We start from the raw sequence: 52,387 nt of genomic DNA, 5'->3' as shown, positions 1-52,387 counted from the left end.
GCAGAAAATTACGCAAGCCCTTTTTTAAAGAAAAATGCAAAAAACTAACTGTTCGCGTGTATTTTGAACGAAACTGTATAATTTCGATGTTTTAAGTAGAATTTATGAGCAGTTTTAGCTACTAAACTGCCAATTTAACTTTGATTGATACACGCTTTCTTGCTCAAGCTCACTTTTCATAAGTGGGTGTTGAGCTAACCAATCTTCAGAAAAGCTAATATTAAGTCTGTTTTTATCTGCTTTTACTTCAAAGGTAGGTAAAACATCATCTTTACGACGCATAGATAAGATAACGGCCAGCCTAATTATGCGTACTAACTTTTCGGTCAGTGCTTTATTAGCACCTAGATGTGAAAACAGTGCATCATTTAAATCGGCGCGGTGACCTTTTAAAAGACTCGCAATTATTTTCTTTTCTGCTGGCGAGTAACCCGGCATGTCGGTGTTACTTAATATATAGGCACTGTGTTGATGATATTGTTTGTAATCTATCAGCAAACCAATTTCATGCAAGTGCGCTGTTGCGCAAAGCAATACATTTACTTTCTGTAAATCTAGTTGCCAGGCATGCTGAAGTTGTTTTGCTATTAATAAGGCAACATCTGAAACGCGCTTAGCTTGCTCTTTGTCGGTATGAAAACGCAGCGCAAAGCTTTCAAGCGTTCTTTCACGAATATTAGAGTGGTGTAGATCTGAGATCATACTATAGAGTACACCTTCTCGAAGCGCGCCACCTGCCAATCCCATCTGCTGAATATTCAGCGCTTCAAATAATGCAATAAGAATTGCTAACCCAGAGACAAACACCAAACGACGTTCTTCACTGAGACCTGGCAAAGAAAGTGTTGATACATTCTTATGCTTTATCGCTTCTGCTTTTATATGCTGTAACTTTTCTAAAGAAAGCAGATCGGTTTGACCTGTCGCAGCTAAAATTTCTTGAATTGCTTGTACAGTACCAGATGCGCCAATAGCAAGTTCCCAACCAGTCTCTATATATTGAGACTTAATCGGCGCAATCACAGTATGCGCTGCAACGATTGCTTGCTCAAAATTCTTCTCAGACAGTAAGCCATTTTGAAAATAACGTTCTAAGTAAGTCACACACCCCATGTCTAAGCTTTTATAGAGCAGCGCTTCAAACCCTTTTCCTATGACAACCTCAGTACTTGCACCACCAATGTCGATTACCAATTGTTTACCTTGGCATGCAGAAGTATGCGCAACACCTTTATATATAGTGCGCGCTTCTAATTCTCCACTGATGATATTGATTTTGTGATTGAGGATTTTTTCGGCTTGGGTTTTGAATTCTTGGGCATTGGTAGCAAGCCTCAGCGTTGCCGTTGCGACAATGCTGATATTTTGCTTTGGTATATCTTGCAACCTTTCGGCAAATAGTGCCAAACACTCCCAACCTCGTTGCATTGCATCAGAAGATAACGTGTTGTTTTCGTCTAAGCCTGCAGCTAGTCGAACTTTACGTTTAACTCGGCCGATGGTGTGAACACCACCGGCAATGTGTTTTGCAATCAACATATGAAAGCTATTAGAGCCTAAATCAATAACGGCAAAAACGTTATTATTATCTATATTTTTGGCCACTTTGTACCTCTAGCTGCAAGATCCCGCAATTACAACTTCTTAAGTGTTCGCTTTCGATTTATTGTAATTTGATTGACGTCGATTGTTTCCCTTTCTTGGGCCAGAGTGATGACGTCTTCTCTGCGTATTCGGTTTAGGTAAATCTTCAATTAATGCTGTTTTATCATAATGAGACAGAGGAATCGAATGTTCTATGTACTCTTCAATCTCATGTAAGTTGTATGCATATTGTTCACACGCAAAACTAATTGCATGACCTGATGCACCAGCACGACCTGTACGACCAATTCTGTGTACATAGTCTTCACAGTCGTCCGGTAAATCAAAGTTGAACACATGACTTACTTCAGGGATATGTAGACCACGTGCAGCCACATCGGTTGCCACAAGAATATCTAAATCACCTTTAGTAAATTGTGCCAAAATTGACTGACGTTTCTTTTGATTTACATCACCTGTTAATAGACCGACACGATGTTTATCCGCTTTTAGCCAAGCATACACGTTTTCACAACTTTGCTTAGTATTTGCGAATACGATTGCTTTTTCAGGCCATTCTTCTTCTATTAATGTAAGAAGCAAAGGAATTTTGTCGTCATGAGACGAGTGGAATAACTCTTCTTGAATACGCTTACCGGTTTTTACATCTGGCTCAATTTGTACATGCTCTGGATTAGTCATGTGTTCAAAAGCCAATTCTTGTACACGGTAAGATAAAGTTGCAGAGAAAAGTAGATTTAATCTTTCAGCTGTCGGAGGCATACGATTAAATAGATAACGGATATCTTTAATGAAGCCCAAATCAAACATGCGATCTGCTTCATCAAGTACAACAACTTCGATTTCATTAAGGTTATAAGCACCTTGCTTATAGAAGTCGATTAAGCGGCCCGTAGTACCAATTAAAATATCGACACCTTTTTCGAGTTGCGCCCGTTGTTTTTCGTAATCTTCGCCACCATATACTAAACCTAAGTTTAGACCACAGTGTGGCGCAATAATTTTTGCATCTTTATGGATCTGAATCGCAAGCTCTCTCGTAGGAGCCATGATCAGCGCTCTTGGGTGCTTTCTGGATTGACCTTCTGTTTGCATTAAACGGTGGCAAGTGGCAGTTAAGAACGCCAATGTTTTGCCAGTACCGGTTTGTGCTTGACCAGCGATATCTCGCCCGTCACAGACAAAAGGTAAACACTTTGCTTGGATTGGCGTGCAATATTCAAAGCCATTCGCAGCTAAACCGGCGACCACTTCCGGTGCAATAGCAAAGTCAGAAAATTTTTTATTGGTCAAATGTGTCTTAGTCATAGCAATTAAGCATAACGTTTAAACTTGCAATAAGAAACAAGAGTGTTTAAATACGCAGTAAATAATTCGCCAATTTCTAACGGAGAACGCAATGAGCGACAAAATTATCCAGCTTACTGACGACAGCTTTGAAGCTGATGTAATTAAATCAGATCTACCAGTATTAGTAGACTTTTGGGCAGAATGGTGTGGCCCTTGTAAAATGATCGCGCCAATCTTAGACGAAGTTGCTGAAGAGTTTGCTGGTAAAGCAGTTATCGGTAAATTAAACATCGACCAAAACGCAGGTACGCCACCTAAGTTCGGTATTCGTGGTATTCCTACACTACTACTTTTCAAAGATGGTGCAGTTGCTGCGACTAAAGTTGGCGCGTTATCAAAGACTCAACTTGTTGAGTTCTTAAACGACAACATCTAAGTCTGTATATATACGCCTCGCCTTGGCTAGGCGTATATCCCACCTACCTGCCCATAGTTTTTTCGACTAAATTTGCTTAAAGACTGGACGACTAGCAAGCTAACTGCTAATTTATAAAGCCACTAACCTTTAGCTTTATCAAATCAACCTCTCATCACTGAGATGACAATTGTTATAAAGAACCCACCAATATGCATTTACGCGAATTAAAAGACAAGTCAATCAACGAACTTGTAAAACTAGCTGAGTCCATGGGACTTGAAAACGTAGCCCGTCTAAGAAAACAAGACATTATTTTTGCCATTCTAAAAGCACACGCTAAAAGCGGTGAAAACATTTATGGCGGCGGCGTTTTAGAAATTCTACAAGATGGCTTCGGCTTTTTACGTTCATCAGAAGCATCTTACCTAGCTGGTCCTGATGATATTTATGTTTCACCAAGTCAAATTCGACGCTTCAGCATGCGTACTGGTGATACAATTAGCGGTCTTATCCGTCCACCTAAAGATGGTGAGCGTTACTTCGCACTACTTAAAGTAAATGAAGTTAACTTCGATAGGCCTGAAAACTCTCGTACTAAGATCTTATTTGAAAACTTAACGCCTATTCATGCGAATGAGCGTTTTGTGATGGAACGTGGTAACGGTAGTACAGAAGATATTACTGCCCGTGTTCTTGATTTAGCATCACCAATTGGTAAAGGTCAGCGTGCTCTAATTGTAGCTCCGCCGAAAGCGGGTAAAACAATGCTGCTACAAAATATCGCGCAATCGATTACCTACAACAACCCAGATGCAACACTGATGGTGTTACTGATCGATGAGCGTCCGGAAGAAGTAACTGAGATGCAGCGCCTTGTAAAAGGTGAGGTGGTTGCTTCAACGTTCGATGAACCGGCAAGCCGTCACGTACAAGTTGCCGAAATGGTTATCGAAAAAGCAAAACGCCTAGTTGAGCACAAGAAGGACGTTATCATCCTACTTGATTCAATCACACGTTTAGCACGAGCTTACAACACCGTTATTCCTTCATCTGGTAAGGTACTAACGGGTGGTGTTGACGCGAATGCACTACACAAACCTAAGCGTTTCTTCGGTGCTGCACGTAACGTTGAAGAAGGCGGTAGTTTAACAATTATCGCAACGGCTCTTATCGATACAGGCTCTAAGATGGATGAAGTTATCTACGAAGAGTTTAAAGGTACGGGTAACATGGAATTACACTTAAATCGTAAGATTGCTGAAAAGCGTGTATTCCCTGCCATTGACTTTAACCGTTCTGGTACACGTCGTGAAGAACTACTGACTAAAGCCGATGAGCTACAGAAGATGTGGATCTTGCGCAAGATTGTTCATGAAATGAGTGAAATAGACGCAATGGAATTCCTCATCGATAAGTTATCGATGAGTAAAACAAACGACGAGTTCTTCGAGCTCATGCGTCGTAAGTAAATGTCCTAAAAAAGCCTGCTTATGCAGGCTTTTTTGCTCTTAATTACTATCGCATTGCCCTCAATTTTTTACTATTCTAGTTATAGACTTATGTGCTTAGACAGGGAGCTGTTCAGTTTATGAAGCCCTTTCAACTAATTCGAAACTTTCTAATCCTCAACACCTTAGTGTTATTAGCTATGTTGCCATTACTCTCTGTGTCTTGGCCAACAACGATCATTATTATCAGTGTGCAAATCATCTTAGGTGCAGCTGCACTTTGGTATTCAAGCCAGAAAGCATCACAAGCAGAGTATTTACAGACTTTAGTCAATTCTATAAACCATGATAGTCAAATTGATCTCACTTATCGCTTTGATGATAGTAAAGCCTCGACGCCACCAGCCTGTTTAGCGATTAATGCTAGCCTTGCCACCATAGAACATATCATTACTGAGGTTTATGTTTCTTCGTCTCGCCTTTCACCTATGGCTGATGGACTCAGAGACACTTATGCATCAATGACACAAAAGGCCACGATTCAGCACGCCCATGGTGAGGATTTAGCAGACTCAATCAACCGTATGCTCGCTGTGTCTCGAGAACTCGATGATAACCTAGAGAAGATTTACATCTCAGTGGAAGCGGCAACAGAAGCAGTTAAGAAAACGCGTGTAGATACAGATAAGAGCCAGGCAAGCTTAATGAGCTTAGCGAAAAACATTGAAGAGACCAGTGAGCAAATCGAAACGCTAAAAGTTGATTCTGATGCTATCAGCTCCGTCATTGATGTTATCAACTCAATTGCAGAACAAACTAACTTATTAGCATTAAATGCAGCAATTGAAGCCGCGCGAGCAGGCGAACAAGGCAGAGGCTTTGCAGTTGTAGCAGATGAAGTAAGAAGTTTAGCCGCTCGAACCAGTCAATCGACCCAACAAGTACGTGAAGTTGTTAGTAAGATTCAAGCAGGGACAGACAGTGCACATCAGTTAATGCTCAACGCACTCGAAGAAACAAAACAAACTGTGACGCTTTCAGAAGCGTCTACTCGAGAAGTAGACCAAATAGAATCTGCTATGCTCAACATAAACTCTATGTCTCACAGTATTCATGAACAGGTGAAAGATCAAAAAGCCGTCTCCAATGAAGCGCAGACAAGCATTGAGTCTATGGTTGAACTTAACTCAGATGCGCTTTCAAGCTCTAAGATACAGGCCGTTTCTAGTAACGACCTGATCAGTCTTGCACACAGTATTCACGATAAATTAGCGATCTTTAAGGTGAATGAAGCCGCTTTCGAACATGATCACAGAACGGATAGGTCTCGATTACATACTGACTCGAAAACGACCAACACTAAGACCGACCTTCAGCAAGACTCAGGAGACATTGAGTTGTTCTGATAACTGAACCTGCTGTAGCTCATCACACAAGATTAAATACCAATGCTGCAATCCATGAGAATCAACTTCTTGTGGTTTTTTTAATGCCTGCTCTATGTGCTTTGCCGTTTTGGCAATATCTTCAAAGCCAAATGTTGAGGCTGCACCTGTGAGACGATGACACACTGCTCTCAACTCCAACCAATCTTGCTTTTGCCATAAATCGATAACTGTAAAACGCTCTTGTTCTAGGCTTAATTCAAAGCTTTCTATCAAGTCACTAATGTCAACTTGCATATCTTGCTCGCCTCCAGCGCTCGCTTCTGCTAGAAAATCACTTAAAGCGAGGTGGAGTTTATCTCTATCAAGTGGTTTTCCTAGGTGACCTGCAAACCCAAGTTCAAGATAAGACTTAATTTCATGCTGCATAACATTCGCAGTAAGTGCAAAAATAGGCCCGTCAAAGCCTGCTTGTTGAAGTAACTTAAATGCTTCAAGACCATCAAGTAATGGCATTTGAATATCCATCAAGATTAGATCTGGGTATTCACATAATGCTTTCTCTACTGCTACCTGACCATTTTCGGCTGTAATTACCTCTACACCAAGCTGAGAGAGAATACGTTCGAATAACGCACGATTATCATCATGATCTTCAGCAATCAATACTGTGCCGCTTAACTTTGAAAATTGCGTAATTGGCCGAGCAGCTTTATGCACTAAAATTGAGTCAGATACTGAGTCTAAACGAGCACAAGGGATCACAATGTAAAATTGGCTACCTTGTTCTGGAATACTGCTCACCTGAATGCTACCACCCATCATGGTTGATAATTGCTGGGATAAGCATAAACCTAACCCTGAGCCACCAAAACGACGCGTTATGCTGTTATCCCCTTGCTGAAAGCAGTCAAAGATATGCTGTAGTTGCGTGGCATCCATCCCGATGCCCGTATCATTTACCGAAAACCTAACCCCGTTATTTTCTTGGCTTACAACCAACTCAACATGACCATACTCTGTAAACTTAACTGCATTTCCAAGTAAGTTAATCAGTACCTGTTTAAGCCTTACATAATCTAAACGCACCACATATGGTGAAGGAAGCTGATTTACTACGATGAAGTTTAACCCCTTTGCTTCACATACATGCTGAAACATCTCGGTGACATCATCAAGCAACTGCTCTAAGGCAAACTCAGTAAACTCTAACTCAAAACGCTGTGCTTCGATTTTACTCAAGTCGAGTACATCACTAACTAGGTCTTTTAGGTGCTCCCCTTGCCTTTGAATGACTTGCAGAGGCTCCTGAATATGCTTGTCATGTTGATATTCTTGTAACAGAGCTTCACTGTTACCGATAATTGAAGTGAGAGGAGTTCGGATCTCATGACTAATATTAGCTAGAAATTGACTTTTAACCGTGTTAGCTTCACTTAACTCATCTGCTAACTTTTGTAGCTCTGCTGTACGCTTAGCAACCTGTTGGCTCAACTCAATATTGGCAGCACGCTCCATGCGTTTTCTATACATACTCACAACGGCAACTGTGCCTGTGATCAACAGTAAAACAATGAGCCACGTCAACTGCTCTCGTTGCTCAATTTGTAAAGCTTGAACCGCCTGCTGCTGCTTCAACAATTCAATCTCACGATTAAGCTCTGTCGCCTCAATTTTACTCTGATATTCATTTAAACGCGCATAGACTTGATCATTTAAAAGCTGCCTTTGCAATCTTTGAAATGCATTAAAGCTTTCCATCGCTTTCTCAGACTCACCTAAATGCGCCTGAATAATTGCTAAAATGGCTAAACCATCTTTTTCCCGCAGCTTTGAGCCCTGTTTACGTGCAATAGACAGCGAAGTTTCAATGCTATTTAGCGCCTCAGCAAAATCACCTCGATAAACTTGCAGCTTTGCCATAGGGTAAAGTGCTTCCATGTAGCCAGATTGCAGGTCCACTTTTTCTGCATAATAGAGCGCCTTTTTAGCTTCCTCATACCCCTGTTTCATCTCCCCTAATGCAATGCTGAGTGATGCCAAATTACTATACTCGAAGGTTAAGCTGCGCGCTGAACCTACTTTTTCATAGTATTCCACTGCCGCTAATAAGCTCGCTCTGGCCAATTTGCTTTTTCCTTGCTCCATATACATGGCACCCAAATTAGCCTGTGCGAGTGCAACACCGTATTCGTCATCAAGTTGATTAAATAAACCTATAGACCTTAAAAGCATATCTTTAGCAATGTCATAACGATACTGGCGAATATAAGCGCCTGAAAGATTTAATAACATATCCGCTTTATCTTGTTCACTACCATGTAATTCGTACAAGCGATGCGCTTCGACATAATATTGGACTGTTTTTTCAAGGTCATGTGCCTTGAGATACGCCAGCCCCAAATTATTGTATATATTAGCTAGCTCTAAAGGTTTATTTCGCAGCTTGGCAATATTCAGTGCTGTTTGATAATGCCCTATGGATTTTTCATATTCACCTTGGTAATAAGTACTAATACCAAGCATTTTAAATGCTAGGTACTTTTTATCACTGCTTAATGAATCTGAGGTGATGTCAGCCAGACGCTGAAAATACTTTACTGCATCGGCTAACTTCTCACGTTTAAGAGACTCTCTACCCATTTGGGTAAGAAAATAATTATAATCTTGGAAATTAAGTTTTAGCGATTCGCCCAGCTTTTGTGCTTCAGCTTGCACAGCTTGCCAGTCTGACAACTGAGTTATTTTTTCTATCTCAGCTTTTAATTGAGTCTCTGAGGTAGCTAAAACTGGTGCTGATAAGCTAAATAGCGTGAACCCAAATAACACTGACGTGAGTGATTTTCGCAATGGCTTAATCAACATCCTTGCCCTCATTGCCTAACAAAAAATAAACATGGTAAAGTGAAGATACACCAACAAACCCAGAGGGACAATGTTGCGCCCGCTTCTAGATGAAATTTTTTCAGTGCTAAGTAATGGTGCACACTTTAAGGTGCATACGCTGGCAGCACATTTGCAAACTGTTGAATTACTTGAGCAACTTGACGACGACCCCAGTCAAGATTTATTCAAGCGTAACTTTGTGCTGATGAATAGCTTATATACTTTGCAATCGGAACTCATTGAAGACGATATCTACTTACATATAGATAGCATGGATATTTACCTTGCTAACAAAGGCCAGGCACCTGAATTAAACACACCTCTCAGCACTTATTATTTAGATTGGCAGAACTACCAAATAGATAATGAAGAAATAACAGCATTGCTAGATTCTTTTTGGCAACGTTATGCTCAAAGCTTTCATCATCCGCAGAATATACTGAGCAAAGCCAATCTCGATGAGCTTTGTCTGCACTGGCAGTTAACAAAACCGCTTGAAGAAAAAACCATTCGACGACGTTGGCGGCAATTGGCCATTCAGTACCACCCAGATAAAGGCAACAATGACGATACACGATTCAAGCAGTTGCAGAATGAGTATCAAAAACTGCTTGGCCACATTAAATCAGTTTAATTGACGCGACGTACTTGGTATTTCTTACCTTTGATTTTGTTATCGCGGAGTTTTCTAAAAGCAGGTTTACTTGCTTCGCGCTTCACAGCAACAAACGATTGGTTTTCAAACACCGTGATCTTACCGATTTGCGAAAAGCCAATGCCCTCTTCGCCCGTTAAACAACCCACGATGTCACCAGCGCGTAGCTTTTGCTTTTTACCACCGTCAATATAGAGGGTTTGCATTTCTGGCTTATAAGGCGGTTTATCTAATAAGCTCAGCGAAGGTAAAACAGCAGGTTCAAATTCACGTTCATATAGCTGCTCTATTTGCGTAACTCTGAACGCTTCTTTTTCACCAAAAATTGAACATGCCAAACCTTTTTTATCACCACGACCTGTTCGACCTACACGGTGAACATGGGTTTTAGGGTCGAGTGCTAGATGATAGTTAATCACCATGTCCATATCATCAATATCCAAGCCTCTCGCCGCAACATCAGTCGCCACTAAAATAGAGGCACTCTTATTAGCAAAACGCATCAACATCATGGCACGCTCTTGTTGAGCTAAATCGCCATGCAGTGCCGAAGCATAAAAACCTGCCTCTTTGAGTTCTTCAAATAAACGCTTAGCTTCAACCTTGGTATTACAAAACACCACACAGCTTTTTGGTTGATGCTTCATCAGAAGTAGTCGCAGTGTGTTAAAACGCAGTTTGTTATTACTGAGCTTATAAAAAGTTTGTTTGATGCTTTTATTGATCCCCACTTCTTCAACTTTGACTTGTTGTGGGTTGCGCATCAGCTGCGCAGAAAGTGACTCAATATTTTTGGGATAAGTTGCGCTAAACAAGAGACTTTGACGCTCAGGCGGTAAATAAGCAACGATGTTTTCTATCGCATCGGTGAACCCCATATCGAGCATTTGGTCGGCTTCATCAAGTACTAAGGTGTTTACTTGTGTTAAGTCAAGTGTGCCCTTAAACAGGTGATCTTCAATACGTCCTGGTGTACCGACAATGATGTGTGCACCATGTTCAAGAGAACTTATTTGCGGCCCAATAGGTATACCTCCACATAAGGTAAGAATTTTAACGTTTGCAGTGCCACTGGCTAGCTTTCTAATTTCTGTCGCCACCTGATCTGCCAACTCGCGTGTTGGACAAAGCACTAAGCCTTGTACATGCATACTCGATACATCGAGCTTAGATAACACACCAAGCGCAAACGCCAGCGTTTTACCTGATCCTGTTTTCGCTTGTGCAATCACATCTTGTTGGTCGAGGATCAGTGGCAAGCTTTGCGCCTGAACCTCTGTCATCTGTTTAAACCCTAATTGCGCAATGGTCTCAAGTAATACGGGTGATAAAGCCAATGTATTAAATTGCATGATGCTTTTCGTCTCTCTAACAAAGCTAATTTAATGCCTTAGTTTACCAGCAAATGCGCTCGACCACACATCTACAGCATGGTTATTAAGCTTCAAAATCAAACCGCTCAGAGTTTAATCACATGACTAGATTACGAACATATGGCAAACTGAAGTTTTAATCGGTACAGGGAAGCTGTTATGCAAACCTTTTTCCAGAAGTCTCTTTTTTACTTCCACGATCAAACAGACAAACTCTACAAACATCACCATCGCACTTTGTTTGCTATTGCACTAATTGTGATTGCTTACTTTGCTTACAGCATTTTTGAAAACAAGCAACAACAGGCTGAGTTTTTATCAGCCCCTAAAGTTGATGATGTGCTTATCTTAGATATGGGCCATCTGATTAAAGACCGTAAATACCAAACCCAATATCGTGTTGCGCAGGTACTCTCTGTAGAAGAAGACTCTATTACCCTAAAGCAAGGCAGTTACACTTATCGTAAAAAGCGTGGTGCAGAACGAGCCATTAAACTAGATAGCTTAATGCTCAATAACTATTTCCGCCCTGCATTAATTAGCTTTAAAAAATCAGAACTGGCAGCGCTTTATGAGCAGGGGGCCATTGACGAAGTTTTTCGCCCTACAGATATCTATGTAATGGGCGGCATTGTTAAACATAGAGCAACGCCTGAGCGTATACCTCACAAGCTAAAGGTATCGTTCAATCAATTCAATCAAGAGGGCGTTAGAGCTTATTTATCTAGAGACTTTGAGGAAGCAAGAAAACTGTTTACACAGGCTGCTGAACAAGGGTATGACTTTGGCCAATATAATCTCGCAGATATGCTTGAGTACGGGGAAGGTGGTGATGTTGATTTAGCAGGTGCGTATAAATGGTACAAAAGTGCAGCAGAACAAAACAACTTCAAAGCTAAAGCCGCACTTGAATCGTTTTGTGAAAAACACAAGGCTATGTGTCGGTAAGCCTATTTTACCTGAGTATACTTAAGTAAGAAGCTTTCAAATGCCGCTGCTTGCAGCGGTTTACTATGCAAGTAGCCTTGTGTAAAGTCACAACCCAATTCGTTCAATAACCACAACTGTTCGTCTGTTTCTACGCCTTCAGCAACCACTTTAAGGTTTAGATTGCTTGCCATCGAGATAATCGCTTTAACCATTTCATGGTCGTCTTGATCATCAGGCAGGTCACGTACAAATTCTCTATCAATTTTAAGCTTAGAAAGCGGGAAGCGCTTTAAGTAGCTTAAAGAAGAATAACCCGTACCAAAATCATCTATAGCCAGCTCAACCCCCATGGCTCTGAGTGCCTTAAGCTGTAATAAGATACTTTCTGAATTATCGACAAGTACTGTTTCTGTGATCTCAATGGTTAAGTATCGGGCTTCTAATCCAGTTTGGTTGAGCACCTTTTTAACCAGCTCAACCACACTTTGACGTTTAAACTGAGTACTAGAAACATTCACGGTAATAAAAAAAGGTTTATCACATTGCTGCTGCCATGCTTTGGCTTGCGAACAAGCTTGATACATAACCCACTCGCCAATAGAGATAATCAAACCAAGTTCTTCACAAATTGGGATAAAATCTGCGGGCGATACCGAACCAAGGGCTTTGTTTTCCCAACGTAACAAGGCTTCACAGCCCACTTTATCATCATCTCGAGAGAGAATCGGTTGATAAGCGAGATAAAACTCATTATTTACAAGCGCCTTGTGCAACGCACCTTCCAACTGACTACGTGCTTTTGCATGCTCATGCATGGCAGAGGTGTAAAATTGGAAGCAGTTTCGTCCTAACTCTTTGGCTTTATACATGGCATTGTCAGCATTGCGGAGCAGCACCTTGGTATCATCACCATCTTCTGGGTAGAAAGTGATCCCCATACTGCCCGAAGCAAATACTTCATGACCTTCAAGCTCATAAGGCTCATTCAAAGTTTCAAGAATTTGAGCTGCGATTTGCTCAACTTTTGCAATTGAATCCACACCAGGCAGCAACAATGCAAACTCATCCCCTCCTAAGCGCGCCACTGTATCTGAGTTTCTAGTGCATTCTTCTAATCGTTTTGCCGCTTCAATAAGCATCAAATCACCAATATGATGACCGAGCGTGTCGTTTACTGCTTTGAACCTGTCTAAGTCAATAAAACACACAGCCAAACGGCTTTTATCTTTTTTGGCCTTTTGCAGCGCATTTTCAAACTTTTCTCGATAATTTCTGCGATTCGCTAAACTGGTTAAAGTATCGAAGTTAGCTTGTTGCCACATCATATGCTCGTGGTGCTTACGCGAGGTGATGTCATTAAACAAAGCAACATGCATTTCAATTTCACCTTGCTGATCGAATACCGCAGATACCTGTAGCCAACAAGGGAATACTTCGCCACTTTTACGACGATTCCAGACCTCTCCCTCCCAGTGACCACGCTGGCTCAAGGTGTCGTACATTTGCGAGAAAAAAGCAGGGCCATGGTGGCCAGAATTTAAAATCGCAGGCGACTGACCTAAAACTTGTTCTTGGGTAAACCCAGTGATCTCAGTAAATGCCCGATTCACCATTTGGATCTGATTGTGTTTATCAGAAACCAGAACTCCTTCACTGGTTGTCGCAAACACAGTGCTGGCTAGACGCTGCTCACGCTCAATAGCTAATTGCGCAGTGATATCTTGCAGCATATATAAATCACCCAGCGATTTATCAGCGTTATTCACCGCTTGTTTATCAACCTTAAAAAAACGCCATTCGCCTTTTACCTTTAGGCGATGCTCAGAGCAGCCATAAGACTGATTGGTCCAGTTCACATTACTAAAGAAAACTTCGCCTAACGCTCTACCCACAATAGAGTCGCGACTCTCAATATCTTTAAAAACCTGCTGGTTAGCATCAAGTAAGGTACCTGTTCGAGATGTGAAAAGTAAGTAGCCTTCTATGGCATCAAAAATAGACGATAATCGTGCGCCTTGAGAGTCAGCTTTACGCTTGGCATTTTTGAGCTTGATAAAAAAGCGCCCCAAAATAAGTAAAGATCCGATGAGTAAAACAATAACGACAAAAGACAATAGTAACTGCATTTGACTGGCTTGCTGAATGGCGTCAGTTTGTATTTCAACTTGCTGCTCAAGATTGGCTTGATAATGCCAAAGCGATTTTTGTAAGGCACGCTGTTCACTGATATCGGTGATCACAGATAATAATTGCTGCGTGCCATACTCATCGATAAAGGGCGCAGAGTGAACACTAACAGTGCGTATTTCACCATTGGCTAGTTGATGCCTAAAGATAAAATAGTTGCGACCTTCAACTGCAGCATTAGCTCGCTCGTTAGCTACCTGCTCAGGCGTAAGTTGATTGATGTCTTGGATGAACCACTGTTCAAGTTCTCCAGCTTGATAGCCATAGAATTTGTCAGCAGCGCTATTTGCAGCCACAATAGCACCTGTCGAAGGCGTGATCACAAGCATCACTGCACTGTGTTGTTCAAACAGCTCCTCTGACAAATAATCGGCACTGACGTTGTGGCTCAAGCTGAGTGAGGCACATAACAGTATCGCTTTCAGTCGTTTCAAAACTTCCACTCGTAAATCACACAACACATTTGAATATAATCTAATCCGTAGTAGTTGAACATAGCTCAAGTTACTACATTTTTGCAAAATCAAACAAAATGACGTTTACCTTCGTATACCTTACAAATCTCATGTGGTGGTGCCATTTTCGCCACATCTTGATATACTCCGAGACAATAAAAAGTGCCCTATGCCAACGATGAAATACAAAGACTTAAGAGACTTTATTAAGCGCTTAGAAGAACAAGGTGAACTTGTTCGGGTTAAGCAACCTATCTCCACTAAGCTAGAGATGACCGAAATAGCCGATCGCACTCTACGTGCTGGCGGCCCTGCGATTTTATTTGAAAACCCTGATGGGTTTGATATTCCTGTTTTAGCCAACTTATTTGGTACACCGAAGCGTGTTGCGATGGGCATGGGTCAAACCGATGTCAGCGAGCTGCGAGAAGTAGGTAAGTTATTGGCTTTCTTAAAAGAGCCAGAGCCACCAAAGGGCATTAAAGAAGCCTTAGGACAAATTCCGGTGTTTAAGCAAGTGCTAAATATGCCAGCCAAAGAAGTGCGCAAGGCACCTTGTCAGCAGGTTGTATTAAGTGGTGATGATGTTGATTTGACTAAATTGCCGATTCAACATTGTTGGCCTGGTGATGCGGCACCGCTGATCACATGGGGATTAACTGTTACTAAAGGGCCATTTAAAAAGCGCCAGAACTTAGGCATCTATCGCCAACAATTGTTAGGTAAGAATAAGATCATCATGCGCTGGTTATCACACCGAGGTGGTGCACTTGACTATCAAGAGTGGTGTAAAGAGCACCCAGGAGAACCTTATCCTGTCTCGGTAGCACTAGGCGCAGACCCAGCAACAATTTTAGGCGCTGTCACGCCCGTACCTGATACGTTAAGTGAATATGCATTTGCAGGTTTGCTGCGCGGTTCAAAAACTGAAGTCGTTAAGTCTGTGTCTAACGACCTACAAGTACCTGCCAGTGCCGAGATTGTACTTGAAGGCTATATTGAACAAGGCGAGTTAGCACCTGAAGGCCCTTATGGTGACCACACGGGTTATTACAACGAAGTGGATGACTTCCCAGTGATGACCGTCACACATATTACCCATCGTGAAAACCCGATTTATCACAGCACTTATACAGGTCGTCCGCCTGATGAGCCAGCCATTTTAGGCGTGGCACTGAACGAAGTATTTGTGCCTATTTTACAAAAGCAATTCCCAGAAATTGTCGACTTTTATTTACCGCCTGAAGGCTGTTCATATCGAATGGCCGTGGTCACCATGAAGAAACAGTATCCGGGTCATGCGAAACGTGTGATGATGGGCGTTTGGTCGTTCTTACGTCAATTCATGTACACCAAGTTTGTCATTGTGTGTGACGATGATGTCAATGCGAGAGATTGGAATGATGTCATTTGGGCCATAACTACGCGAATGGATCCGGCACGTGACACCACCATGATCGAAAACACCCCGATTGATTACCTCGACTTTGCCTCTCCGGTGTCAGGTCTTGGCTCAAAAATGGGAATGGATGCCACCAATAAATGGCCCGGTGAAACCGATCGCGAGTGGGGTGAACCCATAGTGATGGATGAATCAACCAAACAACGAGTTGATGAAATTTGGGACTCGTTAAACATTATGTCTCTAAATAAATAAACGCAGCACGCGTCGTGAAAGGTTTAATAATGCAAGTGTTAAATGCAGAAGTAGTAAATATTACCCCCTTAACAGAATTTGTTTACAAGGTAGAGCTAAAACCAAGCGAGCCTGCAGAGTTTAAAGCAGGTCATTATCTTCAATTAGTGCTTGGCGAAAAAGACAAACGTGCTTTTTCAATTGCCAGTCGCCCGAGCCAAAAAGAGCTGCTTGAGCTACACATTGGTGCCTCTGAAGAAAACAGCTATGCCATGCAAGCGCTTGATCATTTACGTGAGCACCACGCAAATGGCACTAAGGCTTCAGTTGAAGTGGGCTTAGGCATTTCTGAGTTACGTACCGAGTCACAATTACCAATCGTGTTATTAGCGGGTGGTACAGGTTTTAGCTATGTAAAATCAATGGCTGACCATTTAGCTGAAATTGACTCAGACCGTCAGGTACACTTTTATTGGGGTGTGCGTGATGAATCAGCACTTTATGCGGCAGAAGAAATGCAAGCTTGGGCTTCGAAAAAACCAAACTTCACGTTCGTGCCTGTCGTTGATAATGCCAGCGATAATTGGGAAGGCCACACAGGTTTTGTACACAAAGCGGTATTAAAAGATTTCGATTCACTTGCAGCTTTCGAAATCTATATGGCTGGCCGTTTCGATATGATTGGTCCTGTTCGCGATGACTTTATTGCTCATGGCGCAATTCGTGAGAATATGTACGCAGATGCATTTGCGTATATCAAGTAAGTAACTTCATCATAAAAAACGCCAGCATATTTGCGGGCGTTTTTTGCTTGTATCAATCCACTTAACCAAGTGGTCTATTTTAAGGCAAGAAAACTCTGTCGGTAGCACCGCTCATGCGTCCTGCTAACGCTGAGGTACCTACATTCATATAGGCAAGGCAAAGATTTCGTTATTTAGTTGTTCTGAATGAGAAATCTTTAACGCAGCTATCTTTAGTTTTAATTACTCAAAATGATTAAGTGCTCTTCCGGATTAGCATTAATCTAGGCTAATAACACCCTACTGACACTCCCTGACATGGCGCTGTGGTTTACTGATTTACGTCAACCAACAACAGCCAATACGGAGATAATTATGTCTAATAATGCCATTGAAATCGTTCAATTCAAGTTGCAAGAAAACGCAGATCTTGCTCAGTTCGAAGCTGCAAACACCGCTTTCCAAAGCTTCATTGATCAACAACCAGGTGTGCTCTACCGCTCACTTGCAAAATTAGCAGATGCACATAGCTATGTTGATGTGGTGTATTTTGAAACCATGGCTGATGCCAAGCGCATTGGTGATGCATTTATGGAAAACCCAATTTGTCAGCAGTTCGCGCACCTGATTGAGAAAGACACTGTGAAATTAGAGCGCTACAATGCAGTGAGTCAGACACCTTGTGAACAAAGTGCCTAAACATTTAATCACTCTAATCATCAAATAAAACAGAAAGGACAATGGTGTGCATAAATCTGAGCGGTTATTTCAACTGGTCAACATTCTAAAGAGTCGTCGACTCGCAACCCGAGCTTGTGACTTGGCAACGCGTTTGAATGTGTCAGAGCGCACCATTTATCGTGACATCCAACATCTTCAAAGCTCTGGTGTGCCCATTGAAGGCGAAGCTGGCATTGGTTATCTCATTAGTGACTATGATTTGCCACCTATGATGTTCACCATGGATGAGCTGCAAGCGCTGTTACTTGGCAGTAAAATGGTCAGCGCATGGACCGATCCTGACTTAGCCGAAAAAGCACAAAGCGCCATCACCAAAATAGAAGCCGTGCTGCCCGCCCAGTTAAAACAACAAACAACCGATCAGCCTTATTTAGTCTCAGGCTGGAGCCATAACGCCGAGCATCAATCGTTTACTTATACCCTGCGCCAAGGTATCGAACAAAAACGTTGTGTAGATTTACATTACAGTGATGCCAAACAAGCGCTCACTTCACGCACTGTCGAACCGCTGGGGTTAGTCTATTGGGGTGGTAAATGGACACTGGTTGCTTATTGCCAGCTCAGAGCTGATTATCGTGAGTTTAGGCTCGACAGAATTCAAGGTGCAACTCTATTAGGCGAAGATTTTAACCTGCATGAAAGGAAGAATCTTAACCACTATGTGGCACTTATCAGGGAGAAATATAGTGATTGTTAGTATTTATCTACCAAGCTATTTGCCACTATCTATTCATCTAAATCAGTAATTATCTTGTTACACTTTAACCTCCACATTCTTGAATACTCTCTTCATTTAAAAGAGCTAATGTGAGATAAAAGATTCACTCCAAATGGAGTAATTCATTAATTTTAAGGAAAATAAAATGATTAAATTAAAAAAGAAAAGTATAAAATCACTTTCACTTGACAAATCAAAGTTGCCAATTGACCTAACTGCCGAAGTTGCAGGCGCAGGAGACAAGCCTTACAGCTATTATGCCAATTGTACCACCCAACCAATGACTAACTTATGTACAAATCTTTGTACTCCTAGCGTTGGAGCTGGTTGCGCAACATCAAATATGTGCTAATTTCGCATTTTTCTTAAAGTCAGTTAACTCTTACTGACTTTAATTGAAGCTTTCATTACAGATACCAGCCTCAGTAAAGACTAGAAAAGCTTACCTTCTATAGATATATAAAAATCAACAATTACAGACAGTTTTCAATTTTTCTTTCACCTTCAAGTAAATAAAATATCAAAGCAGGTTTCTTTTTAAGTAATTTAATATAAAGCTCTTGAAGAAGATCAAGAGCTTTGGAACAGGTACTAAATACAATAATTTACTGTCCAACACACTGGATGGCTTACACAAACTATTGGGCTAGCTGTTGGTTGAGGCGATGCACCACCTACTTGTGGTGTTAGCTCATTTGGCAATGCTTGCTTGTCTTTACTTAAGCTTTTTACGGCTTTCTTATTGAGTGTTAGTTTTATGTTTATATTCCTTATCATGTTAATACTCGTTATGGGTAAACAAAACATACACCTAAGCACGCATATTGCACACTGAATAGAATTCAACCAAAGCAATTTTACCAATCTCATTCAATAAAAACAATCAAATCAATCTAAACAACCCATTTTACCTATCGACTTTTATTGCTGATACTAATCTCAACCAACAGGAGAACCGTATTATGCAAGCAATTAAAGACATGATGACTAGCCAATTTCCGACTATTTACGCACACACAGAATTAACGGACATTATTGAACAACTGCAAAGCCATGGGCTATTCGGCGCGCCCGTAGTCGATGCACAAAAGCAGTTGATTGGTTTTATCTCTGAACAACAACTACTGAATCCATTGTTACAAAACAGCTATTTTTGTGACGGTAAAATCATCGCACAAGATTTGATGAGCAAAGACGTGTTAGCAGTAAAAAGCAACATGTTAGTGGTCGACTTAGCCACACAAATGCAAGGGGATAAACCGAAAATTTACCCTGTAGTGGAAGACAATAAAGTGATTGGATTAGTGACTCGATCGCGTGTTATTAATGCGCTTAAACAAGCATATCTAAGCTGTGCAAAAGCTTCATAAGTTAATCAAAGTTTAGACTAGACGGTAACCATTTGGGTGTTACCGTCTATTAATCTTTATAGAGATAGTAGCAGATTAACCCGCTTTTTTCGCCAGTAAGGCTTGCTTGTCTGAATCACTTAAGAATGCGATTTCAAGCGCATTTTCTTGGGCTTTTTTCACATCACCAGCGGTTAAACCCGCTACTTTTGCGGCTTCAATAAACTCATGCTGTAGTTCAATACCCTGCACGGCTGGGTCATCGGTATTAATACATGCTGCAATACCGTGATCTAAGAACTGTTTAAGAGGGTGTTTGGTTAAATCAGCCACGGTACTTGTTTGAATGTTACTGGTTAAGCAAGATTCAATACCAATACGGTTATCACGTAAGTAATCCATCAGTTTTGGATCTTCAATTGATTTCACACCATGACCAATACGCGTTGCGCCTAGCTCTTGAATCGCCTGCCACACACTTGATGCGCCTTCAGCTTCACCTGCATGAATGGTTACACCTAAATACGCGTCGCGAACTTGCTTAAAGTGGTCAACAAATAATTCGCCTGGGAAGCCAAGCTCATCACCTGCTAAGTCAACAGCCGCCATATCGTTTTTGAATGCTAAGATTGCATCAAGCTCGAGCTGGCACTTTTCTACACCGAAAGTGCGCGACATAATGCCGATCAGGTTAACCTTGATATCGCGGTTAGAGGTTGCCGACTTAATACCGTCAACCACGGCTTCTACGACACCTTGTGGGTGTAAGTTATGACTTTGCGCCATGTAATATGGGCTGAACCTTAATTCGGTGTAATCGATGTTTTGTGCAATGGCATCTTCTACGTTTTCTATCGCAATACGACGACACGCATCGTAGTCACCCAATACCTTCACACCCCAGTCTAGCTTTTGTAAAAACGCTACAAGATTGGGTTCAGTACTCTGCACTTGAACATGTGGTAATAAGCCTTCTAAGTCATTGGCCGGAAGCGTTAAATTAAATTGCCTACCTAACTCCAAAATAGTGTTAGCACGCACATTGCCATCTAAGTGGCGGTGTAAGTCTAATAACGGGAATTTCTTATCGAACATAAATACCAATCCTCTATCAATCGTGACCTACTCAGAAGACTTATCGCACGGCTTCTAAGACTCGCTTCAAAAAGGCCTTATGTGGAATCGCAATACACACTCAGGTTTTAAGTAACATCTACTTTTTGAAGATAAAATTTTCCAGATCATACGCATGTAGCGATTATGATCAAGGACAGGTGTCCTCCAGAACGAGCTCATTCGACCTCTTTTGATAAAAAAGCCCCAGCTACATAACTATAGCTGGGGCTCAATCTGTGTCTAATTTTCTAAATAACCAAAGCTCAGGTTAAATAGTTAGCGTTATTTTGCGGCCAATAATAAATAAGCTTTTTGGAACTGCTGGGTTTGCTCATAACTGTTTAGAACCGGTTTTAAATGGGTTCTATCGAGCTCTGTTAGCTGACAATTGTCGAATACTTTCGCAGCCAATTCATACTCACCTGCCGCGTTGGCTAGACAACCCATGGCAAATAACAATTGCGGTTGCTCAGGGTGTTTTTTCAATGCATCTTGCAGTGATGAACGCAATTTAACATCTGGGTTTTTGGCATGCACAACCACATCAGCAAAGGCTTGATACTGACCTTTCTTGAGCCATTTTTGTAATGTCGGCAGTAAGTTTTGCCATTGACCGGCACTGGCTTGCGATTGCATATAAAGTGCTTCGCTTTGCACTTTTAATGCTTTAGGTAGCTGCTCAAATTGGCCAATCGCCTGCTCTGCGTTCGCAGTAAACCAACGTGCCATAAATGCCTGCCATTGTGCTTGCGACCAATCTAAACGCTTGTAATGCTGATTGATCGCCGTCGCTAATTCAGCGTGTTTTTCAGCCTGTAGTAATCCAGCCAAATAACTACTCACCGCAGCCTGAGTTGGTTTTTTCTCTGCCATTGGGGCATCCAACAAAGCCAAGGCCTGCTCATTCTGATTGGCATCCAACCAAAGTTTAGGCACCTTGCTCTGCGCAGCATCACTGATACTTTGTAAATGTGCGAGTGCTTGTGCTTTATTGCCTTGCTGTAAAGCAGCTTTTGCCAATAAGGCTTGCTGCGCGTCTTGCCACTCTTCAGGCGCTTGTCCTTTATTAAACGTACTTTGCACTACAGCCGAATCATCATTGATGCTTGCCCATAAACCTTGCTGCCACACTTGCTGTGCTTTAAGTGCTTTTTTACCACGCCAAAAACCCGTGGTTTTGCCGTACATGCGAAGCAGTGCACGTAACGTAATAAATGCAAAATAAAGTACCGTGAAACAAATTCCAGCCCATACAAGGAACGAAATGATTGTCCCTTCAACGGTTGTATTGCCGACAGAAACCAGTACATAGCCCTTTTCATCAATTAGAAAATGGCTAGCTGCTAGAGAGATAGCAACGATGATAAAAGCGAGGATCCACCTAATCATTCAACCACTCCTTTAGTGCTTGCTCAGAAGATAGCTCCACTTTTCTGCTAAAAACCAGAGGCTGTTGTTCTAGTTCAACAAGCTTTGTTTTAGCGGCTTTTACTGCTGACGACTCGGCATTAAAATATTTCTCTAAATGCTTTCTGGCTTGCGTTAAAGCAGTAAAAAAGACACTTGCCTGTTTATCCATTAACGCAGTTTGCGCCTGAGAAAAATAACCTCTTAATTGAGCTGCAATTAGTTGTGTTTCTTGAGTGTTTAAAAGTACATCGATATCAATATTTTCACTGCGCTTGATTGTGAATAGCTCATCAACCAATTTATCAAAAGAACGCGCTACATTACTTTTCCAATCACTGATGTCTGAAGAAAGAGCTTCATTCACTTCTGTCGTTTTCATTTCAGAAATTTGTCTTTCAATACTTTTTATTGGCAGTGTATCAACCTGATTCAATAAGCCATGTAATTCTAAATAAATGCTTTCCACCGCAGGTTGTGGCTGCGCGTTGAGTAAAGCTATGTCATCAGCCAATGCTTTTAATACTTCCGTGTTGCTGCTCTGTGCTAACAACACATCGTGTACACGCTTTAATACGGCTGCACCGCCTTGGTAATCTTGCTCTGCGGCCACTTTAAAAACCGCTAAGCGATGTAAGTAAACCGCTTCATTGATTGCCGCGCCACTGAGCTGTTGATCCGCTTGGCGTAACTTGCTGTCTAACTGTGCTGCAAAGCTCTCTTGAAGCTGCGCTGCTTGCGATGACAAAGACTGGTTCACTGCTTGTGACACACGTGATTGCTCACTTTGCAGAACTGCTAAATTCTGTTGTGACTGTTTGAGTTCATTTTTTAAGGCGCTATTTTCGGTTTTTAAGGCATCTAACGTCGCATAAGTTTTGTCGCTGATCTGCTGTCCGTGGACAATTAAACCGGTTGTCATGACGCCCGTTGCCGTTGCTATCAACAAGGCTAATACGCCCACTTTACTGATCTTTTGCTTCATCGGTTTGGTCTCTGGCACGCTCGATTTTTCACTCGCAGCGGTTGGTTGTTTTTGTTCTTCACTCATGGTGCTTACCTGCTGTTTTTGAGACGACTTAATGCAACTGAACACGACATCATCACTGGCACCGTCGGCAAGGTAAATCTGCGTCTCAGCAATTTGGTACTCTTGTTGTAAATAATCACAGCTACGTTGACTGACAAGATAAAAATCTCGTTGCTTTAACCAGTCCAAATGTTGTTCTGATTGTGTGTTAAAAACAGCATCAATCGCAGCATTACTGCTCAGCACTATAGCGGTTATCTGTTGCTCACGCCAGTGGTCTAACCAGCTATCAGCGGTTTCTTCTAACGCTGCACGTTCATATACAACACATTGATTTAGAATAGCACCGCGTGATTTACAGGTTGTTGCTATTAGCGTGCGACCACCTTTTCCTTTGACAAGCACGCATTGTTTTGCGTCTAAATCTTGTAATGCTTTTAAGGCCAATAAGCCTTCGGAATCTTGTTGCTCTGGAAAGTCTGCTTTGCGAGAAAAATGTGTTTCTATGGCCTGTGCGGTTTGCTCACCCACTGCAAATAGTTTGGCATGGGCTGGTAAAGTTGGATATTGCTCAGCGAGAGACTGCACCGCATCTTGCGAAATGAAAATAATGACATCAGCATTATCGAGTGGCGCAAGCTGCTGAGCGTCCAGTGTTATCGAAGTAAGCGATAACACTGGGGTATGAAGATATGCAATCTGATGCTGCTCGAGTTGTGCCTTAAGCTGCTCACCTTTACCGCTTGGCCGAGTGATTGCAATCTTAGTCATACTAAATTCAACCTTATTACGCGTCTCTATATACTTCAGCTAAAATTTGGTCAGCCCCTTGCGCTAATAGCTGCTCGGCAAGCTGAACGCCTAACTGCTCGGCATGCTCGACTGAACCTGATACTTCATCGCGTAAAATTTCAGAGCCATCAACTGCACCAACAAGGCCACGAATATGTACTTGTTCATCATTTACTATTGCATAAGCACCGATTGGTACCTGACAACCGCCTTCTAAACGACGATTCATGGCACGCTCTGCAAGCACGCGAATACGTGTTTCAGTGTGCTCTAACGGTTCAAGCAATGATTTTACTCGCTCATCATCACTGCGACATTCGATGCCTACTGCACCCTGACCATTGGCTGGTAACGATGTTTCTGGCTCAATGAACTCAGCAATGCGCTCAGGCATTTCTAAACGAAGTAGACCAGCAGCAGCCAAAATAATCGCATCATAATCGCCGTTATCTAGCTTAGCTAAACGGGTATTTACGTTACCGCGTAAGTCACGAATGTCTAAGTCTGGGCGCAATGCACGTACTTGACATTGACGACGTAGACTCGAAGTACCGACTACTGCGCCTTGCGGCAGTTCATCTAAGCTTTTGTATTTGTTTGATACAAACGCATCGCGCGGATCTTCACGCTCACAAATGGTGTTAAGTTCTAACCCTTCAGGGAATTCAACAGGCACATCTTTCATTGAATGCACCGCGATATCGGCACGGCCATCTAACATGGCTTGCTCAAGCTCTTTTACGAATAACCCTTTACCACCGATTTTTGCCAGTGGCGTATCCAGAATAATGTCACCCTGGGTCGACATTGGCACCAGCTCAACGGTAAGGTCTGAGTGAAAACGCTCTAGTTCGGCTTTCACAAATTCTGCCTGCCACAGTGCCAGTGCGCTTTTGCGGGTTGCGATACGTAAAATATTTGCTTGTTCTGTCATGCTTTTGCCTGTTGGACGCGATTAAAGCGCCGATGGAATAATTCGAAATGTTTTTTGTGCCAGTAACTCGCCTTGCTCAGTTACGGCTTCAACACGCCATTGACCTGTTTGGCTTGGCATGATGTTTTTGCTTGAATAAGTACGGTAGCGGTCTGCGCTGATCGTCAATGGGATTTCTGCCATTAACTGATCTTGATGAAACCATAAATGACTAATAGTTTGACCTTTTAGCTTGCGCACCTCTGTGAAGAAAAATAGTTTTTCTTGAAACTCAGTTTGCTCAATTGAGTCTTTTAGCACATCAACCGGCTCACGTTCACTAATGCCTGTAGTCAATACAGCACGACTGATAAATTGCACATCAATTTGTGCACCTAGCGCCACTGAAGTCACTTTCGCGTTGTCTGAAAACTGCGTTGATGATGTTTGTGTATCTTGCTCAACCTCAGGAGAGGTTGCAACTGTCTCAATTACTTCTTCATCAACGAGTGTTCCATCAGTGGATTGCGCAAGCTCAGACTCGCTATCAAGGGTTTGCAGCGTATCTGTTTGTTCAGTTAAAACTGCACTGGCTGTTTCAATATCTGCTTGGTTATCAACAGACGCCGCGTTTTGCACTGGTTCTTGTCGCTCAGGCTCTGCTGCAGCAGTTTGCACAGGTGCCATGGCTTCTTCGGCAATCACCTCGGTTTCTGGCTCAGAGATAGCAGCAACATCATTTTCTAACTCGTGTTGTGCTGTGTCTGTAACAAGTTCTGGTTCTGAAATAACGACTTTGCTTGGCTCAACCATTTCAATATTTTGCACTTCATCGGCATTTACTGAATTCATCAAGCCATACACGATAGCCAAAGCGGTCAGCATTAACATGCTAGCTGCCATAAAAATGCGTCGCCAATGCCACTGATAATGCACAGTTTGCGGTTGGACAGGTGTCTTACTCACACTGGTTTTTATGACAATCTTCTGTGACATGTTTTGCTCCGTTTAATTAAGCCAGTTTTTCAAGCAGCCAAGTGCGAATTGCGGTTAGTTCTTCAGCACATACCTGATGTGCCATTGGGTAATCTTGCCACGATACCGAATAGCCTTGTGTGGTGAGCGTATCAAACGCTTGGCGACCTGCCATCATAGGCACGACTGGATCTTGCGAGCCATGCGCCATGAAAATATCTAACTCGGCTTGCACAGCCTCGTATGCAAGCTTTTGCGGCGCACACATATAAGTCGATAACGCCATCACACCGGCTAGCTTTTGCTTAAGACGCGGTGCTAAATGCAAGGCTATCACCCCACCTTGAGAGAAACCAGCCAAGATGATTTTATCGGCAGGTATACCTTTGTCTAACTCAGCATGAATTAAAGCTTCAACTTGAGCAGAAGAGTCTCTCACACCTGTTTCATCGGCTCTTTTATCTAGATCAAAAGACTTGATGTCATACCATGCGCGCATAACCATGCCACCATTTATGGTGACCGGTTGCTCTGGCGCGTGAGGAAAAACAAACCGTACGCCAAGCTCTTCGGGTAAACCAAGTTCTGGTGCTATAGGTAAAAAGCCATTGCCTGAATCACCTAAACCATGTAACCAAATGATCGACGCTTTATGCGTGCTTTGTGCTGGGTATTCTACAAATTCAAGCATTAGTAGTGCTGCCACTCTATAGGTGCGCCAGCTTGCTTAGTCGCCGCTTCGCTCATAAATTGCCAGAATTCTGCACCCGAACGATTATCGATCCACTGTTCGCCTTGTAGCTCAAAGTGGTGACCATTAAACTTAGTTGCAACCCAAACTTGATGAAGTGGTGCTTGTTTATTGATGATGATCTTACTCTTATCTGGGAAAATAATCTCTAAAATGCCAGATTGAGACTCATAGTCTAAATCAACATCACAGTCATCAATTTGCTCTTCAATGGTTAACATTAACGCGTCGGCAAGTTCGTGGTATTCATGATCGGTCATCACGGCATCCTTCAATAAGCACGGTTGTATAAGTTATGACTAAATTTCACAGCCCCAATAGCTGCATTTTCTATGAATTCTGTTACTCTGCGATTATAAAGGCACTGACATCATTAATCTAATGAAAGCGAACCCCTCATTCACAAGCTTATTATTTTTGGTCATCTTTACCAGCTTATTCGTGACTGGTTGTGGCCAAAGTGGCGTGCTCTATTTACCAGAGCAACAGCAACAAGATAACCAAACACCTGCGAGTAAACAACCAAAGCAAGACCAACAGAAACAACAGCAAGAGGAAAAGTAAGATGGATTTTTTCGAATACAAAAATAATCAGCTGTTTGCTGAAGGGGTTTCTGTCGCAGATATCGCCGAGCAATACGGTACCCCCTGTTATGTCTATTCTCGCAAAACCCTAGAGCGTCACTATCATGCATTTACTGATGCCGCTGACGGCCATCCGCATTTAGTCTGCTATGCAGTTAAAGCAAACTCGAATTTGGCTGTGTTAAATGTCTTGGCCAAACAAGGTGCTGGCTTTGATATTGTCTCGCAAGGCGAACTTGCGCGGGTTCTTCAGGCCGGTGGCGATGCCAGCAAAGTGGTTTTCTCTGGTGTTGCAAAAACTGCACAAGAAATTGCGTTTGCTCTAGTACAAAGCATCAAATGTTTTAACGTTGAATCAGAAGCCGAGCTTGAGCGTATCAGTCATGTTGCCAGCGAGCTGAATAAAACTGCACGCGTGTCTATTCGTGTGAATCCAGATATAGATGCTAAAACCCACCCTTATATTTCTACTGGGTTAAAAGAAAACAAGTTTGGTATCGACATCAATCAGGCCTTCGATATTTATCAAAAAGCCTATGCATTGCCAGGCATTGAAGTGATCGGTGTTGATTTTCATATTGGCTCACAGTTGACCGAAGTCGCGCCATTCTTAGCCGCACTAGATAAAGTCTTGGCTTTGGTCGATAAGCTAAAAACCGCAGGCATCGAACTTGAACATTTAGATATTGGCGGTGGTCTAGGCGTACCTTATGACAGTGAAAAGCCGCCTCACCCAAGTGCCTATGCCGCAGAGGTGAAAGCTAAGTTAGTAAACTACCCTCATCTAGAGTTAGTCTTTGAGCCAGGGCGTGCTATTGCCGCCAATGCCGGTATTCTAGTGACCAAAGTCGAATACATTAAGCCAACTAAAGACAAACACTTCGCAATTGTTGATGCGGGTATGAACGACATGCTACGACCGTCTTTATATCAAGCATGGCAAAACATCATTGCTGTTGCGCCGCGCGCGGATGGTACGCCGACACAAAATTATGATGTGGTGGGTCCAGTGTGCGAAACCGGTGACTTCTTAGGTAAAGATAGACCCCTTGCCATTCAAGCCGGTGATTTACTTGCACAGCGCAGTGCCGGTGCCTATGGCTTTACCATGAGCTCAAACTACAACTCGCGCCCTCGTGCGGCTGAAATCATGGTAGATGGCGATGAGAGTCATTTGGTTCGCCAGCGCGAGACGCTCACTTCGCTTTGGCAAGGCGAGCAATTACTGCCATAAAGAAGCACATTCCTGCATTAAGCCCAGTGGATATCACTGGGCTTTTGATAATTGCCATGGCAAAGTAGTAGCAGCTTGGAGTTACATTAAGACATTATGTTTGTAAATTTTTCTAAAATGCACGGTTTGGGTAATGACTTTATGGTCGTTGATAACGTCACTCAAAATGTATTTTTATCACGCGACCAAATCAAGAAACTCGCTAATCGCAACTTCGGTGTGGGTTTTGATCAACTACTCATGGTTGAAGCGCCTTATTCACCCGATCTCGATTTTCATTATCGTATTTTTAATTCTGATGGCACCGAAGTTGAACAATGTGGCAATGGCGCTCGTTGTTTTGCACGCTTTGTGCGCATGAAGGGTCTAACCAACAAACATAAGGTCGCAGTGTCTACTAAGGGCGGCAACATTACCCTGTATACTGAAAAAGACGGCCAAATCACCGTAAACATGGGCAACCCACACTTCGCGCCGAGCAGTGTGCCATTTAAAGCAAAAAAGCCAGAGCTTACTTATATTCTTCGCGCCGGTGAAAGTACGGTTTTTTGTGGCGTAGTGTCTATGGGCAACCCCCATTGTGTATTAGAAGTCGACGACGTGAATACTGCTGAAGTCGAGACATTAGGGCCTTTACTTGAAAACCACGAACGCTTTCCTGAACGAGCCAACGTGGGTTTTATGCAGATCATCAACCCTGAACACATTAAACTGAGAGTCTGGGAGCGCGGCGCTGCCGAAACTCTAGCCTGTGGCAGTGGTGCGTGTGCAGCCGTAGCTGTGGGTATAATGCAAAAGAAATTAGCCAGCACAGTGCGCGTTGATTTACCTGGCGGTTCATTACAAATACGCTGGCAAGGCGAAGGCAACCCAGTACGTATGACAGGCCCAGCTGAGCACGTATTCGATGGGCAAATTTCTCTGTAAAGAATCAGCTATAGAGTGCGCTCAAAATAAAAAGTCGGAGTAATTAACATGAAGCAAACAGATCAAGAGCAACAAGTCTGCGACTACTTAAAACGCAACCCCGACTTTTTTCAGCATCACCCTTATGTGTTACTCGAATTAGAATTGTTCAGCAAAAGCCAAGGCTTACCGAATTTAGCCCTGCAACAGTTGCGTTTATTAAGAGAGCAAAACCAAGCATTAAAAAAGCAGCTCTCTGGAATGGCTAAAATTGCACACAGCAATGAACAGATATTCAAAACACTGAGCGATTGCCAGCGCCAGATTTGGCAGGCTAACTCCTTGAATGAAATCTCTAAAGTGATCCAAACAGCGTTTGCCAATACACCTAATATTTCAGCGACAGAGCTGCTCTTTCAGCCCAAACAAGTAACCCAAGCCCTAAACACCACACTTGAAGATAAACCTCAATACTTAGGTCGCACGCCAAAGCAATTAGATAGCGTCTGGGATAAAGCCCCGAGCACTGGCTCTGTGGCACTGTATCAACTTGACGACAGTGATGCGGTATTGGCTTTTGCCAGTGACAACCCTGCGCACTTCTGCCCTAATAACGACGACTTGTTGATGCAAGAGTTTTTAGCAGGCTTAAAACTGAGAATAGCAGCACTTGGATAGCCCGTTGTGAATAGTCAGTTCAATGCCTCTGAAAATGAACTTAAAGACGAATTTTCTCAGCCAATCGATGCATTTATGGCTTATTTACGTCATGAAAAGCAATACTCAGAACACACTTTAGGACAGTATAAACGTCAACTTATACAAGCCGCTTTAGTATTTCAGCAAGACTGCCATGATTGGCTAGGTGTATCCCCCGACCATATTCGACGTTTTAGCATGCAACTGCGCAGCAAGCAGTACAATCCTCGTAGTATTAATTTGAAGCTTAGCTGCATTCGCAGTCTGTATAAATTTTTAAAAGCCAAACATCAACAGCATCAAACTTTAATCAACCCAGGGGAAGGCATAAAAGGCCCTAAGTTTCAAAAACCACTGCCAAAGAATCTCGATGTCGACCAAATGGCGCAGTTATTAGAATTACCTGAAGACGATGCCCTCGCTGTGCGCGACAAAGCCATGATGGAGTTGATGTATTCAAGTGGTTTGCGTGTTAGCGAGCTGGTGAATGCCAACTTAAATGATATTCGCGAAGGAGAAATTCGCGTACTGGGTAAAGGCAGTAAAGAGCGCGTTGTCCCCGTTGGCAGTAAAGCCCTCGCCGCATTAGAGGCATGGTTAAAGCTACGCCCACAATTTGCCATTGAAGGCGACCCCGCCTTATTTGTGAGTAAACAAAAGCGCCGTATCTCAACCCGTCATGTGCATGAGCGTATGAAAGATTGGGGCCTAAAACAAGGTATTAGTACCCCAGTGCACCCGCACAAACTACGCCACTCATTTGCGAGTCACATGCTGGAATCAAGTGGTGATCTGCGCGCCGTACAAGAAATGCTCGGGCACAGTAGTTTGTCAGCAACCCAAGTCTATACTCATGTCGATTTTCAACATCTCGCCAAGGTATACGACAAAGCACACCCAAGAGCGAAAAAATCCAAATAACCACTTATTTACGTATAATGCGCATAACCTCAAAGGAGCCATTTAATGCGATTCAACCGAGCTATCATGCCCGTTAAAGTTTTAAGCTTTGACTTAGACGACACCCTTTATAACAATCACCCGATAATCAAAGCGGCACTTCAAGCACAGTTTGATTACCTTGCTACTATTGAGCAGTGGCATGCTAAAGGCCCAGATTATTGGCGTGAGTGTCGCAACCATATTGGTAAAACACAGCCTGAACTTCAGAGTGATGTGACGAAATGGCGTCAGGTTGCATTAAGGTATGGCTTTGCACAATTGGGGTTTTCTGACAGACAAGCGCAAGAGTATGCAAACACGGCTTACAAAGCATTCGCCGATGCGCGCAGCAATATTGTGGTTAGTGATGAAGTACTTGAGCTGCTAGCGCAACTTCGCGAAAAATATACCCTCATCGCCATTACTAACGGCAACGTTGAAGTCGACAAATTTAACTTAAAAGGCGAATTTGATTTAGTGCTACAGGCCGGTCCTCACGGTGAAGCTAAACCGAGTCGCGCTTTATTTGATAAAGCCTGCGCGCTGTTAGAAGTAAAGCCAAGTGACATTCTGCATATCGGCGATAGCCTTGATACCGACGTACAGGGTGCGAATAATGCAGGCTGTTATAGTGTTTGGCTCGATAACCAAGATTGTATATACAACTACAAAGGGCTTGCTGATATTGAAATAACTGACATTATGCAGCTGGCGCTTTTAACAAAATAAGAATAAAACAAACACAGGGATTATTTATGGAACAAACAGTGACACACGCCACTAAGGTTATGATCACAGGTGCGACAGGGTTACTTGGCCGTGCCTTACTTACTGAGTTAGCCCCGCATTTTAATGTCGTTGGCACTGGCTTTAGCCGCGCTGAAGGCAACATCATCAAATTAGATTTACATGACCAACAAGCAGTTGCAAACAGCTTAATTGAGCACAAACCACAAATTGTGATCCATGCTGCCGCTGAGCGCAACCCAGATATTTGCAGCAACAAGCCAGAGCAAGCCATCGCGCTGAATGTCGCTGCTTCAAAATTTTTAGCCGAGCAATGTGAAGCCATCGGCGCCAAATTGATTTTAATCAGTACCGACTATGTGTTCGACGGCCAAGATGCTCCCTATTTAGAAAATGCCGCACCGAACCCTCTAAATCTGTATGGACAAAGCAAGCAGCAAGCAGAACAGGCCGTGTTAGCGGTTGCGAAAACCCATAGCGTGATCCGTGTGCCAGTTTTATATGGTGATGTTACGCATTTAGGCGAGTCAGCAGTCACCACACTTGCACAACAACTCAGTGCCACAGTACCATCAAGTCACGACAACTGGGCGATCCGCTACCCAACTCATGTAGCCGATATCGCCATGAGTATTCGTGACTTAGTCCAGCAAGCTGACAAATTAGGTGGTATTTTTCATATTTCTGGCACTCAGAAAATGACTAAGTACCAAATGGCATGCTTAATGGCCGATGCACTTGGCTATGACCGCAGTTTATTGCAGCCATTGGGTCAACCCAACGATGGCACTCCTCGCCCATATAACTGTGCTCTTGAAAATAAACGTTTAAAAGCTATGGGTATTCACTATGAGCGCGGGTTTGCTAGAGCGATCGCTGAGATTATTCGTGCACATATCAATAAATAAACAACCCGATGTCTAAAACACGCCTTGCAAAATATATTGGCCATGCGGGAGTTTGCTCCCGCCGTCAGGCTTCCCGTTTAATTGACTTAGGTGAAGTGACGGTGAATGGCCGACCTGCAAATCACATCGATCACGTTGATGAACTTGATGAGATCATTGTGCAGGGCGAGAAGCTTGAAGGGCCGGCTAAAAAGGTGCTCTACGCTTACCATAAACCTGTTGGGATAGACTGTAAGCTAAAACCTGAAGATCCAAACAGCCTTGTTCATCACCTACCGCAAGGTGAGCGTGTTTACCCAATTGGTCGCTTAGATAAAGACTCTAGAGGTTTGTTACTGCTAACAAACGATGGTGAATTATGCCATCAGTTAATCCACCCAGATCACCATCAAGAAAAAGAATACCTAGTCGAAGTCGATAAGCCCCTTGATGCCGATTTCTGTGCAAAAATGGCAACGGGCGTGCCTGTTGATGGCCAAATCACTCTGCCCTGTGAGGTTTCTTTGGTGAATGAGACCCGCTTTAAAATCATTCTTAAACAAGGGCTAAATCGACAGATCAGAAAAATGGCCAAACATTGTGGTTATAAGGTGATAGATTTATATCGAGTGCGTATTGCCAACTATGTGTTAAACCCAAATGAAGTAAGCGAAAACACCTACCAAGCCATCACCTTAGATGAGTTACTCTAGTCTTTTTTTAAAAGCACACCACGACCATAGCCAAGGCACTGACTAACCCCACCAGCCACACCGATGAACGGGCAATATGCCAGTCAAGGTAATAACATACGCAATAAGCAACACGGGCAATAATGTGGGTGACAGCCAAAGTTTGTGTGGTCTCGTTTATGGTATTCGTGCCCAACACCACTGCTAATGCGACGGCAAATACAGTTAGTGCTTCAAAGCTATTTTGATGGGCAGCCAAAGCGCGAGCACCAAAGCCGGTAAGTTGCGTTTGTTGTGCTCTAGGGTGTCGATTATCGTAACCACCTAATCGATTCATCGCGATGACAACAGGCGCTTTTGCCAAATAAGGCAGTAACATGGCGATAAAAGCGCAAGCGAGTAGCGTAGTCATTTTATTAACTCCAAACTGACAATATTCATAGTTAAAATATTTTTAACTCAAGACAGCACGCTAGCACAAAACGATAGACAAAAAAAAGCCACCTAAGAAGCAGGCGGCGAATTATTTTGTAGCATCTGATACCGAGTATACGCACAAAAATAAAAAATACACTGCGACAGATTGTCGCAGCTTAGTTGCTTGCCATTCGAGCTTCAAAATCTCTATTAAACTTTGTCCTTTCTGAGCTTTATATTTTCAGATGATGCTTTAGATAATAAAAATAAATGCCCAAAATCAGCAATTCGTGATCAATGATTATGATAAATATTCATTATTTAAAAATGCTGACAAAACAAGGAGGTTATTACGATATAGTGTTGTCAAATATAAGCAGTTTTAGACGACGTGAGTGAGCAGCCTTGCTCACTAGATAAATCTATTAACAATAACAACTTGGTACCCTATGACCTGGATCGCTTTCACGCTATTAGCCGCCTTCTCGCAAGCATGGCGTAACGCCTTGCAAAGCAAGCTGAGTAACCATGCGAGTGTCGCAGGTGTCACCCTCGCCCGCTTTTTACTCGCCAGCCCACTCGCAGCACTCTATTTATTTGGTCTTTACCAATGGCAGCCTGCAGAAACACTATCACCGAATAACAGCTTTTTATTTTACGTATTTGCAGCCAGTGTTATGCAAATTGCCGCCACTGCGCTCATGGTGGTGCTCTTTAAGCAAAATAATTACGCCGTCGGCGCAGGACTTGCCAAAAGTGAAGCCTTAGTCGCCGCCATTTTGGGCATGTTGTTCTTTGGCTCTACGTTATCGCTATTAGGCTGGTTAGGTGTTGCAGTCGGTGGCCTAGCTGTGCTGCTTCTGAGTGGTTTTACCTTAAAAAACCTCAACCCCAAAACGGCACTTATTGGCTTAGCCTCGGGCACCGCATTTGCGCTTACTTCTCTTTGGGTACGAGAAGCGAGTATCGCATCAGGTTTGCCTTTTCCACACAGTGCCGCTTGGGTATTACTCTTTGTATTACTCACCCAAACTATTATGTTGTCGGCGTATATCAGCATTAAAGAGTCACACACTTGGCGCACTTTACTGAGCCACAAACCGCTGACTTGTGCGATCAGTTTTACTAGCTGTATTGGCTCCATTGGTTGGTTTAGTGCCATGAGCTTACAACACGTTGCTTATGTGAAAACCCTTGGGCAAGTTGAAGTGTTCTTTACCATCTTGCTGTCGATTTTCTGGTTAAAAGAACCGGTAAAAAAACGCGATGGACTCGGGCTAGCCCTAATCGCCATTGCGGCTATCTTGGTGATGATGACTTAGCCAAACTGCTATTTAAAACGCAAAAAGGCTCATCCATGATGAGCCTTTTTGTTAATAACAAAAAATTAGTCCTTCTTATTCATATTCCAAAGTACGCTTTGCCCTTCGCCCATCATGGTTGTTGGCATTTGGCCATTCCATTGCTGAGCACGCATATAGTCAACTAGGGTTGCGTTATTCTTAATCGCTTCTGCTTTTTTCAGTATTGCCTCGGCTTCTGCTAAACCTTTTAATTTAATGGCTTCAGCTTCGGCTTGGGCTTCTACTTTAATTGCGTATGCTTGGCCGTCCGCTTTTGCTTTGGCCGCATCACGTTGTGCCAGTGCCGTATTCACTTCACGCTGCGCTTCTAACTTTTGACGCTCTAAACGGTGCTTTTCGGCTGCCGCAAGGTTCTTTTCTGTTTGCTTGGTTTCAATAGACTGAATGTACTTTTGCGGAAGCTCTAAGTTTTCGATTTGCGCCGAGTCTAATTTCACCGGATAGTCTTTCATTTCTTCCAGTAGTAACTCTTCGATACGAGCAATGACCTGAGAGCGGTTTTGGATAAGCTCTTCGGCTTTATAGCGTGCTAAAGCATCTTTCGTTGCTGAGCGAAGTTTAGGATCGAGAATACGGTTTTCAAATTGCGTTAAGCCACCATAACTTTTAAATAAATCGAACGCTTCTGCGCGGATCACCGTCCAGTTAATTGAGACCTCTGCGGTTACTGGCATTTGTTCATGAGTCGCGGCACGTAATTTCTCGACATTTTTACGTGTGCGGATCTCTAGCATCTCAACGCTATCGACAATGGGTACCTTGGTATGCAGACCTGGGTTAACTTGCTCGGTCGCTTCACCAAAGCGTTTGATAATACCCACATGCCCTTCGTCGACGGTATAAAACGCACCATTTGCAACAATCAGCAAACCGATTGCCGCCGCAGCACTACCAAACAAGCCCTTTTTCTTAAAAAAGTTTGTGCTGATGTCAGGTAAGTTATTGTATTCCATGCTTCACCTTTTTTAATTTTCGTCCAGTACTGTGCCTATTTATAACACAACAAAGAGATAAAAATATAATCCCTCACTGTTTATGGCTGTGGTGTGAACGTGATTTCATGGGTTAAAACTTGTGGCAATAACGGCGTATTATCGCCTTCAGCATACTCATCAAAGCCACTGCGGTAGAAAGGTGAAAGTGGGTGACCACTTTGTCCACCAGCCACGGTCATAATGGCTTTTTCTAACTCCCCCGGTTTCACAATAAAGCGCTGTGAGGCGCCAAATTCAGGGCGCTGTACCGCCGGCATATAGCTATCACCAAAGCCGTCGTACTTGGGCATATTTAAGAAGTGACTCAATATCGGCAGTTGCTTGCTAAACGGATGTTGAATTTGTAATGCATTCACTTCACCCCATTTCCATGCGGCCATATTTGGTCCAAACTCTGCGGCCAACTTTTGCTTGGCTTGTTCGTAAGCTGCTATTTGCAGCGCTTGCCAATTCTCATGGCCGTGCAGCCAAGATTCTGGCTGGGCGTTGATCAATTGCCAAAGTGCTGGCTCTAAATAATTTTTCAGTGCGCTTAAGCTGCTGCCCGACTTTTTCATGTTGCGCTCAACCGACACAAACACAGTATCAATGAGGCTATCGCGATAATAGCGCACTAAGGTGTAACCCACTGACTCAGCACAAGCACATTGCTGCCAATCATCTAGCCAGCTTAAGTCGACTTGGTACTTAAACTGGGTTTCGGTGTCTTGTCGTAATAGCGACGATAATTGCTTATGCCATGGCGTTAAGAAACGCGCTTCATTATCGAGCTGAATGGCATAAAAATCTTTTTCGCTAAATTGTGACTTCTCTAATAATCGATCTCTGATCTGTACTGAACGCGCACCCAAAGCATAACCGCCATCACCAAAACGCTGATGAGCAACAGCCGAGACCACACGAGAGTTACCGGTCCAGAGTTTACCGCTTTGCGGATTCACCACTTGTGGGCGCTGCACTTCATTGAATTGCCAAAGCTTGGCGTAGTGCTCACTTGGTTGTGCTATGTCTACAGGGTTCGTTCTAGCAGGAACTGCACCCATTGGTTTCCACGCAGCATTACCTTGGTCGTCTACCACCATTAAATTTTGTACTGGAATACCCACATGCGGCGCCAGTGCGACGGCTTCTTCAACTGATTTTGTACGCTCAAACCTAAGTAATTCTAGGTTTACTGCATAAGACTGGTGTGCTACCCAGCTCAGTGCATATTGCTGACCTTGAATTTCTTTCACCGGGCCATAATCAGACATGGTCAGCTCATATACTGCATGTTCACCGTTTGGTAATACAATACGCTCGTTTACTTGCCATGTTTTATCTTGGGCTGTTAAAGCTATCCAATCCGCTGTATCTAAATAACCGTTAGTGAAACCCCATGCAATGTGATCATTACTGCCGACGACGACCGCTGGTGTGCCCGGTAACGTCACCCCTGTCACTTGATATTTTTCACCTTGGTGGCGATAGTTTAACTGTGCGCGATACCAAATTGATGGCACATTCAAACCTAAATGCATGTCGTCCGACAACATGGCTTTACCGCTCTTGGTTAGCGCACCTGTTACTGCCCAGTTGTTACTGCCGTAGTGGTCTTGCTCTTTGATATGCGTTACTTGCGATATTGCTTCAAGTCTAATCGGCTCAGGAATCGTGACGCGACCTTGTGGTAATTTTGAGCCGTCGAGTGCCGCCTGATACTGACTTGGCTGCAAAATAAATGCTCGCATTTGCCCACCATACAATTTATCTAAGTGAACTAGTGCCTCATCTCTAAAATAGGTGCCCGCTTGTAAATCGAGATACATGCTAAAAATTACCAGTAAGCTATCTTCGCTTAACCAAGGTTTCGCCTCTGCGCCACTTAACAGGTATTCGAAGCTTGCTACGCCTGCCTGACTTCTACCTTCGTTAACCCCTTGGGTGTAAGTTGCCAGTAGTTGCTGATCGGCTTCGGGTAATAATTTAAGAATTTCTTGGCTGCGAGTACGTAACTGATGAAAACGCATTTTTTTATCGAGCTCGAGCGCGCCTTTGCCAAATAACTCACTTAACTCTCCCGCAGCGTTGCGGCGTAATAAATCCATTTGAAAGAAGCGGTCTTGGCCATGGGCAAAACCCAGTGCATAGGCGGCATCTTGGCGGGTTTTCGCAGTGATGACTGCTTGCCCTAATGTATCTCTTGCCAATGTGACGGGCTTTGAAATGGCATCAGAAGTGCCTTTACCGTCTAATGCCGGTAGGCTGAGCGATAGCAAGCCATATAAGCCTGCGGTAAGAATTAAAATGAGGATCAACAACCCAGATAATCCACGCTTGAGCCAACTTAACATTGCGGTATCTCCTTGTGCTTTATTATTATTTTAGCCATAAATAAGTGACGCTATTGTGTCAGCGAAACTGCATTATGTTCATGTTATACCCAGCTTTTCAATCTTGTTCCTCTCTGATAACCAACTAAATCAATTCTTTATCTATTCTTATACCAATCCTCTTAATTAAGTGATCTATTTTGAGGCAAGGAAAATTGTTGATAGCGAGGCTAAAATTTTGCTATTTAGTTGTTCTAAATAAGAAATTTTTAACGAAGCTAGCGTCAGTTTTAGTACCTCAAAAATGATTAAGTATTATTGAGGCTTGGTATTACTGGTATATTAATTTGCCTTAACGTACATTTGAGAAATAGCCTAATTAAGGAGCTTGGCGATGGAACTAAATCAAATTGAACAACGTATTATTGGTGTGTTGCTAGAAAAAGAAATCACCACCCCTGACCAATACCCTCTATCCTTAAATTCTCTTACAACGGGTTGCAATCAAAAATCGAATCGCGAGCCTGTCTTAGAGTTAAGCGAAGCAGAAGTCTTAGATGCCATTGATGGATTAATTGCTAAAAGAATTGTGGTTCGAGATGAGGCTGTTTCAGGTCGAGTCGACAAATATCGCCATCGTTTCTGCAATACCGAATTCGGCGACTTACAGTTTAGCGAACAACAACTTGCGATAGTGTGTGTATTGTTATTACGTGGCCCACAAACACCTGGCGAGCTTCGCAGTCGCACTAACCGCCTAGCTAACTTTGCTCAAGTCAGTGAAGTGGAACAAGTATTACAAGATCTCCAGCAGCAAAGCCTTACACAGCAACTGCCAAGGCAACCGGGCAAACGCGAAAGCCGTTATCAACACCTGTTTATATCGAGCACAGAAGCGGAGCTGGCCAGTGCAGGGGCTGAGCCATTGGCTGAGTCAGACCTGAATAGCTTATTAGAAGAAGTGCAGCAACTTAAGCAAGAATTAGCCAAGATAAAACAGCATTTAGGGCTTTAAATGTAAGAAATAGCGCTTTAAATTTAGCAAATATCACAACATAATAGAGCTTGCACTCAATAAACCAGAACTCACAGAGGAATCATCATGCGCCAAGCCATTTTAGCCGAAATGCGCGTTCAGCCTAACATCGACGTCGACTTTGAAATCACCCGTCGCGTTAACTTCATCAAACAACGTCTTGTCAGTGCACATTGTAAGTCACTGGTATTGGGTATTAGTGGTGGCGTAGATTCTTCAACTTGTGGTCGCTTATGTCAGCTTGCCGTTAACGAGCTTAATAATGAGTTAAACACCACTGAGTATCAGTTTATTGCGATGCGCTTACCTTACGGCATGCAAGCGGATGAAGACGAAGCGCAATTAGCCCTTGAGTTTATCAAGCCAAGCAAGCGTCTAACTGTGAATATTAAGGATGCGGCAGATGCATTGCATGCTCAAGCCCTACTGGCGATGTCTGATAGCGATACCGCTTTACCTAGTGACGGCCATGTGGACTTTGTAAAAGGTAATGTGAAAGCTCGTCAGCGTATGGTTGCGCAATATGAGATTGCCGGTCTTACGCAAGGTTTAGTGGTTGGTACTGATCACAGCGCTGAGAACATTACTGGCTTCTATACTAAGTTTGGTGACGGTGCCTGTGACCTTGCGCCTTTATTTGGCCTATCTAAACGCCAAGTTCGCGCATTAGCCAGCAAGCTTGGCGCACCAGCTGCTTTAGTAGAAAAAGCACCGACAGCCGATCTTGAATGTGATAAGCCAGGCCTTAAAGACGAAGACGCATTAGGGTTGAGCTACGAGCAAATTGATGATTTCTTGGAAGGCAAAGACGTAGACGCTGAAGTCGCTGACAAGCTGATTGCGATTTACCTACGCACGCAGCATAAGCGACAGCCTATTCCTACGGTTTACGACGAAGTATAAGTAACCTGAGCTCAGGTAAGTTCGTTTTTTTAGGCAATGTAGAAAACTTGGTTATGAGCTGACTAGCTCATAACCCGTCATACCAGCCTCGAGCACAATTAAACTCAGCAAAAACATTACAACATAACCCACTTTTACTTTCGCACATACATATGCCCCAAGTGGTGCGCCAATTACCACCACAGGAATAGCGGCAAGCAAATAGCTATGAATTTCTGGTGTGATCTGCTGTAAATAACCCACATTAATAAGACTGCCGATCACTGAGGTGAACGCCATCACTAAAACCGATGTCGCCGTCGCTTTTTTCACATCGGCTTTATAACAAAGTAATAACAGCGCAAATAATGCGATATCAGCCCCAGAGCCCACCAAGCCACTAGCAAGCCCACCAATAAAAGCCACCAGCATTAAGCGCTGTGGATGAGGGTGAATATTATCAATACTTTGTTCATGATGTGCTTTGCGCCACCACCTAACCAGCATGGTCACGGAAAAGCATAGCAACAACACACTAAATACCGATTTGACCCACAATCTAGGCACAACCGGAGCAACATACAATAAGCTTAAAATAACGCCAAGTGACGCCATTGGCAGCGCAAGCAGCACCACATTGCGATAATAAGGAATGCCGCGACAGATAATGGTTAAACTCGCCGCTGTCATGCCAAAGCTTTGTATCGCCAAAGAAAACACTTTGGCTGTGGCCGGTTCAATATCAAGTAGCTTAGTCATGATCGGAAATGCCACCGCACCACCTCCCAAGGCTGTACCACCTGCTACGAAAGACCCTAACGCCATAGTTAAGGCAATCTCAAGTTCTTGATAAACCTGCATGAGCGCAGGCTTTGCGCCTTGTAACAATAACAAGGTGGCATAAACTCCGGCAGTAAACCAAAACGGCCAAACTGACTTTCGCGTAACTCTTGCTAACATCCGCCCCCCCATAGACAGCGCTGTCAATTATACCCAAGTTGTGCATATTAAGTTCATATTTTTAGGAGCGTTCTTCTATGTTCCTGCAAGCGCTTGATCGATAAAAATAAAAAAAGCGTATACACTGGTTAAATAGAAAAAGTTTAACAACATAGATAGGTCTTACATGACAGCACCCATACTGATTACCGGCGGCGCACAGCGCATTGGCTTAGCACTCACAGAACACTTTGTTGCTCAAGCTCAGCCAGTAATAATGACTTATCGCACCCGTCACGCATGTATTGATGAACTCGAAGCCCAAGGCGTTACTTGTATTCAATGCGATTTCGATAAGCCTGATGCCGAAACAGGGTTGGTTAATAAAGTAACCTCAATCACTCCCAGCCTTCGTGCTGTGATCCACAACGCATCAAGCTGGGATTGCGAGGCCAGTTGCGACGACTATGCCAACCTCTTTGACCACATGATGCACATTCATGCCAAAGTGCCTTACTTATTGAACATGGCTCTGAGCCCGCTGTTACAAAACTCTGGCGACATTACCGATATCATTCACCTAACCGATTATGTGGTTGAGACAGGCAGCCCGAAGCATATTGCCTATGCTGCAAGCAAAGCGGCTTTAGACAACTTAACTAAGTCTTTCTCAGCGAAGTTTGCACCGAGTATTAAGGTAAACTCTATTGCGCCGAGTTTGATCATTTTTAATGAGCATGACGACGACGCGTATAAAGCAAAAACATTGAAAAAATCCCTGATGGGCATAGAGCCAGGCTGCCGTGAGATTATCAATAGCGTTGAGCTATTATTAAGCAGTAACTACATCACAGGCCGTACCCTAGCAGTTGATGGTGGACGCCACTTAAAATAAAGAGATAGATTATGCATGACGATTTAAAGAAAAGTTATCACGAAATCTTAACTGCAGTAGGTGAAAACCCTGAGCGAGAAGGTTTATTAGACACCCCAAAACGCGCCGCCAAAGCAATGGAGTTTTTAACCAAAGGCTATCGTGAAACGCTAGATGAGATAACCAATAATGCCGTGTTTAGCTCAGATGCCGATGACATGGTGCTCATTCAAGATATCGAGCTTTATTCAATGTGTGAGCACCACTTACTTCCCTTTGTAGGTAAGTGCCATATTGCTTATATCCCTAATGGTAAAGTACTCGGCCTGTCTAAGTTTGCGCGCATTGTTGATATGTTCGCACGGCGCTTTCAAATACAGGAGCAGCTTACTCACCAAATCGCCAAAGCAGTTGAAGAAGTGACGGGCGCAAAAGGCGTCGGCGTCATTGTTGAAGCAAAACACATGTGCATGATGATGCGCGGCGTTGAAAAACAAAACTCAAAAATGCGTACTTCGGTGATGCTGGGTAACTTTAGGCACGACCCAAAAACTCGTAATGAGTTTTTACAGCTAGTAAAAAACTAAGGAGCAGTGAATGCAAAACGCGATTATTAACATCACCAACTTAAGATTGCGCACTTATATTGGTTTTAACCAAGAAGAGCGTGAGAAAAAACAAGATGTGGTACTGAATATTGAAATTCATTACCCCGCTGATAGTGCGTGTATCAATGGCGATGTTGTAGAACATGCACTTAACTATAAAACCATCACCAAAGCGGTAATAAGCCAAGTCGAAACTGGCCACTTTTTACTACTTGAAAAACTGGTTGCTGACATTTTAGAGATCTGTCACGAACATGAATCAGTCACTTATGCAAAAGTGCGTGTCGATAAGCCCCATGCGCTGCGCTTTGCAGATTCAGTCTCTTTGACATTAGATTGGCGTAAGAGCTAGCTGCAATATTACTTGTGATTGCGGCTATATCAGCCGCTCTATTCCCAATGCAACCGCAATAATAAAGCCATAGCGTAACGCTTTACCGATACTCACCAGTAACACAAACAGTGAAAGCCTAACTTTAAAAACACCACCCAGTAACGTGAGTGGATCGCCGACTATCGGCAGCCAAGCAAACAGCAAGCTATACACGCCATATTTATCAAATACTTGTTGGCCTTTTGCGATTTGCTTCGCATTAATCGGGAACCAGCGCCTATCTTGAAACGCCATCATTTTTAAGCCCAGCCAATAATTGACGCAACTACCCAATACATTACCCACAGTTGCTGATAGCCAAAGTAACCAGAGTAAACCTTGCTGCTTGACCACCAGCCCTGAAAGCACCACTTCAGACGAACCGGGTAATAGCGTGGCTGATAAAAATGCTGAGGCAAACAGACTAAGATAAATCCACATTCAATAAAGCGTTCATGTCATGACGTATAGCGTTGCATTATCCTATCAAATAGCGGTTAATGTAACCGTGAAAACCGAGTAACTACTTACTCGTTGCAGATAATAAAATAACAACAAGGATTTAAACCTCATGTTCCAATACTTTAAAAAAAGCGTATTAATTGCATCAATTGCGCTGACCTTAAATGGCTGCGCCGCAACACAAAACATTGAGTCTCATCCTAAGGGATATGAAACCTATGTAGTGCAAGGTGATGATTTTAAACACACCCGCTTTACCGATATTAACGGTAACTCAGTCACCTTAAACGATAAAAAGAAATTGGTTATATTATTTGCAACTTGGTGCTCAGACTCAATACGTACGTTGCGTGAGCTAAAAGCCTCACCACTTATTGCCAATCAAGATATACAAATTATTGGTATTGGCCGCGAAGAAAACACTGAATCAATGGCTAAGTTCAATCAAGAGTTTGAGTTACCTTTTGCCCTAGTAGCCGATCCAGAGCGCGGCATTTATAAGCACTACGCAAACAAAGGCATTCCACGTTTAATTTTACTTGATGAAAAAAATAAAGTAGTGAAAACATTGATTGGCGAACAAGCCAATGTGATTGAGAAAGTCATTTGGTAATGAGTTAAAAGCGTCAATAGCCAATAGTTGATTTACACGAAACGCTCTCAATAAAGAGGTTATATGTCACAAGATCCAGTTCACATTCTAACAATTGCTAAAGTTATTCAAACTGCGGTTGCGCCGGTTTTCTTGATTACAGGTATTGCCGCAACGCTTGGCGTTTTATCTAACCGTTTAGCACGTATTACCGACAGAGCAAGACTACTAGACAGAAAACTGAATAACAGCCAAGACGACTCTCTAGCATCTTCTCTTACTCAAGAAATGCGTGCATTACTTAAACGCTCTCGCTGTATTCACATCGCTTTTAGCATGAGTGTTCTCAGCGCCCTGCTCGTCTGCGCCGTGGTTATGATGATGTTTATCTCGCATCTATACACTATGCCGCTGAGTGTCACTATTTCTAGTTGTTTCATTGGTGCGATGATTTTATTGATTGGCGCGTTCTTAGCGCTGCTTGCCGAAGTATTTTTAGCGACACGCAGTATGCGCAGAGGAATGATTTTTAAAGATATTCAATAATACTCAATCATTTTGAGGGACTAAAACTGACGCTAACTTCGTTAAAAATTTCTTATTTAGAACAACTAAATAGCAAAATTTCCGCCTCGTTATCGACTAGTTTTTCTTACCTCAAAATATACCGCTTAATTAAGAAGATTGGTATAACGAGTTGGCTAAAATAACCCCTCTCGCTGAATGGAATCACATTCGGTAGCACCGACTTTATGTCGGGTTTAGAGAATTAATGAGTTTAAAAATACAATAAAAAAACCCAGTCAAATTAAAGACTGGGTTTTTATTTTTAGCTAAAAAATTTAGCCAGCTAATTTATTTGCATTACTTCTGCTTACGACGGCGAAGTGCTGCAAATGGTGCTGCTAGAAGCGCTAACCAAGCTAGTGAACCAGAAGAATCATCCTTCGGCTCATACTTGCTAACTCTTACTTCAACCGTTTCAGCATCAGAGTGATTACCACGTGCATCAATAGCTGTTACAGTGAATGTAATCTTACGATCATACTCATAATCCAGTGTAGCTGTAGTTGTAATGACACCTTCTGCATTTACTGCAACTAGACCAGTACCAGAAACTTCAAATCTTACAATGTCGTTGTCGCTATCAGCAAACTGTAATTGACCAATCTGATAACCAACACTTACATTCTCTTGTACAGAGAACTGCTGGAATGCTTCGATTGTTGGTACATTTTCAGATTCATCTTCAATGATAACAATCTTTACATTTGTGCTTTCAGACTTATTACCATCAGCATCAACAGCAATTACTGCCAGCATTACTTCAGCTGCTTGGTCAAAGTCAACTTCGCCTTTGACTACAATTGAACCATCTGCTTCGATAGCAAAAACATCAGAGCCTGATACTTCAAAGCTTTCAAGGTTACCATCCTGATCCATTACTGATAGTTGACCTACAACAGTATCCATTGCTGCATTTTCGTTAACTTCAAACATCTGCTCAGCTGCAATCATTGGCGTTTGCTCAGCGACTGTGTCTACAGCATTTTGAACGTTGATGTAAATTACAGTTTCTTCTGAAACATTACCTGCCACATCAATAGCAACAACTTTCAGTTCTACCTCAGTGATACCTTGGTCATAGTCTAAGAATGCGCCATTTGCTACAACAATTTCGCCTTCTTTAGTGATGTTAATACCTTCGTTAGACTGGCTTCGAACAAAGTACTCAGATAGCTCTAGTGCACCTTCTTGCTCAACCAGTGAAAGTTGGCCAATCACAGTACCATTTTCCGCATCTTCACTGACATCAAAAGACATAGCATCGATTACAGGAACTATTACTTTGCTTTGCTCATCAAGTACAGCTTGATCAACAACAGCAACTGCTTTTTGTAGATCTGTTCGACTCAGTACAAATGGGCTATCACTTTGAATAGTTACCTTGCCACCGGCAACGATTTTACTAACATCTTCACCTTCCATATCTTCCATTGAAACGCGAGAAGATTGATAGGTAACTGTGCCAGCTAAAGTATCAGTTGTTAATAACGGACCGCCTAAAGAATAACCGTTGTCAGGACCAACCGTTGCGGTTACGCGAATATTTTGACCTACAGGACTTACAACTGTTGGCGTACCATTAACATCAACAGTTTGATCACCAAACCCAACAAAGAAGTCACATGATGAGTAAGTGATGGTGTCTGAACCCACTTCATGGTGGATATCAACATAATAACGCCAGCTGATTGAGCCATCAGGGTTCACCGCTCCTGAAACACCTCTCATACTACCAGTTACACCAGTACCTCTGCTGTTAAAGTCAGTGAAGTTATAGAATACCCAGTCATCCATACCATCGTTATTGATATCAAAGTGGATACCATAGTCACCTTTTCTTAGATGCTGCACTGGATCACGTAGCTGCATTGTTGCTGTAATTACACGACCACCGCCAGGACAACTAGTAATACCACCGTAAACGTTCATTGAAGTAGAAATAATATCCATCGCCAACGAATGCTCAGGGTCTTCTGATGCAATTAGATTATCAGCATTTAGTTCGATATCATGTGCGCTTGTATTATATACAACTAGCTGCTTTTCACCTTCAACGAATTCATACTTCATTTCAAGCGTTTCTAACGCTTTAGGCATCGCATGGAATACTAAATGTAGATCATGATCTTCACTAGATGAGATATCATTAAATACGATTGCACCATCATATTCAATCGCCGTTAAAGCATCGCGTCGTTGTTGATATTCAGCATCACGACGAGCTGCAAACTCAGCATCTGTCTCAGACGATAGTCTTCTCATTGTTGTGCTTTCAAATGCCCACTCTTTTAACTTCGTAGGGTCGATATTCAAAGTTGCATCAAAAGAAATTGTTTGACCAGCTGGCACAGTAATTTCTTCAGGAAGATCCCAAGAGAATGCGCCTGTTTCACTATCATCTGCATAACGTGCTTCAGCGCGAAGGCTATAAGTTTTCGCCTCTGAAGAGAAGTTCTTCACTTGTACTGATTTTGTATAAGTTGACGCTTCAGTTACCTGTAGTAAACCAAATGAAAGTGCAGCTTGGTTGGTGTCAAAATCTGCATGATGTACCCACGCAGCCACAGGAGATTCAATTGCTTTATTTACATCAACTAGACCAGCACCGATACGGCTGATTGGCGCTAATTTAGCTTCTTCATTCAGTGCTAACGCTTCTTCATAAACATTCAGGTCAGCAGTATTCATTAATACAGCTTTTACTTCTTCTGCATTCATGTATGGACGCGCATCACGTACAAGCGCTACTGCACCGGCAACGATAGGGCCTGAGAATGAAGTACCTGAGTTTTTCATTGTTGACGTGCCGATTGCGGCTGCGTCATTTTCAACTGAACCAGGTTTTGCAAGTACAATTGCTGAACCTGGCGCCGTAATTTCTGGTTTTAATAGACCATCCATTGAAGGGCCACGCGATGAGAAACCTGCAACCGCATTACCAGCAATATTTGTTTCTACAATTTCAGCTTTAAGATCAAATGATCTACCATTTGCAATCGCATCTTTAATGATTTGGCCATCTTCAAGTGACAGCATGAAAGAACGAATAGTAACCGCTTCCGCACCTGGTGATGCAGCCATACCAAATGCACCGTCATTAGCCTTGTTATTAACAATGATAACAAAACTTGCACCCGCTTTTTGAGCGTTTAGTACTTTATCAGAGAAGCCACAGTTGCCACGGTCTATTAGTACAACTTTACCAGTAAAGTCCGTACCTTCAGCGAATTCAACACATGCTTCTTGGTTTGCGTCAGGGTAGATAAACTCTTTACCTTCGCTTGAAAAGTTAAGTGAGCCTGACTCACCAAATGATGCTGTTCCAAATGCCACAGCACTACCGTTTAACGACGCTTCACTTTTAGTTGTCACAATCTGCTCAACTGGGTGAGTCATTGCACCAACTGAAAGCGCATTTGGTGTTGTGCTTGGACCACCTACGATGAATGGATGATCAGCATCGTTACCCGCAGAAATAACTAAATTAGTGCCTAGTTTAACCGCTTTGTGAATTAGGTATTGCGTGCCACTTTGCGTATGCGTTGAACCATAATCACCACCTAGTGACATGTTAATAACGTCAACACGATCACTGATGTTACCATCACCATTTGGATCCATTGCTTTTTCAAGTGCTAAGATTTGTGCTGCACCTGAACAGTTTTGTGTTCTATCACCACACACAGTGTAAGCGTATAGTTCAACACCTGGAGCAATACCCGTCACCGAGTGCGCTACATTAGTACCATGATTAGTCGCATTTGGCGTGCCAGTTGTAGCATCAAAACGAGGGTCATTTTCGATCGGATCTTCATCACCACGGAATGCATCATAACCACCAATAACTTGCCCTTGCGGCCATGTTACTGAACTCTGATCTTCAGCAGCTGCGATATAAGCATCAAGCGTGCCTTCACCGCCTAAAATTTTGTGTGTGTAATCAATACCTGTATCTAGTACAGCTACAGTTTGCGAACTTCCTGTAAAACCTTTTTCATTATTAACGACGTCAGCCGAAATGTATTTATTTACATCAGCAACCTGAAGTTCGTTATCAAGTACAGGTAAAACTCTGTCAACTAACGGATGATTTTGTAATGACTCTAAAGCAACCTCATCAGCATCAACAATCAAGGTAGCAGCCAAGATCTTCGTTTTGGCAATCACTTTTGCACCAGGGTCAAAACTTGAAAGTGATGATAAGACTTGCGCTTGCACTTCTTCAATCGAAATTGCAGCTTGCTGCGCTGCCGCTACTGAGTATCGACCTTGTTCTAATAAATCAGACGCACTTTCAGCTTTTAATACAATCATATAAGCTGCTACTTCATCTTGCTTTTCAGCTGTAAATTCAACTGAATTAGCAATCATGCTATGACGTTCTTCTAGTAGAGCTTTTGTGTCGATTGCTGATGCATTTGCTGCAAACAACACTCCTGAAACAGCAGAAGCAACTGCTGTAGCTTTGATAAATTGATTAGACATAACTACCCTTCATTCTTGTTTTGCTTATTTTATAAGTGGACACAATTATTAAAATGTTTCCATTGCTACAACAATACATTAATCCAATCAAAACATTTACAGGTACATAGGTAATAAGTAGAGCAAAAAGACTAGCAACATCAAAAAAAACCCAACATTTCATAAGCTTAAACAGTGACAAAAAATGGTAAATAAACGTAAACAAAAGGTACACAAAGTTAATTTAGTCGCGTTTCTTTGTGTTTTTTTAACATATTTAACCACTCATCATGTTCGACTTGCGTTTTTATGTTGTTTTACGTAAAAAGAATTGATTCTAATTTTTTGGGGCAAATCATGAAAAAGACTCTTCTTTTAGCAGCGGCTTTAGCTGGTGCATTTTCTTTACAAGCAAATGCACAATCTATGTTTGAAAAACCAGAAGACGCGATTGAATATCGCAAAGCAACCTTTCAGCTTATTCGTTATCAAATTGGCGATATGGGTGACATGTTAAAAGGTAAAGTACCTTTTGATGCACAACGCTTTCAACAGCGAGCTGATAATGCCGCTGCTCTTTCAAATATGCCATGGGAAGCATTTACTGCTGATTCACAAAAAGGCGATACCGGCGCTTTACCCGCTATTTGGTCTGACCGTGCAACGTTTGACAAGAAAGCGGAACAATTTGCAAAGTATGCTAAGGCACTTGCTGTAGCAGCTCAATCAGGGGATAAAAAAGAAATCGGCCCTGCATTTAGAAATTGGGCTAAAGGTTGTAAGGATTGCCACAAGTCATTTAAAGACTGATAAAAAGCACGGAATACTTAATTAGCTAAGTATTCCGTACTTCCTTTAAAATTAAAACTTATAACTAAACGTAACACGCCAAACTTTATCAGTTACGTTTAGTGGTAACCCGCTTTTATATCTATAACTCAACCAACTATCTGAATATAACCATTCTATACCAAGCTTCCAGTTATCATTTATAGAACGATCGATATGTAACGTTAGCGCTTGGTTGTCACTCGAATTTGGGTCAAAAACCCAATGATCCTTATCAATAACCTTTGACTTTTCAAAGCGGGCCGAGAATCGATATGCCGTCCATTTATGGCTTAGTAAAGCAAACCAGCTACGAAAGTCATTATCTACCCCTCTACCTGGGCCCATTGCCGTTGAGCCTGACATTGCTTGCATTACAAGATGCGTTTGACTGGACAGCTTACTTTTCCAAGCTACTGATAAAAAGCTGGTATCCCAAGCATACTGACCAATCGATTCATTTATCGCAGCAGGGTCACCATTATTGTCATACCAGTAAACTCTGAGGCTATGCTTTTTCAAATACGCTAAGTGCGCACCTGCATAAAAGCCAAAGCGACCATCTATTTCATGAAACGGGTCTGAATACTGAAATTGTTTCGAGAGTTGTGGCTTTTGTAGTGAATACAGAGATGCAAAACCTATTCGTTCATTTAGATGTGTTTGTCTATCATGAGGAAGTAAACCTCGCCAAGCAATCAAAGTTCCTGCCGGGTCATTACCCTTAAAAATAGCTGTGTGAAAACTTAAATCGTACTTACTTCTGAACCTTCTTGCCGGACGCTTTATCGTTAATTCTGTGCCAATAGCTCTAATCTCTTCACCTAACCAAGCATTCAAAGCAGAATAGTTATATGTATAAGGCGAAGACCAAGCAAACCCCGTATTTTCAAGAGACATTTTTGGATAAAAAGCACCTATTTTTGCTGATACTTGATACCCCTTAGCAATCGGCTGATACTGAAGATAGGCTTCGGTAAAGCCTAAAGTGACTTTGGGCTCAGGAACGTATTGTGCCACACCAAAGAGAGACCAACTATTTGCAAAGTCTATTCGACCTGTTAAAGCTGCTCGAGATATTGAGAGTTTATCATTGTGTTTACCAAATCGAGTTGTGCCCCAGCCCTTATCTAACCAACTCACGGAATCTGAGCCAGAATCATAACTTGCGTCTATCTGGCCCTCAATTTTTGTTTGGATATTGCTTGCAGTCGCTGTTGAAGAGAAGTTTAAAACTATCAACACAAAAATAAATTTATTCATAACCATCACTTTCATCAACTGCAAAATCGAAAGCTTCCATAAGAGATTGCTTTACTTTATAGGTTTCTTTTTGAGAATGAGAACTAAGGTGTACTTCTATTTGCTCACTTGCCTCTAGCTTTTCAAAACGTTCATGCCAAACATGTAATTGTGCTTTACCAATTTGGGAGGGAGATAATGCAATATTTGCTCGACCTTGCTTGTCTGTCAGCGCGTAGTAGCCAGAATCGACAACCAATATATAACCTAACATCCAGTCGTGAATGTTACACCCTAACTCCACAACACCATTATTCTCGAAGACAATTTCTGATTTAGGCGTTTCTTTATATAATTTTAATTCAAATGGCTTTGGTTTCGAGAAAGAGTAAACGTGATGCAAGATAGAATCGAAGTTAGGAAATTCAATTTTTGCGCCAGTTGGTACAACCAAGATATGGGGTGTAAAAGCTCTGTCTTTTTGCCCCATACTAAACATATCAGAAACTTGCTCTGCTTTCGGCCTATATAAATCGCCTTCAAGCCACACAACAGCATTACTAAGAGGGTTTCCAGCATTATCTTTGACCTTAACTTCAAATGCCTGAGAGTGTGTTACAAAGCATAAAGCTAAGCTAACGAGAAACTTCAGTTTGCTGTATTTCATCTAAATGTTCCATATTTTTGAGTGCTTATACCCATAGTGTATAGCAGCCTCTAACTATATAAATTAAGCATACACACAGATGACCGAGTTATTAATTTTTATTATTCAATAAAAGTGAAAATATGGTGCAAAGTTAATGACAGCGAGCAAAGCGAATGCATTTACTTTGCGCAAGAAAGGTGTAAAAGACTAGCGACAGTGAACCCGCTCTTTTTACGCAAGGTGAAATAAGCTAGTTTAGCTAGAGTTGAGGGTGTAGTTATTTACTCG

49 protein-coding genes are annotated in these 52,387 nt (G+C 42.5%); 28 read left to right on the top strand and 21 right to left on the bottom strand.

The genetic code is table 11. From position 1 onward, the window contains the following. Window positions 1-114: 114 nt before the first annotated feature. On the bottom strand, window positions 115-1,605 hold the full coding sequence (gene gppA, locus ACGHEH_RS20940; RefSeq protein WP_390449478.1) for a guanosine-5'-triphosphate,3'-diphosphate diphosphatase: 1,491 nt from the start codon (window positions 1,603-1,605) through the stop codon (window positions 115-117). A gap of 39 nt (window positions 1,606-1,644) precedes the next feature. Beyond that, window positions 1,645-2,913: an ATP-dependent RNA helicase RhlB gene (rhlB, locus tag ACGHEH_RS20935; RefSeq protein WP_390449475.1), complete on the bottom strand. Its 1,269-nt coding sequence runs from the start codon at window positions 2,911-2,913 to the stop codon at window positions 1,645-1,647. Window positions 2,914-3,004: 91 nt separating this feature from the next. Between rhlB and trxA the strand changes: the two genes are divergently transcribed. The 3 genes from trxA to ACGHEH_RS20920 all read left to right on the top strand — a co-directional run bounded on the left by trxA (window position 3,005) and on the right by ACGHEH_RS20920 (window position 6,167). Continuing rightward, window positions 3,005-3,331, top strand: coding sequence for a thioredoxin TrxA (gene trxA / locus ACGHEH_RS20930; protein ID WP_058028399.1), 327 nt, complete (start codon window positions 3,005-3,007; stop codon window positions 3,329-3,331). Between the two features lie 191 nt (window positions 3,332-3,522). Further along, window positions 3,523-4,782 carry a transcription termination factor Rho gene (gene rho / locus ACGHEH_RS20925; RefSeq protein ID WP_058028397.1) on the top strand — a complete coding sequence of 420 codons (1,260 nt, stop codon included), beginning with the start codon at window positions 3,523-3,525 and terminating at the stop codon, window positions 4,780-4,782. 119 nt (window positions 4,783-4,901) lie between these two features. Next, window positions 4,902-6,167, top strand: a complete 1,266-nt coding sequence (locus tag ACGHEH_RS20920) for a methyl-accepting chemotaxis protein (RefSeq protein ID WP_390449471.1) — start codon at window positions 4,902-4,904, stop codon at window positions 6,165-6,167. Here ACGHEH_RS20920 and ACGHEH_RS20915 read toward each other — a convergent pair. Then, the gene (locus tag ACGHEH_RS20915) at window positions 6,144-9,011 is read right to left on the bottom strand and encodes an ATP-binding protein (RefSeq protein WP_390449468.1); all 2,868 of its coding nucleotides are present in this window, start codon (window positions 9,009-9,011) and stop codon (window positions 6,144-6,146) included. The genes ACGHEH_RS20920 and ACGHEH_RS20915 overlap by 24 nt on opposite strands. A gap of 70 nt (window positions 9,012-9,081) precedes the next feature. Here ACGHEH_RS20915 and ACGHEH_RS20910 point away from each other — a divergent pair, with 70 nt between their 5' ends. Then, window positions 9,082-9,666, top strand: coding sequence for a DNA-J related domain-containing protein (locus ACGHEH_RS20910; protein ID WP_390449465.1), 585 nt, complete (start codon window positions 9,082-9,084; stop codon window positions 9,664-9,666). Here the strand turns inward: ACGHEH_RS20910 and dbpA are convergent. Continuing rightward, a complete protein-coding gene (dbpA, locus tag ACGHEH_RS20905; protein WP_390449463.1) occupies window positions 9,663-11,039 on the bottom strand; it encodes an ATP-dependent RNA helicase DbpA in 1,377 nt (458 codons plus the stop codon). The genes ACGHEH_RS20910 and dbpA overlap by 4 nt on opposite strands. A gap of 180 nt (window positions 11,040-11,219) precedes the next feature. On the opposite strand from dbpA, the gene ACGHEH_RS20900 reads away from it, so the two are divergent. Then, on the top strand, window positions 11,220-12,008 hold the full coding sequence (locus tag ACGHEH_RS20900) for a tetratricopeptide repeat protein (RefSeq protein WP_390449460.1): 789 nt from the start codon (window positions 11,220-11,222) through the stop codon (window positions 12,006-12,008). Window positions 12,009-12,010: 2 nt separating this feature from the next. Here the strand turns inward: ACGHEH_RS20900 and ACGHEH_RS20895 are convergent, their stop codons facing one another. Next, window positions 12,011-14,620 (bottom strand): EAL domain-containing protein, encoded by a 2,610-nt coding sequence (locus ACGHEH_RS20895; protein ID WP_390449457.1) that lies wholly within the window; start codon window positions 14,618-14,620, stop codon window positions 12,011-12,013. A gap of 190 nt (window positions 14,621-14,810) precedes the next feature. Here ACGHEH_RS20895 and ubiD point away from each other — a divergent pair, with 190 nt between their 5' ends. From ubiD to ACGHEH_RS20870, 5 genes are all read left to right on the top strand, one after another. Next, complete coding sequence (gene ubiD / locus ACGHEH_RS20890; RefSeq protein ID WP_138633621.1) at window positions 14,811-16,289, top strand: 4-hydroxy-3-polyprenylbenzoate decarboxylase; 1,479 nt, start codon at window positions 14,811-14,813, stop codon at window positions 16,287-16,289. Between the two features lie 29 nt (window positions 16,290-16,318). Continuing rightward, window positions 16,319-17,032, top strand: a complete 714-nt coding sequence (fre, locus tag ACGHEH_RS20885; RefSeq protein WP_390449454.1) for an NAD(P)H-flavin reductase — start codon at window positions 16,319-16,321, stop codon at window positions 17,030-17,032. A gap of 354 nt (window positions 17,033-17,386) precedes the next feature. Further along, window positions 17,387-17,710: a hypothetical protein gene (locus tag ACGHEH_RS20880; protein ID WP_349285342.1), complete on the top strand. Its 324-nt coding sequence runs from the start codon at window positions 17,387-17,389 to the stop codon at window positions 17,708-17,710. Window positions 17,711-17,756: 46 nt separating this feature from the next. After that, on the top strand, window positions 17,757-18,449 hold the full coding sequence (locus ACGHEH_RS20875) for a helix-turn-helix transcriptional regulator (protein ID WP_390449451.1): 693 nt from the start codon (window positions 17,757-17,759) through the stop codon (window positions 18,447-18,449). A 166-nt stretch (window positions 18,450-18,615) separates the two neighbouring features. Further along, window positions 18,616-18,822, top strand: coding sequence for a hypothetical protein (locus ACGHEH_RS20870; protein ID WP_138568805.1), 207 nt, complete (start codon window positions 18,616-18,618; stop codon window positions 18,820-18,822). Between the two features lie 239 nt (window positions 18,823-19,061). Here ACGHEH_RS20870 and ACGHEH_RS20865 read toward each other — a convergent pair whose 3' ends face one another. Then, the gene (locus ACGHEH_RS20865; RefSeq protein WP_390449448.1) at window positions 19,062-19,247 is read right to left on the bottom strand and encodes a hypothetical protein; all 186 of its coding nucleotides are present in this window, start codon (window positions 19,245-19,247) and stop codon (window positions 19,062-19,064) included. Window positions 19,248-19,432: 185 nt separating this feature from the next. Here ACGHEH_RS20865 and ACGHEH_RS20860 point away from each other — a divergent pair, with 185 nt between their 5' ends. Then, entirely contained in the window at window positions 19,433-19,840 is a 408-nt protein-coding gene (locus ACGHEH_RS20860; protein ID WP_390449445.1) for a CBS domain-containing protein, read from the top strand. A 75-nt stretch (window positions 19,841-19,915) separates the two neighbouring features. Here ACGHEH_RS20860 and add read toward each other — a convergent pair whose 3' ends face one another. The 7 genes from add to cyaY all read right to left on the bottom strand — a co-directional run bounded on the left by add (window position 19,916) and on the right by cyaY (window position 27,063). Then, window positions 19,916-20,914, bottom strand: coding sequence for an adenosine deaminase (add, locus tag ACGHEH_RS20855; RefSeq protein ID WP_390449442.1), 999 nt, complete (start codon window positions 20,912-20,914; stop codon window positions 19,916-19,918). 303 nt (window positions 20,915-21,217) lie between these two features. Then, window positions 21,218-22,324: a heme biosynthesis HemY N-terminal domain-containing protein gene (locus ACGHEH_RS20850; RefSeq protein WP_390449440.1), complete on the bottom strand. Its 1,107-nt coding sequence runs from the start codon at window positions 22,322-22,324 to the stop codon at window positions 21,218-21,220. Then, on the bottom strand, window positions 22,317-24,143 hold the full coding sequence (locus tag ACGHEH_RS20845) for a uroporphyrinogen-III C-methyltransferase (RefSeq protein ID WP_390449437.1): 1,827 nt from the start codon (window positions 24,141-24,143) through the stop codon (window positions 22,317-22,319). Before ACGHEH_RS20845 ends, ACGHEH_RS20850 begins: the two co-directional genes overlap by 8 nt. Window positions 24,144-24,159: 16 nt before the next feature. Next, on the bottom strand, window positions 24,160-25,098 hold the full coding sequence (gene hemC, locus ACGHEH_RS20840) for a hydroxymethylbilane synthase (protein ID WP_390449435.1): 939 nt from the start codon (window positions 25,096-25,098) through the stop codon (window positions 24,160-24,162). Window positions 25,099-25,119: 21 nt separating this feature from the next. Continuing rightward, a complete protein-coding gene (locus ACGHEH_RS20835) occupies window positions 25,120-26,073 on the bottom strand; it encodes a DUF2914 domain-containing protein (RefSeq protein ID WP_390449432.1) in 954 nt (317 codons plus the stop codon). A 16-nt stretch (window positions 26,074-26,089) separates the two neighbouring features. After that, on the bottom strand, window positions 26,090-26,743 hold the full coding sequence (locus tag ACGHEH_RS20830; protein ID WP_390449429.1) for an alpha/beta hydrolase: 654 nt from the start codon (window positions 26,741-26,743) through the stop codon (window positions 26,090-26,092). Further along, complete coding sequence (cyaY, locus tag ACGHEH_RS20825; protein WP_390449426.1) at window positions 26,743-27,063, bottom strand: iron donor protein CyaY; 321 nt, start codon at window positions 27,061-27,063, stop codon at window positions 26,743-26,745. The genes ACGHEH_RS20830 and cyaY overlap by 1 nt, the downstream gene beginning before the upstream one ends. A 121-nt stretch (window positions 27,064-27,184) precedes the next feature. On the opposite strand from cyaY, the gene ACGHEH_RS20820 reads away from it, so the two are divergent. The 8 genes from ACGHEH_RS20820 to ACGHEH_RS20785 all read left to right on the top strand — a co-directional run bounded on the left by ACGHEH_RS20820 (window position 27,185) and on the right by ACGHEH_RS20785 (window position 33,516). After that, a complete protein-coding gene (locus ACGHEH_RS20820) occupies window positions 27,185-27,367 on the top strand; it encodes a lipoprotein (RefSeq protein ID WP_138568812.1) in 183 nt (60 codons plus the stop codon). A gap of 1 nt (window position 27,368) precedes the next feature. Next, window positions 27,369-28,622 carry a diaminopimelate decarboxylase gene (gene lysA / locus ACGHEH_RS20815; RefSeq protein WP_390449424.1) on the top strand — a complete coding sequence of 418 codons (1,254 nt, stop codon included), beginning with the start codon at window positions 27,369-27,371 and terminating at the stop codon, window positions 28,620-28,622. A 96-nt stretch (window positions 28,623-28,718) separates the two neighbouring features. Beyond that, a complete protein-coding gene (gene dapF / locus ACGHEH_RS20810) occupies window positions 28,719-29,549 on the top strand; it encodes a diaminopimelate epimerase (RefSeq protein WP_349285329.1) in 831 nt (276 codons plus the stop codon). A 48-nt stretch (window positions 29,550-29,597) separates the two neighbouring features. Next, complete coding sequence (locus ACGHEH_RS20805; protein WP_390449421.1) at window positions 29,598-30,206, top strand: DUF484 family protein; 609 nt, start codon at window positions 29,598-29,600, stop codon at window positions 30,204-30,206. Between the two features lie 75 nt (window positions 30,207-30,281). Beyond that, window positions 30,282-31,148: a tyrosine recombinase XerC gene (xerC, locus tag ACGHEH_RS20800; RefSeq protein WP_390449481.1), complete on the top strand. Its 867-nt coding sequence runs from the start codon at window positions 30,282-30,284 to the stop codon at window positions 31,146-31,148. Between the two features lie 45 nt (window positions 31,149-31,193). Then, window positions 31,194-31,898, top strand: coding sequence for an HAD-IA family hydrolase (locus ACGHEH_RS20795; RefSeq protein WP_390449419.1), 705 nt, complete (start codon window positions 31,194-31,196; stop codon window positions 31,896-31,898). Between the two features lie 26 nt (window positions 31,899-31,924). Then, on the top strand, window positions 31,925-32,824 hold the full coding sequence (locus ACGHEH_RS20790) for a dTDP-4-dehydrorhamnose reductase family protein (RefSeq protein WP_390449416.1): 900 nt from the start codon (window positions 31,925-31,927) through the stop codon (window positions 32,822-32,824). Window positions 32,825-32,832: 8 nt separating this feature from the next. Beyond that, complete coding sequence (locus ACGHEH_RS20785) at window positions 32,833-33,516, top strand: pseudouridine synthase (protein WP_390449413.1); 684 nt, start codon at window positions 32,833-32,835, stop codon at window positions 33,514-33,516. A gap of 7 nt (window positions 33,517-33,523) precedes the next feature. On the opposite strand, the gene ACGHEH_RS20780 is transcribed toward ACGHEH_RS20785, so the two are convergent. Continuing rightward, window positions 33,524-33,907 carry an MAPEG family protein gene (locus ACGHEH_RS20780; protein WP_390449410.1) on the bottom strand — a complete coding sequence of 128 codons (384 nt, stop codon included), beginning with the start codon at window positions 33,905-33,907 and terminating at the stop codon, window positions 33,524-33,526. A 454-nt stretch (window positions 33,908-34,361) separates the two neighbouring features. Here ACGHEH_RS20780 and ACGHEH_RS20775 point away from each other — a divergent pair, with 454 nt between their 5' ends. Next, window positions 34,362-35,234, top strand: a complete 873-nt coding sequence (locus tag ACGHEH_RS20775; RefSeq protein WP_390449408.1) for an EamA family transporter — start codon at window positions 34,362-34,364, stop codon at window positions 35,232-35,234. A 65-nt stretch (window positions 35,235-35,299) separates the two neighbouring features. Here the strand turns inward: ACGHEH_RS20775 and ACGHEH_RS20770 are convergent, their stop codons facing one another. Next, window positions 35,300-36,229, bottom strand: coding sequence for an SPFH domain-containing protein (locus ACGHEH_RS20770; protein WP_390449406.1), 930 nt, complete (start codon window positions 36,227-36,229; stop codon window positions 35,300-35,302). 80 nt (window positions 36,230-36,309) lie between these two features. Further along, on the bottom strand, window positions 36,310-38,604 hold the full coding sequence (locus ACGHEH_RS20765) for a penicillin acylase family protein (RefSeq protein ID WP_390449404.1): 2,295 nt from the start codon (window positions 38,602-38,604) through the stop codon (window positions 36,310-36,312). A 373-nt stretch (window positions 38,605-38,977) separates the two neighbouring features. On the opposite strand from ACGHEH_RS20765, the gene ACGHEH_RS20760 reads away from it, so the two are divergent. Beyond that, the gene (locus ACGHEH_RS20760) at window positions 38,978-39,598 is read left to right on the top strand and encodes a YceH family protein (RefSeq protein ID WP_390449402.1); all 621 of its coding nucleotides are present in this window, start codon (window positions 38,978-38,980) and stop codon (window positions 39,596-39,598) included. A gap of 87 nt (window positions 39,599-39,685) precedes the next feature. Further along, window positions 39,686-40,522, top strand: coding sequence for an ammonia-dependent NAD(+) synthetase (gene nadE / locus ACGHEH_RS20755; protein ID WP_390449400.1), 837 nt, complete (start codon window positions 39,686-39,688; stop codon window positions 40,520-40,522). A 51-nt stretch (window positions 40,523-40,573) separates the two neighbouring features. On the opposite strand, the gene ACGHEH_RS20750 is transcribed toward nadE, so the two are convergent. Then, window positions 40,574-41,461: a sulfite exporter TauE/SafE family protein gene (locus tag ACGHEH_RS20750; protein ID WP_390449397.1), complete on the bottom strand. Its 888-nt coding sequence runs from the start codon at window positions 41,459-41,461 to the stop codon at window positions 40,574-40,576. A 166-nt stretch (window positions 41,462-41,627) separates the two neighbouring features. Between ACGHEH_RS20750 and folM the strand changes: the two genes are divergently transcribed. Genes folM through folX form a run of 3 tightly spaced genes read left to right on the top strand, consistent with a single transcriptional unit; the run spans window position 41,628 to window position 43,274 of the window. Next, entirely contained in the window at window positions 41,628-42,335 is a 708-nt protein-coding gene (gene folM / locus ACGHEH_RS20745) for a dihydromonapterin reductase (RefSeq protein ID WP_390449395.1), read from the top strand. An 11-nt stretch (window positions 42,336-42,346) separates the two neighbouring features. Further along, window positions 42,347-42,901 (top strand): GTP cyclohydrolase I FolE, encoded by a 555-nt coding sequence (folE, locus tag ACGHEH_RS20740; protein WP_058028330.1) that lies wholly within the window; start codon window positions 42,347-42,349, stop codon window positions 42,899-42,901. Window positions 42,902-42,911: 10 nt separating this feature from the next. Further along, window positions 42,912-43,274 carry a dihydroneopterin triphosphate 2'-epimerase gene (folX, locus tag ACGHEH_RS20735; RefSeq protein WP_390449392.1) on the top strand — a complete coding sequence of 121 codons (363 nt, stop codon included), beginning with the start codon at window positions 42,912-42,914 and terminating at the stop codon, window positions 43,272-43,274. A gap of 24 nt (window positions 43,275-43,298) precedes the next feature. Here folX and ACGHEH_RS20730 read toward each other — a convergent pair whose 3' ends face one another. Then, window positions 43,299-43,736, bottom strand: a complete 438-nt coding sequence (locus tag ACGHEH_RS20730; RefSeq protein ID WP_349285315.1) for a YqaA family protein — start codon at window positions 43,734-43,736, stop codon at window positions 43,299-43,301. 130 nt (window positions 43,737-43,866) lie between these two features. Here ACGHEH_RS20730 and ACGHEH_RS20725 point away from each other — a divergent pair, with 130 nt between their 5' ends. Together ACGHEH_RS20725 and ACGHEH_RS20720 are read left to right on the top strand one after the other, a co-directional pair. Continuing rightward, a complete protein-coding gene (locus ACGHEH_RS20725; protein ID WP_349285314.1) occupies window positions 43,867-44,370 on the top strand; it encodes a TlpA disulfide reductase family protein in 504 nt (167 codons plus the stop codon). A 63-nt stretch (window positions 44,371-44,433) separates the two neighbouring features. Then, on the top strand, window positions 44,434-44,895 hold the full coding sequence (locus tag ACGHEH_RS20720) for a DUF2721 domain-containing protein (RefSeq protein ID WP_138484268.1): 462 nt from the start codon (window positions 44,434-44,436) through the stop codon (window positions 44,893-44,895). A gap of 318 nt (window positions 44,896-45,213) precedes the next feature. Here the strand turns inward: ACGHEH_RS20720 and ACGHEH_RS20715 are convergent, their stop codons facing one another. Next, window positions 45,214-49,401 (bottom strand): S8 family serine peptidase, encoded by a 4,188-nt coding sequence (locus tag ACGHEH_RS20715; RefSeq protein WP_390449388.1) that lies wholly within the window; start codon window positions 49,399-49,401, stop codon window positions 45,214-45,216. A 336-nt stretch (window positions 49,402-49,737) separates the two neighbouring features. Here ACGHEH_RS20715 and ACGHEH_RS20710 point away from each other — a divergent pair, with 336 nt between their 5' ends. Further along, complete coding sequence (locus ACGHEH_RS20710; protein WP_390449386.1) at window positions 49,738-50,190, top strand: c-type cytochrome; 453 nt, start codon at window positions 49,738-49,740, stop codon at window positions 50,188-50,190. Between the two features lie 51 nt (window positions 50,191-50,241). On the opposite strand, the gene ACGHEH_RS20705 is transcribed toward ACGHEH_RS20710, so the two are convergent. Continuing rightward, the gene (locus ACGHEH_RS20705) at window positions 50,242-51,471 is read right to left on the bottom strand and encodes a hypothetical protein (protein WP_390449383.1); all 1,230 of its coding nucleotides are present in this window, start codon (window positions 51,469-51,471) and stop codon (window positions 50,242-50,244) included. Continuing rightward, a complete protein-coding gene (locus tag ACGHEH_RS20700; protein ID WP_390449380.1) occupies window positions 51,464-52,117 on the bottom strand; it encodes a methylamine utilization protein in 654 nt (217 codons plus the stop codon). The genes ACGHEH_RS20705 and ACGHEH_RS20700 overlap by 8 nt, the downstream gene beginning before the upstream one ends. Between the last annotated feature and the right edge of the window lie 270 nt (window positions 52,118-52,387).

This window comes from Pseudoalteromonas sp. MTN2-4, assembly GCF_042848605.1.
Lineage (GTDB): Bacteria > Pseudomonadota > Gammaproteobacteria > Enterobacterales > Alteromonadaceae > Pseudoalteromonas.
The sequence above is the reverse complement of the archived record's forward strand: the minus strand, read 5'-3'. Positions and strand labels throughout refer to the sequence as shown.

Coding starts and splice junctions, on each gene's coding strand:
- dapF (WP_349285329.1), top strand. CDS start 28,719: ATGTTTGTAAATTTTTCTAAAATGCACGGTTTGGGTAATGACTTTATG.
- ACGHEH_RS20765 (WP_390449404.1), bottom strand. CDS start 38,604: ATGTTAAGTTGGCTCAAGCGTGGATTATCTGGGTTGTTGATCCTCATT.
- ACGHEH_RS20845 (WP_390449437.1), bottom strand. CDS start 24,143: ATGACTAAGATTGCAATCACTCGGCCAAGCGGTAAAGGTGAGCAGCTT.
- ACGHEH_RS20770 (WP_390449406.1), bottom strand. CDS start 36,229: ATGGAATACAATAACTTACCTGACATCAGCACAAACTTTTTTAAGAAA.
- ACGHEH_RS20835 (WP_390449432.1), bottom strand. CDS start 26,073: ATGTCACAGAAGATTGTCATAAAAACCAGTGTGAGTAAGACACCTGTC.
- nadE (WP_390449400.1), top strand. CDS start 39,686: ATGCGCCAAGCCATTTTAGCCGAAATGCGCGTTCAGCCTAACATCGAC.
- hemC (WP_390449435.1), bottom strand. CDS start 25,098: ATGACAGAACAAGCAAATATTTTACGTATCGCAACCCGCAAAAGCGCA.
- folX (WP_390449392.1), top strand. CDS start 42,912: ATGCAAAACGCGATTATTAACATCACCAACTTAAGATTGCGCACTTAT.
- ACGHEH_RS20900 (WP_390449460.1), top strand. CDS start 11,220: ATGCAAACCTTTTTCCAGAAGTCTCTTTTTTACTTCCACGATCAAACA.
- ACGHEH_RS20805 (WP_390449421.1), top strand. CDS start 29,598: ATGAAGCAAACAGATCAAGAGCAACAAGTCTGCGACTACTTAAAACGC.
- folE (WP_058028330.1), top strand. CDS start 42,347: ATGCATGACGATTTAAAGAAAAGTTATCACGAAATCTTAACTGCAGTA.
- ACGHEH_RS20760 (WP_390449402.1), top strand. CDS start 38,978: ATGGAACTAAATCAAATTGAACAACGTATTATTGGTGTGTTGCTAGAA.
- trxA (WP_058028399.1), top strand. CDS start 3,005: ATGAGCGACAAAATTATCCAGCTTACTGACGACAGCTTTGAAGCTGAT.
- ACGHEH_RS20850 (WP_390449440.1), bottom strand. CDS start 22,324: ATGATTAGGTGGATCCTCGCTTTTATCATCGTTGCTATCTCTCTAGCA.
- ACGHEH_RS20860 (WP_390449445.1), top strand. CDS start 19,433: ATGCAAGCAATTAAAGACATGATGACTAGCCAATTTCCGACTATTTAC.
- ACGHEH_RS20785 (WP_390449413.1), top strand. CDS start 32,833: ATGTCTAAAACACGCCTTGCAAAATATATTGGCCATGCGGGAGTTTGC.
- ACGHEH_RS20820 (WP_138568812.1), top strand. CDS start 27,185: ATGAAAGCGAACCCCTCATTCACAAGCTTATTATTTTTGGTCATCTTT.
- ACGHEH_RS20700 (WP_390449380.1), bottom strand. CDS start 52,117: ATGAAATACAGCAAACTGAAGTTTCTCGTTAGCTTAGCTTTATGCTTT.
- ACGHEH_RS20705 (WP_390449383.1), bottom strand. CDS start 51,471: ATGAATAAATTTATTTTTGTGTTGATAGTTTTAAACTTCTCTTCAACA.
- ACGHEH_RS20710 (WP_390449386.1), top strand. CDS start 49,738: ATGAAAAAGACTCTTCTTTTAGCAGCGGCTTTAGCTGGTGCATTTTCT.
- ACGHEH_RS20870 (WP_138568805.1), top strand. CDS start 18,616: ATGATTAAATTAAAAAAGAAAAGTATAAAATCACTTTCACTTGACAAA.
- ACGHEH_RS20910 (WP_390449465.1), top strand. CDS start 9,082: ATGTTGCGCCCGCTTCTAGATGAAATTTTTTCAGTGCTAAGTAATGGT.
- ACGHEH_RS20715 (WP_390449388.1), bottom strand. CDS start 49,401: ATGTCTAATCAATTTATCAAAGCTACAGCAGTTGCTTCTGCTGTTTCA.
- dbpA (WP_390449463.1), bottom strand. CDS start 11,039: ATGCAATTTAATACATTGGCTTTATCACCCGTATTACTTGAGACCATT.
- ACGHEH_RS20750 (WP_390449397.1), bottom strand. CDS start 41,461: ATGTTAGCAAGAGTTACGCGAAAGTCAGTTTGGCCGTTTTGGTTTACT.
- ACGHEH_RS20720 (WP_138484268.1), top strand. CDS start 44,434: ATGTCACAAGATCCAGTTCACATTCTAACAATTGCTAAAGTTATTCAA.
- ACGHEH_RS20775 (WP_390449408.1), top strand. CDS start 34,362: ATGACCTGGATCGCTTTCACGCTATTAGCCGCCTTCTCGCAAGCATGG.
- ACGHEH_RS20725 (WP_349285314.1), top strand. CDS start 43,867: ATGTTCCAATACTTTAAAAAAAGCGTATTAATTGCATCAATTGCGCTG.
- rho (WP_058028397.1), top strand. CDS start 3,523: ATGCATTTACGCGAATTAAAAGACAAGTCAATCAACGAACTTGTAAAA.
- ACGHEH_RS20830 (WP_390449429.1), bottom strand. CDS start 26,743: ATGCTTGAATTTGTAGAATACCCAGCACAAAGCACGCATAAAGCGTCG.
- add (WP_390449442.1), bottom strand. CDS start 20,914: ATGTTCGATAAGAAATTCCCGTTATTAGACTTACACCGCCACTTAGAT.
- lysA (WP_390449424.1), top strand. CDS start 27,369: ATGGATTTTTTCGAATACAAAAATAATCAGCTGTTTGCTGAAGGGGTT.
- fre (WP_390449454.1), top strand. CDS start 16,319: ATGCAAGTGTTAAATGCAGAAGTAGTAAATATTACCCCCTTAACAGAA.
- ACGHEH_RS20880 (WP_349285342.1), top strand. CDS start 17,387: ATGTCTAATAATGCCATTGAAATCGTTCAATTCAAGTTGCAAGAAAAC.
- ACGHEH_RS20865 (WP_390449448.1), bottom strand. CDS start 19,247: ATGATAAGGAATATAAACATAAAACTAACACTCAATAAGAAAGCCGTA.
- ubiD (WP_138633621.1), top strand. CDS start 14,811: ATGAAATACAAAGACTTAAGAGACTTTATTAAGCGCTTAGAAGAACAA.
- cyaY (WP_390449426.1), bottom strand. CDS start 27,063: ATGACCGATCATGAATACCACGAACTTGCCGACGCGTTAATGTTAACC.
- rhlB (WP_390449475.1), bottom strand. CDS start 2,913: ATGACTAAGACACATTTGACCAATAAAAAATTTTCTGACTTTGCTATT.
- ACGHEH_RS20730 (WP_349285315.1), bottom strand. CDS start 43,736: ATGTGGATTTATCTTAGTCTGTTTGCCTCAGCATTTTTATCAGCCACG.
- ACGHEH_RS20920 (WP_390449471.1), top strand. CDS start 4,902: ATGAAGCCCTTTCAACTAATTCGAAACTTTCTAATCCTCAACACCTTA.
- xerC (WP_390449481.1), top strand. CDS start 30,282: ATGGCTTATTTACGTCATGAAAAGCAATACTCAGAACACACTTTAGGA.
- folM (WP_390449395.1), top strand. CDS start 41,628: ATGACAGCACCCATACTGATTACCGGCGGCGCACAGCGCATTGGCTTA.
- ACGHEH_RS20795 (WP_390449419.1), top strand. CDS start 31,194: ATGCGATTCAACCGAGCTATCATGCCCGTTAAAGTTTTAAGCTTTGAC.
- ACGHEH_RS20790 (WP_390449416.1), top strand. CDS start 31,925: ATGGAACAAACAGTGACACACGCCACTAAGGTTATGATCACAGGTGCG.
- ACGHEH_RS20915 (WP_390449468.1), bottom strand. CDS start 9,011: ATGTTGATTAAGCCATTGCGAAAATCACTCACGTCAGTGTTATTTGGG.
- ACGHEH_RS20780 (WP_390449410.1), bottom strand. CDS start 33,907: ATGACTACGCTACTCGCTTGCGCTTTTATCGCCATGTTACTGCCTTAT.